This window comes from Zoogloea sp. LCSB751 (assembly GCF_002028455.1).
Taxonomy (GTDB): Bacteria; Pseudomonadota; Gammaproteobacteria; order Burkholderiales; family Rhodocyclaceae; genus Zoogloea.
On record NZ_MWUM01000033.1, the window covers coordinates 1 to 49,021 of the forward strand.

The 49,021-nt window shown below is 66.0% G+C and carries 41 protein-coding genes; 25 read left to right on the forward strand and 16 right to left on the reverse strand.

Features of this window, described 5'->3' with window-relative positions:
- On the forward strand, window positions 1-422 hold a 422-nt coding region (locus B4920_RS23345; protein ID WP_305847118.1), incomplete at its 5' end, for an IS4 family transposase.
- Between the two features lie 271 nt (window positions 423-693).
- Here B4920_RS23345 and B4920_RS29010 read toward each other — a convergent pair.
- From B4920_RS29010 to B4920_RS23360, 3 genes are all read right to left on the reverse strand, one after another.
- Complete coding sequence (locus B4920_RS29010) at window positions 694-1,977, reverse strand: T6SS immunity protein Tli4 family protein (protein ID WP_139379607.1); 1,284 nt, start codon at window positions 1,975-1,977, stop codon at window positions 694-696.
- On the reverse strand, window positions 1,932-3,710 hold the full coding sequence (locus B4920_RS23355) for an alpha/beta hydrolase (RefSeq protein WP_216819996.1): 1,779 nt from the start codon (window positions 3,708-3,710) through the stop codon (window positions 1,932-1,934). Before B4920_RS23355 ends, B4920_RS29010 begins: the two co-directional genes overlap by 46 nt.
- 62 nt (window positions 3,711-3,772) lie before the next feature.
- Complete coding sequence (locus tag B4920_RS23360) at window positions 3,773-6,388, reverse strand: type VI secretion system Vgr family protein (RefSeq protein WP_079437093.1); 2,616 nt, start codon at window positions 6,386-6,388, stop codon at window positions 3,773-3,775.
- Window positions 6,389-6,695: 307 nt separating this feature from the next.
- Between B4920_RS23360 and B4920_RS23365 the strand changes: the two genes are divergently transcribed.
- Complete coding sequence (locus B4920_RS23365; protein WP_079437094.1) at window positions 6,696-7,694, forward strand: LysR substrate-binding domain-containing protein; 999 nt, start codon at window positions 6,696-6,698, stop codon at window positions 7,692-7,694.
- 85 nt (window positions 7,695-7,779) lie between these two features.
- Here B4920_RS23365 and B4920_RS29015 read toward each other — a convergent pair whose 3' ends face one another.
- Together B4920_RS29015 and B4920_RS23370 are read right to left on the reverse strand one after the other, a co-directional pair.
- The gene (locus B4920_RS29015) at window positions 7,780-8,064 is read right to left on the reverse strand and encodes a hypothetical protein (RefSeq protein WP_139379608.1); all 285 of its coding nucleotides are present in this window, start codon (window positions 8,062-8,064) and stop codon (window positions 7,780-7,782) included.
- Between the two features lie 75 nt (window positions 8,065-8,139).
- On the reverse strand, window positions 8,140-10,098 hold the full coding sequence (locus B4920_RS23370) for a sigma-54-dependent Fis family transcriptional regulator (protein WP_088179536.1): 1,959 nt from the start codon (window positions 10,096-10,098) through the stop codon (window positions 8,140-8,142).
- 429 nt (window positions 10,099-10,527) lie between these two features.
- On the opposite strand from B4920_RS23370, the gene B4920_RS23375 reads away from it, so the two are divergent.
- The 5 genes from B4920_RS23375 (at window position 10,528) to aldA (ending at window position 15,892) form a co-directional block, all read left to right on the forward strand.
- Complete coding sequence (locus B4920_RS23375; RefSeq protein WP_088179537.1) at window positions 10,528-11,145, forward strand: ubiquinol-cytochrome c reductase iron-sulfur subunit; 618 nt, start codon at window positions 10,528-10,530, stop codon at window positions 11,143-11,145.
- Between the two features lie 56 nt (window positions 11,146-11,201).
- Window positions 11,202-12,920: a methanol/ethanol family PQQ-dependent dehydrogenase gene (locus tag B4920_RS23380; protein WP_079437096.1), complete on the forward strand. Its 1,719-nt coding sequence runs from the start codon at window positions 11,202-11,204 to the stop codon at window positions 12,918-12,920.
- Between the two features lie 111 nt (window positions 12,921-13,031).
- The gene (locus B4920_RS23385) at window positions 13,032-13,898 is read left to right on the forward strand and encodes a transporter (protein ID WP_079437097.1); all 867 of its coding nucleotides are present in this window, start codon (window positions 13,032-13,034) and stop codon (window positions 13,896-13,898) included.
- 31 nt (window positions 13,899-13,929) lie between these two features.
- The gene (locus B4920_RS23390; RefSeq protein ID WP_079437098.1) at window positions 13,930-14,400 is read left to right on the forward strand and encodes a DUF1097 domain-containing protein; all 471 of its coding nucleotides are present in this window, start codon (window positions 13,930-13,932) and stop codon (window positions 14,398-14,400) included.
- 55 nt (window positions 14,401-14,455) lie between these two features.
- Window positions 14,456-15,892 carry an aldehyde dehydrogenase gene (gene aldA / locus B4920_RS23395; RefSeq protein ID WP_079437099.1) on the forward strand — a complete coding sequence of 479 codons (1,437 nt, stop codon included), beginning with the start codon at window positions 14,456-14,458 and terminating at the stop codon, window positions 15,890-15,892.
- Between the two features lie 126 nt (window positions 15,893-16,018).
- Here the strand turns inward: aldA and B4920_RS23400 are convergent, their stop codons facing one another.
- The 3 genes from B4920_RS23400 to B4920_RS23410 all read right to left on the reverse strand — a co-directional run bounded on the left by B4920_RS23400 (window position 16,019) and on the right by B4920_RS23410 (window position 18,703).
- Window positions 16,019-16,276 (reverse strand): MoaD/ThiS family protein, encoded by a 258-nt coding sequence (locus tag B4920_RS23400; RefSeq protein WP_079437100.1) that lies wholly within the window; start codon window positions 16,274-16,276, stop codon window positions 16,019-16,021.
- Window positions 16,273-17,451 (reverse strand): glycosyl hydrolase, encoded by a 1,179-nt coding sequence (locus B4920_RS23405; protein ID WP_079437101.1) that lies wholly within the window; start codon window positions 17,449-17,451, stop codon window positions 16,273-16,275. The genes B4920_RS23400 and B4920_RS23405 overlap by 4 nt, the downstream gene beginning before the upstream one ends.
- 229 nt (window positions 17,452-17,680) lie before the next feature.
- Window positions 17,681-18,703 (reverse strand): adenosine deaminase, encoded by a 1,023-nt coding sequence (locus tag B4920_RS23410; RefSeq protein WP_079437127.1) that lies wholly within the window; start codon window positions 18,701-18,703, stop codon window positions 17,681-17,683.
- A gap of 168 nt (window positions 18,704-18,871) precedes the next feature.
- Between B4920_RS23410 and B4920_RS23415 the strand changes: the two genes are divergently transcribed.
- Window positions 18,872-19,486: a PEP-CTERM sorting domain-containing protein gene (locus B4920_RS23415; RefSeq protein WP_079437102.1), complete on the forward strand. Its 615-nt coding sequence runs from the start codon at window positions 18,872-18,874 to the stop codon at window positions 19,484-19,486.
- 78 nt (window positions 19,487-19,564) lie between these two features.
- On the opposite strand, the gene B4920_RS23420 is transcribed toward B4920_RS23415, so the two are convergent.
- On the reverse strand, window positions 19,565-20,644 hold the full coding sequence (locus B4920_RS23420; protein ID WP_079437103.1) for a BMP family ABC transporter substrate-binding protein: 1,080 nt from the start codon (window positions 20,642-20,644) through the stop codon (window positions 19,565-19,567).
- Window positions 20,645-20,806: 162 nt separating this feature from the next.
- Here B4920_RS23420 and B4920_RS23425 point away from each other — a divergent pair, with 162 nt between their 5' ends.
- Complete coding sequence (locus B4920_RS23425; protein ID WP_079437104.1) at window positions 20,807-21,295, forward strand: nucleoside deaminase; 489 nt, start codon at window positions 20,807-20,809, stop codon at window positions 21,293-21,295.
- 68 nt (window positions 21,296-21,363) lie between these two features.
- Here the strand turns inward: B4920_RS23425 and ccoG are convergent, their stop codons facing one another.
- Entirely contained in the window at window positions 21,364-22,776 is a 1,413-nt protein-coding gene (gene ccoG, locus B4920_RS23430; protein WP_079437105.1) for a cytochrome c oxidase accessory protein CcoG, read from the reverse strand.
- A gap of 116 nt (window positions 22,777-22,892) precedes the next feature.
- Between ccoG and B4920_RS23435 the strand changes: the two genes are divergently transcribed.
- Both B4920_RS23435 and B4920_RS23440 read left to right on the forward strand, forming a co-directional pair.
- The gene (locus B4920_RS23435; protein ID WP_079437106.1) at window positions 22,893-23,357 is read left to right on the forward strand and encodes an Rrf2 family transcriptional regulator; all 465 of its coding nucleotides are present in this window, start codon (window positions 22,893-22,895) and stop codon (window positions 23,355-23,357) included.
- Window positions 23,358-23,464: 107 nt separating this feature from the next.
- Window positions 23,465-24,559 (forward strand): methyl-accepting chemotaxis protein, encoded by a 1,095-nt coding sequence (locus B4920_RS23440; RefSeq protein ID WP_079437107.1) that lies wholly within the window; start codon window positions 23,465-23,467, stop codon window positions 24,557-24,559.
- Window positions 24,560-24,587: 28 nt separating this feature from the next.
- Here the strand turns inward: B4920_RS23440 and B4920_RS23445 are convergent, their stop codons facing one another.
- Entirely contained in the window at window positions 24,588-25,550 is a 963-nt protein-coding gene (locus B4920_RS23445) for a hypothetical protein (RefSeq protein ID WP_079437108.1), read from the reverse strand.
- Window positions 25,551-25,767: 217 nt separating this feature from the next.
- Here B4920_RS23445 and xdhA point away from each other — a divergent pair, with 217 nt between their 5' ends.
- From xdhA to B4920_RS23505, 12 genes are all read left to right on the forward strand, one after another.
- Window positions 25,768-27,240 carry a xanthine dehydrogenase small subunit gene (gene xdhA / locus B4920_RS23450; protein WP_079437109.1) on the forward strand — a complete coding sequence of 491 codons (1,473 nt, stop codon included), beginning with the start codon at window positions 25,768-25,770 and terminating at the stop codon, window positions 27,238-27,240.
- Complete coding sequence (gene xdhB, locus B4920_RS23455; protein WP_079437110.1) at window positions 27,237-29,564, forward strand: xanthine dehydrogenase molybdopterin binding subunit; 2,328 nt, start codon at window positions 27,237-27,239, stop codon at window positions 29,562-29,564. The genes xdhA and xdhB overlap by 4 nt, the downstream gene beginning before the upstream one ends.
- 37 nt (window positions 29,565-29,601) lie before the next feature.
- Window positions 29,602-30,618, forward strand: coding sequence for a xanthine dehydrogenase accessory protein XdhC (xdhC, locus tag B4920_RS23460; protein WP_079437111.1), 1,017 nt, complete (start codon window positions 29,602-29,604; stop codon window positions 30,616-30,618).
- Window positions 30,619-30,656: 38 nt separating this feature from the next.
- Window positions 30,657-32,183 (forward strand): ABC transporter ATP-binding protein, encoded by a 1,527-nt coding sequence (locus B4920_RS23465; protein WP_079437128.1) that lies wholly within the window; start codon window positions 30,657-30,659, stop codon window positions 32,181-32,183.
- On the forward strand, window positions 32,170-33,240 hold the full coding sequence (locus B4920_RS23470) for an ABC transporter permease (RefSeq protein WP_079437112.1): 1,071 nt from the start codon (window positions 32,170-32,172) through the stop codon (window positions 33,238-33,240). Before B4920_RS23465 ends, B4920_RS23470 begins: the two co-directional genes overlap by 14 nt.
- Window positions 33,241-33,250: 10 nt before the next feature.
- The gene (locus B4920_RS23475; protein ID WP_079437113.1) at window positions 33,251-34,171 is read left to right on the forward strand and encodes an ABC transporter permease; all 921 of its coding nucleotides are present in this window, start codon (window positions 33,251-33,253) and stop codon (window positions 34,169-34,171) included.
- Between the two features lie 688 nt (window positions 34,172-34,859).
- Entirely contained in the window at window positions 34,860-36,221 is a 1,362-nt protein-coding gene (locus B4920_RS23480) for an 8-oxoguanine deaminase (RefSeq protein ID WP_079437114.1), read from the forward strand.
- Complete coding sequence (gene guaD / locus B4920_RS23485) at window positions 36,218-37,561, forward strand: guanine deaminase (RefSeq protein WP_079437115.1); 1,344 nt, start codon at window positions 36,218-36,220, stop codon at window positions 37,559-37,561. Before B4920_RS23480 ends, guaD begins: the two co-directional genes overlap by 4 nt.
- Before the next feature lie 271 nt (window positions 37,562-37,832).
- A complete protein-coding gene (locus B4920_RS23490) occupies window positions 37,833-38,297 on the forward strand; it encodes a cytochrome c (RefSeq protein WP_161493379.1) in 465 nt (154 codons plus the stop codon).
- 67 nt (window positions 38,298-38,364) lie between these two features.
- Complete coding sequence (locus tag B4920_RS23495) at window positions 38,365-39,558, forward strand: MFS transporter (RefSeq protein WP_079437117.1); 1,194 nt, start codon at window positions 38,365-38,367, stop codon at window positions 39,556-39,558.
- 107 nt (window positions 39,559-39,665) lie between these two features.
- Window positions 39,666-41,042 carry a GGDEF domain-containing protein gene (locus B4920_RS23500; RefSeq protein ID WP_079437118.1) on the forward strand — a complete coding sequence of 459 codons (1,377 nt, stop codon included), beginning with the start codon at window positions 39,666-39,668 and terminating at the stop codon, window positions 41,040-41,042.
- Between the two features lie 55 nt (window positions 41,043-41,097).
- Window positions 41,098-43,002 carry a radical SAM protein gene (locus B4920_RS23505; RefSeq protein WP_079437119.1) on the forward strand — a complete coding sequence of 635 codons (1,905 nt, stop codon included), beginning with the start codon at window positions 41,098-41,100 and terminating at the stop codon, window positions 43,000-43,002.
- Window positions 43,003-43,011: 9 nt separating this feature from the next.
- On the opposite strand, the gene B4920_RS23510 is transcribed toward B4920_RS23505, so the two are convergent.
- On the reverse strand, window positions 43,012-43,680 hold the full coding sequence (locus B4920_RS23510; RefSeq protein ID WP_139379609.1) for a PEP-CTERM sorting domain-containing protein: 669 nt from the start codon (window positions 43,678-43,680) through the stop codon (window positions 43,012-43,014).
- A 187-nt stretch (window positions 43,681-43,867) separates the two neighbouring features.
- Here B4920_RS23510 and B4920_RS29595 point away from each other — a divergent pair, with 187 nt between their 5' ends.
- On the forward strand, window positions 43,868-44,176 hold the full coding sequence (locus B4920_RS29595; RefSeq protein ID WP_079437121.1) for a hypothetical protein: 309 nt from the start codon (window positions 43,868-43,870) through the stop codon (window positions 44,174-44,176).
- A gap of 189 nt (window positions 44,177-44,365) precedes the next feature.
- Here the strand turns inward: B4920_RS29595 and B4920_RS23520 are convergent, their stop codons facing one another.
- The 3 genes from B4920_RS23520 to B4920_RS23530 form a co-directional block, all read right to left on the reverse strand.
- Window positions 44,366-44,926, reverse strand: a complete 561-nt coding sequence (locus B4920_RS23520; RefSeq protein ID WP_079437122.1) for a recombinase family protein — start codon at window positions 44,924-44,926, stop codon at window positions 44,366-44,368.
- A gap of 206 nt (window positions 44,927-45,132) precedes the next feature.
- Window positions 45,133-46,239, reverse strand: coding sequence for an ImmA/IrrE family metallo-endopeptidase (locus B4920_RS23525; RefSeq protein WP_079437123.1), 1,107 nt, complete (start codon window positions 46,237-46,239; stop codon window positions 45,133-45,135).
- Window positions 46,236-46,898, reverse strand: a complete 663-nt coding sequence (locus tag B4920_RS23530; protein WP_079437124.1) for a hypothetical protein — start codon at window positions 46,896-46,898, stop codon at window positions 46,236-46,238. The genes B4920_RS23525 and B4920_RS23530 overlap by 4 nt, the downstream gene beginning before the upstream one ends.
- A gap of 622 nt (window positions 46,899-47,520) precedes the next feature.
- Between B4920_RS23530 and B4920_RS23535 the strand changes: the two genes are divergently transcribed.
- Window positions 47,521-48,144, forward strand: a complete 624-nt coding sequence (locus B4920_RS23535) for a hypothetical protein (protein ID WP_139379611.1) — start codon at window positions 47,521-47,523, stop codon at window positions 48,142-48,144.
- 187 nt (window positions 48,145-48,331) lie between these two features.
- Here B4920_RS23535 and B4920_RS23540 read toward each other — a convergent pair.
- A partial coding sequence (locus B4920_RS23540; RefSeq protein WP_139379612.1) for a DUF3987 domain-containing protein occupies window positions 48,332-49,021 on the reverse strand: 690 nt, incomplete at its 5' end.

The following is a 49,021-nucleotide window of genomic DNA, read 5'->3' on the forward strand; positions in this document are numbered from 1 at the left end:
TCGACTGGTATCGCGCCCGCTGGGAGATCGAACTGTTCTTCCTGGTGCTCAAGGAAGGCTGCCGGGTCGAGCGCCTGCAACTGGCCGACACGCGTCGCCTGCAAAGTGCGCTGGCGCTTTACATGGTGATCGCCTGGCGGATCAACCGCCTGATGCGCCTGGGTCGGAGCCTGCCCGATTTACCCGCCGACATGGCGTTCGAAGCCGATGAGTGGCGGGCCGCCTTTATCCTGAACAAGAAGCCCATCCCGACAGCCGTGCCCGCGCTGAACACCGTCTTGCGCCTGATCGCCCAGCGTGGAGGCTTCCTGGCCCGCCGACATGATGGTGAGCCCGGCGCCAAGACAATCTGGCTCGGTCTCCAGCAGCTGGCCGTCTTTGTCGAAGGCATGCGCCAGGCAAGGAAAATGGATCAGGGGTGAATTGTGTGTAAGGGGATGCGGTAAGCCCCCTCTCGCTCTGCCACCATTTTTTCGAAACCTGCCGTATCCATAGCGACTCGCCCAGACTCAAGCTCACCAAACATTTACTCGGATGTAATTCCCAACATCTTTGCCCCTTCCGGCAAGTTGACAAGGAAACGTCCAAAACACGCCGGCGAACCCGAGCGCTCTGGCGCAGCAATACACAGCGAACTGACGAGCACAATCGCCACGGCTCCGCACCTACGCATCCAGGAACTTCCGCTTATCGTCACCCCGCGTGCCCCTGACCATCCAGCGGTGTCTCATCCGCTGGCATCTCATAGGCCACCAGCTTCCACACCGTCGCGGATCGGTAGGTTGGAGCGGCTTCACCGCGCAGTTTCTGCCACAGGCTCGCTGTACCGCTCACGGGCGTATGCGGCATGACCTCGCCTTCCCGGATCAGGCGTTCTTCTCCTTCTTCAGCCCGCCAGCGGCCTGTTTGCGGACACTGACGTCCCGTCGTGGCCATTTCTCCGAGGGGGGCTTTCGGGGCCGGGGCTGCCTCGCTCCGTTTGGCCGGGCCGGTGGGGCGCAAACGGATGGAGTTCACCACGGCATCGAACAATTCGACGGCCTCCTTTTCGGAGATCATCGGGCGTTTGCCTTGATAGCCGCTATTTCGGCCCGTCGTCAGTTCTACTACGAGATTTGGTTTGAAGGGATCATCCGGCACACCCTGGGCCTCCCAGCGGAATATGTGCACCTTGTAACCACCGCCTGTGGGGACCATGTCCAGGCTCTCCTCCCCTTCGAACGGCCCCACGTCATGCTTACCGCGCCTCAACGTCTTCATCTGCCCCATCAAAGACAGAAAGACCTCCGGAACTGCAACGTTATTCAATCGTGTCAGAAGCGAGGGCTCTGGTTTAGTTACCGTCCAGGACTCCACCGTCAAACTGAGCTCTGGCCATTTTTTAAAATCAAGAAACAGCTTTGCGCGTTCTAGAGCATTCTCCGAGCCATTGCTGGCGACAAATCCGTCCTCGATACACATACCGGGTTCGACGGGAATCTCGTCAGACTGGCGTACACGGAGATTAGAAATCATCACTTCGAGTTCAGGCAGAACCTCTCTTCCAAAAATATCAGCTTCATACCCCTTCTTTTTAATTGAAAAAAGACTCCCTCCTCTTAAAGCGTAAGCTTCGAAGCCATAGCTATCTCGACCAAAAACTTCCTCGACGGTAGTGATAATTTTTGTATTTGGGTGAGGCGTATAGCTTCGCAGCAGGATGCGATCTTTCTTCTTGTCGCTTCCCTTATAAATATCCTCTCTCTTGACAAGAAACTGCTCAAACCCATTCTTATCAAGTGCAACACTATCCTTATCTAAGAATCCAAACAAATAGTGTGAAGACACACCAAGAACCCTTGCCCCATCCGGTACGTTGATAAGGAAACGACCGAAACATGCGAGCGCACTCCGAGCACTCGTCTCTCCAGCAAAGACGTCACTATCCACCGTCATTGCGAAAAGCCCAACGAACAGGAAGGCGATGATTCTAAACATGAGTTTCCCTTCATTTGTGGTAATTCCCTGACAGGCTTCGCACTGATAACAATACGACCGATGCAGTAGCTCGCTGCATGCTGGACTTCGGCATTTGAGTAACTATGTTGATGATCAAAGCCTTTCATTTTGAATACACATTTAACAAAATCCTTGTCGCCCTTCACGAGTTCACCAGATGCCCGCGGCACAGTAACATCACCTGCATTTTCCCCATCAGAATCTCTGGGAGCCTCAGCCCTAATAAGACACATACGAATCCCATTCGCCCCCTCCCCAAGAACGGCACTCCCCGAGTCCTCCCACGATTTGGCTTTCTGATCAATTAATTTATCCCTAATGTCAGGCAATAGACGATCCTGCGTCACCCATAGGACTGCGCCATATGAGACCTGATCTTTATCAGAACCGAAATACGCATATGTTCTTGGATGAAAATAAAGGCCAAGATTTTTTTCATGAAACCTCTGAACTTCTTTGAGAGCATTGGCATAACTTGAAAAGGCAGTTATTTTTGTCTTTTCTATCAAGCCCGCCGGATCAATCAACTTCTCATCCACCATTCCCCACCATTTATCCTGTACACGAACAGAATAAATTTGCTCATAGGGGTCGCCACCAGGCGTAGGCAATGGCGGCATCAACGTCTCCCGCAGCTCCCCGCTATGTCGTTCGAAACGCAACCATCCGGCCGGATAGTGTTTGTTCGGCAGCAACTCCAACGGCCCCGGTGAATTGGCCATCACGCAGGTAATATCGGCAGCACTCCACCCGAGAACCTCGGCCGCAAATGCCCCCAGCACGTCGGAAGGCCCCTTGGTCTCCGTCCCGGCCCGGAATCGCCGATAGACGACCGGGGCGCCCCCAACCGGTTGGACGCCATGGACGACGCCGAGGATGTCCTTTTCGGCCAATTGAGCCGCGCGCCGGGCAACCAAGCCCCCCATCGAGTGAGTCACCAGGATCACCCGGCCCTCCGGAATGAATTGGCAATCGGGATGGTTGTAGTGCTTGAGAACATCCTGGATGCGCTGGACCAGGCGCTTGGCGGAGTCGGCATTACTTTCCAGCCAGTTGTAGCCGCAGGCCCATACCGGATAGTAGTAATCATCCAGGCGCGCGATTTCGTCGTCTGTCAGGGGCGGACAATCGCCGCCAGCAACCTTGTTCCAGCGCTTGAGCGCATCCGTCGGCAGCGGATTGCCATCCTTGTCCTTCTGCCCCGCCGGATACCGCAGGGTCTTGGCCAGTTCCCAGACCGGCATCAACCGGGACGGTTGTCCGTCCGGGCTGCTCTCGTACTGATCGTTCAGAACCTTCTCGAGAGTCAGCAGGATTTCCCCGTAGCTCTCCCAATGTAGTTCTCCCCAGCCACGGCGGCGCGCCTCGGACTCGTCGAGGGTATAGGTGGAGTCCGACAACTCGATGGGCCCTGTCGGATCGACCTCACAATGCTCGGGCGTCAGCTGCCTCTGACGCGCTGCCGCATCCTGCCTGCATCGGTAGAACCACTCCCCTATACCTTCGGCCGTTCCATTTGGGGGTCGCCAGGCCGGGGGCTGTTTAGCGTCATATTTCGCAGTCGCCCTCAAATTGCTCCCCATGATCCCCGGCACGAAGATCACTGGGATCGCATGCCGTTTGGGCAGGATGCATAGCGCGCGCGGGGCGAAGCTTTCGGGGCTGAGGACGGAGTCGAAGACGGGGTTGCCGTTCTTGTCGAAGCGCATCACGAGGCGGCGTGTCGCCTGGGGGTGGACCGGGACGTCGGGAAGATCAGCCATAGTGGATGAGGTCAGGGTTTGGGGGTGATCGACAGGGGTTTCATGTCGGTATCGCTGACGATGCTGCGGGACGCTCCATCGGCGGCGCTGTTGCCGTCGTCGCGCAGCGCGCCGTCCGCATCGTGGACGGTGTACGCGATGCCTTCGCGGGCCTGGCCGGCGCGGCCGGCGAAGGCGACGCGCTCGTTGGTGCGCATGCTCGACGTGGGCATGCCGGGCAGGTCGATGCCACCGCCCCCGCCGCCGCCGAAGTTGAAGCCGGCGGCCTTGCCCTGCACCTGGCCGGTGGCCGACAGGGTGATGCCGCTCTCGTCCAATGCGATCTGCGCACCGGCCGTCTTCAGCAGGATGCGCGGCGCCTCGATGAGGATGGAGTCGAGCGAGTACTGGTGCAGGCGTTTGGCAGCGCCGATGTCGATGCCGTCCCGGTGGGCCATCAGCTGCAGCTGCCCCGCCGCCGCGACGAGCTTCATGCCGGCCTGGTGGGCGAAGGCGGCGATGCCCTGGGCGGCGCGCATGACGATCTTGCGGCCGGTGCTCAGGTTGGCGTCCTGCATCGCGGTGAAATCCAGGTTGGTCCCCGATGAGGCCTGCACGCTGCACGGGCTGGACAGCCCGATGCCGGCCGGCGCCGACACGGCAATGGCCGCCTCCGCCGGCTGCTTGTGGTCGCCCCAGCCGCCCACTGCATCGCGCAGCGCGGCCTGGCCGCTGGTGTCGGTGCCGCCGGCCTGGTGGGCCGTCGCCATCTCGCCGAGTTGGCGGCTCATGGCCAGCGTCACGTCGAGCTGGCCGAGGAGTTCCTGACGGTCCAGCGTGCCGCCCTTGCCTTCCGGGCGCGGGTCGGCGCTGATCAGCAGGCCTTTGGCGGCCCGCAGCGCACCGAACAGGTCGGAGCGCAGTTCGAAGCCGGCCCCCCGGTAGACCGACGCCCCGTCGTGGCGCGGACCGCCGATCCAGCCCAGATTGAGCTGGGTCTTGCCGCATTCCGACGACAGCTTGGTCTTGATCTGCCCAGTGGAGTCGTCGAAGAGCAGCTCGCCGTAGCCGTTGCCGCGCAGTTCCCGGCTCTGAAAACCGGACAGCGCGCGGTTGGCGGGATAATGCCCGGCCCCGGAGAAGCGCGGCGGCGGATGGGTGCCGTTGCTGAGGCAGCCCAGCACCACTGGCCGGTCGATGTCGTTGCCGATGTAGCCGACCAGCACCTCCTGGCCGACCCGCGGCAGGTGCAGTTGCCCCCAGCCCTCGCCGGCCACCGGCGTCAGCACCCGCAGCCAGCAGGTGTCGCGGCCTTCCGGATCCCACGGGAAGCGGACCTGGATGCGCCCCAGCGCATCGGTATTGACCTCCTCCCCCGGCGGGCCGACAACCACCGCCGGTTGTACGCCCGGCGCGGTGGGCTTGGCATGGCGGCTCTGCTCATAGGCAGGGCGCCAGGGCACGCCGGCGCGCACCGCGGTGAAACGGTTGCGATAGCCCGCCTCGCCCGTCGTCCCCTCGGCGCCGCCGTCCGCCAGGCCGGAGATGCGATGGAGCAGATCCGGCGCCAGGTTGTTGCGCGCGTCGTGCTCGACGGCCACGTAGAGGAAGCCCTTGTCGTCGGCCGCGGCATAGTGGCCGTCCAGATGGAAGCTGCTGCCGGCCACCGCGCTGCGGATGCTCCCGCTGCCCTCCCAGCACAGCGCGCGGGATTCGAAGGCTTCCATGCGCAGGCGCGCATAGCGGTACAGGTCGTCGCTGCCCGACCCGTAGTACTGGGACTGGGGCCCGTAGTCCGGCAGGCCGCGGGCCAGGTCGGCACCCGGGCCATCGTCGAGGAGGGTCGGCAGATCCGCGGTCAGGCTCGTCACCCCCTTGTATTCCCAGCTCTGCAGCGCCACGCCGCCCGGCACCAGGCGGCGCGTCGGCTCCCAGCGGTCGATGGTGTCGAAGGCCTCGGTGGCGAGGGCCTGGCGATAGGGCTGCACGGCCTGGGCGTTGCCGGGCAGCGCCCCCACGTCGTCGAAGAACACCAGGCTCTGCAGGCCGACCTCGTCGCCGTCCGCCGGCAGGTGTTCGAAGTAGTAGCCGATGCCTTCCTCCGCGGCCAGGCGCTCGATGGCGGCCAGTGCGCTCTCCTGGTGGAAGACCGTGTAGCTGCGCACCGGGTAGCGGCCAATCAGGTCGAAACGCCACTGCAGATCGGGCACCGAACGCTGCCAGCGGCACAGCTCGGCGTCGAGGATGTCCGGTACCGACAGCTCCTGATAGGTACGGGCCACCCGCCCGATGCCCAACAGCGCGAAATGCGGCGCTAACATCAGGTCGAAGCGTGCAAAGCCCCCATCCGCCCCGCGCGGCGTGGCGCGGGTGACGACGCCGTTGAACCAGCGCACATTGCCGGTCACCCCTTTCAGCTCGACCCCGATGCGCCGTCCGAGAAAACGCTCCGGCCCTATCCCCGCCCTGGCGCTGTAGCACTCCAGCTCATAGGCATAGCACTCGGACAGCGCCTCCCGCCCGTGCAGGCGGCCGGCCAGCAGCAGGCTGCCATCCGGCTCGCCGGCGTCGATATGCAGGGCAAGCAGGCGCGACGCGTCGGTGAAGCTGCGCAGCAGGGCCGCAAGGGATGCGGGCGAGAAGTCCATGGAAACGCACTCGGAAGTGGCAGATGGAGGCGCATTTTAATTCCATATGTATTTTGTATGCCAAACAAATTAACTTCTCTACGGATGCAGGGATGCCTCTGCGCGAGCGGAAGCTCCCCACATGTCCCTCACAGTCTTGCCTCCGACAGCACCAGCGCACCACGGCAGTGCTCCTGCCCCAACCCCGCACCACATCGGCCCCCATTCCGGGCAACTGCCCCCGCTATCCGCCCCGAATACGTGCCTTTCCCCCATGGAACGTTTTTTGCACCGCAACACGCAATCAATCATTCATCGGAGAGCCGACATGGCCGCGAACTGCACCTGGGATTCCATGGATGTCCATTTGCTGCGCGTACTGCACGCCCTGCTCACCGAGTGCAGCGTGAGCAAGGCGGCGCGGCGTCTCAACCAGTCCCAGCCGGCGGTCAGCACTGCGCTGCGGCGGCTGCGCGACATCACCGGCGACCAGTTGCTGGTGCGCTGTCGCAACGGGATGACGCCCACCGAGCGCGGCGCCGGGCTGCTCGAGCCGGTCAAGATCGCGTTGCAGCAGATCGAGGCCATCGCGGTGCGGCAGGTCAAGTTCGACGCGGCCAGCTCGCGGCGCATCTTCAACATCGCCACGCCGGACTACCTCAACGCGGTGCTGCTCGGCGAGATCGTCGCCCGCCTACGCAAGCTGGCGCCGCACAGCCAGGTGGCCTTCCATTCCCTGGGGCCGGATTACGACTACGCCCGCGCGATGGAGAACGGCGAGCTCGACGTGGTGATCGGCAACTGGCCGCAGCCGCCGGAAAACCTGCGCATCGCGCCGCTGTTCGAAGACGAGGTGGTGTGCCTGATGCGCAAGGGCCATCCGCTGGCCGGCAAGCCGCTGGGCACCGCCGAATACCTGGCCGCCGAGCACCTGGTACCGACGCCCTATGCCGTGGGCCAGCGCGGCGTCATCGACCTGCACCTGGCCCGCGAGCGTATGAAGCGCAACGTGGTGGCCTACGTGCCCTACTTCGGGCTGGTGCCCTACCTGCTGCTGGAAACCGACATGCTGTTCTCCAGCCCGCGGATTTTCGCCGAGCACTGCGCCAAGATGATGCCGCTGGCCGTCGCCGAGCCGCCGATCGAGTTCCCGAAGATGAGCTTTTACCTGCTGTGGCACGACCGCAGCCATTACGAGGAGGAATGCCGCTGGTTCCGCGAGCAGATCATCTCGGTGGTGCGCAACTCGCCGGCCCTGCAGAAAGCCGCCCCCGCCACCCCACCCAAGGGCCGCGCCGCCGACAGCACCGCCTACGCCACGGTGTGAGCCTGAACGGGGGGCCTTCCCCCCGTCGGGACGGCGCGCCGGACGATTCCGTCATATGAAAAATTGATTTTTTCTGCCGAAAAAATCATCCGATGGCGTGAAAAATCCGTTTTTCCGTATGACGAAAATCTTTTGTCATATGGAAGATTTTCCGAGACGCGTGACGGAACGGTTCTGTCACACGACAAAATCGTTTTGCCAGACCGCCGGACGATTTCGTCACCAGACGGAAAACTTGCGCCGCATGACAAAACGCTCGGGTGGCATGACGCAGCATTTTTTTCATCCGAAAAAACGGTTTTTTCGGATGAAAAAATCTTCCATCGGACTGACAGAACCCTCCAGCCACGGGACGCAATGATTCGTCCACGCCAACGGCGCATCGCGTGAGCTGAGCTGGTCTCGCCGCGCCGCCCCGCCAGCCCCCGCAGCGGCGCGCGAAAGCTCAGTGCGTCAGCCGGCCGTGGGCCTCCAGCGCGTCGGCGGCGTTGGGGGCGACGATGCCCTGGCGCTGCATGCGCCGGTACAGCGTCGAGCGCGACACGCCGATGGCGGCGGCAGCGGCCGAGATGTTCCAGTGGCAGCGGCGCAGTTCGTCGAGCAGGGTGTCCCGCTCGTTGCCGGCCGGGCGTCCCGCCTCCGGCGCGGCCGCAAATACAACCGCCGGCGCTGCGGCAACCGTCAGCACCGGCGCCTGCAGCCCATCCGGAAAATGCGCCGCCGCCAGCACGCCGTCGTCGCACACCGCCACCGCAAAACGCAGCGCGTTGCGCAGTTCGCGGATGTTGCCGGGCCACGGGTAGGCGGCCAGTTGTTCGAGCACCGCGTCGGGCAGGCTCAACTGCCGCCCGGCGGTGACCAGCTCCTGGGCCAGCACCTGGCGGATCACCACCCGCCGGTCGGAGCGCTCGCGCAGCGCCGGCAGGCGGAACACCGCCGCATTCAGGCGGTAATACAGGTCTTCACGGAACTGGCCGGCGCGCACCATCGCGGCCAGGTCCCGGTGGGTCGCGCAGACCACGTTGAGGTCCACCGCTTCCGGCTCCGACGCGCCCAGCGCCACCACCTCGCCCTCGGCCAGCACGCGCAGCAGGCGCGTCTGCAGCGCCAGCGGCATGTCGCCGATCTCGTCGAGGAACAGCGTACCGCCGCTGGACTGCTGGACCTTGCCCTTCGAGCCCTTGGCCTTGGCACCGGTGAAGGCCCCTTCCTTGTAACCGAACAGCTCGCTCTCAATCAGGCTCTCCGGGATCGCCGCGCAGTTGAGCGCCACGAAGGGCTTGTCGCGGCGCAGGCTGTGGCCGTGAATGGCGCGGGCGAAGGCTTCCTTGCCGGAGCCGGTCTCGCCGAGCAGCAGGATGGTCAGCTTGCGGTCCACCACCCGCTTGACCCGCTCGATGCTCTCCAGCACCCGCGGATCTTCGGCGGCCAGCGCATCGAAGCCGCGCTTCACCGACAACGTCGCCGGCACCGCCGCCTCGCGCACCGGCGCGCGCAACTGGGCCTCGAAGCGCACCCCATTGGCCAGGCAGCGCAGCGGAATCGGCGCGCCGGGGCGCTCGTGGGCGCGCTTCACCAGTTCGTCGGCGGACAGGTCGAAGACGTCCTCGACGCGCCGCGACGGCAGCTCCGCGCCCGGAAACAGCCCGGCCCGCAGGCGCCGGCTGGCGGCCAGGATGCGCCCGCCGTCGTCGAAGGCCAGGCAGTGGGCCTCGCCAAGGCTCCAGCAATCCCCCGGCCCGCTGATCGACAGGATCCACGCCGTCTTGTAGCTCTCCACGAACAGCGCATTCTCGATGGCCAGCGCGTTCTGCTGGACCAGCCGGAACACCACCGACTGGCTGCTGCGGTTCTCCGGCGCCGCAAAGGCCGACGCATTCAGCACGCCCACCAGCTCGTCACGAGGGCCGAACACCGGCGCGGCGCTGCAGGTGATGCCGTGGTTGTGATTGCGGAAATGCTCCTCCCGATGCACCAGGATCGGCGCCCGGTCCACGATGGCAGTGCCGACGCCGCAGGTGCCTTCGTCGGACTCCGACCAGCAGGCCCCGGCAATGAAGCCGCGGCGCCGGAACTCCGCATCCAGGCTCGGCGTGCCACGGAAATCCACGCTGGCCCCGTCGCCGGTGGTGAGCAGCACGCAATAGCCGGAATCGCGCACCTGCTCGTGCAGGCGCGCCACGCCCAGTTGGGCGATACGTAAAAAGACGGCGGCGCGGTCGCGCAGGTCGCGGAACTCGGCGGCCGACAGCACCCGCGGGCTGGAGCGGGTGGAGGGATCGATGCGGTAGGTTTCCTCCGAGCGCCGCCACGATTCGCGCAAGCGCGCCTCGGTGGCCGCCAAGCTCAGCATTCCGCCGGGCAAGAGCCCCCCGGCCAAGGCATCGGTGTGCCTGCCCTGCATATCCATCTCCTCGTCTCCACCGCTTATAAGGGTGCGCGCCGCGCTGGCGGAATCCGCCGCTGCGGCTGCTATTTGTGGCTGGATGATAGCGCATGGAAATTGCCATTGCGAATAGAAGCGACAAATAAGGAAATACCCGGACGAATACCGCAGCGCAGCAGAAAAATGCGCTGTAGCGAATTACGACTTTGCGACACGACACCTGATTCATTGCCCGCTACACCTGTAGTGCACGGGCGGACCGCGCGCGACCTTCAATTCAACCCAATTTGGATCCAAAAATAATCACAGCGCACCCACAAAAACAGAAAGCACCTGATTTAAAAAGATAAAAAACAAAAGCCAAACCCTCGATGAGCTCCATTTCAATTCCATGGCACAGGCTTTGCCTAATAGAGCCGGCCACAAACCAGAATGCAGGACAGGAAAATGAAAAGGACGCCTTCCACACCATTTGTCGAGACCACGCCGGATAACGTGGCCAATCCCAATAGACGGGAAACGCTGAAAGCCACCTCGGCACTGCTCCTTTGCGCCGGGCTGGGAATTGGCCGCAATGCCCTTGCCGATGACGACGCCAATTCGAAACCGAAAGTCGGCGACCAATTGGCGCGCACCGACGCCGAGGGCAAGGCCCAGCCCCTGCGCTGCAACGAGATCCAGGCGGACGCCAAGCCGGTAGCCGCCTTCCCCTTCGAGCCGGCCAGCGGCGAAGTGCGCGACGGCTCCCGCCTCAACAAGGTGATCCTGGTCCGCGTCGATCCGCAGGAGCTCACCGACGAGACCCGCGCCTACGCCGCCGGCGGCGTGCTGGCCTATTCGGCGGTATGCACGCACCAGGGCTGCGAGGTTTCCGAATGGGTCGCCAAGGACAAGACCCTGATGTGCTACTGCCACTTCTCGAAGTTCTCCCCCAGCCAGGGTGGCCAGGTTGTCGCCGGCCCGGCCCCGCGCACGCTGCCGCTGCTGCCGCTGAAGGAGGAGAACGGCGTGCTGGTGGTGGCCGGCCCCTTCACGTCCCACCCCGGCGTCGCCAAGTCCGCCTGATTTTTCCCCGCCTCACCCGCTCGCCCACACCAAAGCAATAAAGGAGACATCTGCAAATGAAAACCCGACTCAAGGCCCTGTGTGCCAGCCTGACCCTCGTCCCCATGCTGGCCGGCGCCAGCCTGGCCCCCTACAGCCCCGTCACCGACGCCCGCCTGACCAAGCCCGAGGCCGGCAACTGGCTGATGTACCGCGGCAACTACGAAGGCTGGGGCTACAGCCCGCTCAAGCAGATCACCAACCAGAACGTCGGCAAGCTGGTGCCGGCCTGGTCCTACACCACCGGCATGACCGAGGGCCACCAGGCGCCGCCCATCGTCAATAACGGCTACATGTACGTGTCCACCCCCAACAACCAGGTGATCGCGCTGGAAGCCGCCACCGGCAAGGAGCTGTGGCGCTACAAGAAGACCATCCCCGACGAGCTGATGCAGCTCCACCCCACCAACCGCGGCGTGGCGCTGTACGGCGACAAGCTCTACCTGGCCACCACCGACGCCTTCCTGGTGGCCCTCGACGCGGCCACCGGCAAGGAGCTGTGGAAGGTGCCCGTGGCCGACTGGAAGAAGGGCTATTACATGACCCTCGCCCCGCTGGCCGCCAAGGGCAAGATCATGGTCGGCTCGTCCGGCGGCGAGCTGGGCATCCGCGGTTTCATCGCCGCCTTCGACGCCGACAGCGGCAAGGAAGCCTGGCGCACCTACACCATCGCCGGCCCCGGCGAAGCGGGCAGCGAAACCTGGCCCGGCGAGACCTACAAGACCGGCGGCGGCTCGGTGTGGATCACCGGCACCTACGACTCCCAGACCAACATCGCCTACTGGGGCGTCGGCAACGCCGGCCCGTGGATGCCCGACACCCGCCCCGGCGATAACCTCTACGCCAACTCCACCATCGCCCTCGACGTGGATACCGGCAAGATCAAGGGCCACCACCAGTACCACTGGAACGACGCCTGGGACTGGGACGAAGTCTCCGCGCCGCTGCTGATCGACCTTGAGCACAAGGGCAAGAAGTTCAAGTCCCTGGTGCACGCCGGCCGCAACGGCTACCTGTGGCTGCTGGAGCGCACCCAGGACAAGGTCAATTACGTGGATGCCTGGCCCTATGTAACGCAGAACGTGTTCACCAGCCTCGACCCCAAGACTGGCCGGCCGACCTATGACCCGAAGCGCATTCCCGGCACCGGCAAGAAGACCGACTTCTGTCCGTCCCTGTGGGGCGGCAAGGACTGGCCGCCGGAGGCCTACAACCCGCAGACCGGCCTGCTCTACATTCCGGCCAACAACAACCTGTGCTCCGAACTGACCGGCGAACCAGTCAAGTACAAGGCCGGCAGCCTGTACATCGGCGTGTCCCTCGACAACATCCTGACCAACGTGCGGATGACCGAGAAATCCCGCCAGCACATCGGTGAAGTGCAGGCCTGGGACCTGAAGACCGGCAAGAAGGTGTGGACCCACACCTACCCCGAGATGAACTGGGGCCCGCTGATGACCACCGCCGGCAACCTGGTGTTCGGCGGCGGCACCAACGACCGCATGTTCCGCGCCCTCGACGCCAAGAGCGGCAAGGTGCTGTGGGAGACCCCGACCCCGTCCGGCGTCACCGGCGTGCCCTCGTCCTTCGAGGTGGACGGCGAGCAGTATGTGGCCGTGCAGTCCGGCTGGGGCGTCGATGCCCAGCGCATGCAGGGTGCCTTCGACGCGGTGCTCGACCACAAGACCGTCGTACCCCAGGGCGGCACGATCCTGGTCTACAAGCTGCAGAAGTAAGCCCGCCCCCCAGCTCCACCCCGGTTCAGCCCACCCGCGCGATCCGCCCCGCGCCGCCCTCCGGCGGCGCGGCGGGGGGACTCACGCCCAAAAACGACAAAGGAGACATTCATGCAGACCCTTCACACCCCCTTCCGCCGCCTGTTGTCGGCCGCCGCGCTGGCCGGCCTGGGCGCCGCCTGCGCCCCCGCCGCCTTCGCCCAGACCACCTTCGACGTCATCGGCCCCCACGAATACGAGCTGCCGGTGGACTTCAAGCCCTTCAACGTCTTCGTGCAGTACGGCTACGTGCAGAACAACAAGGACACCTTCAACGCCAACGGCGACAAGGTGAAGGGCGACGGCAGCCAGACCATCGTCGGCATGTCCAAGTACGTGCGCTTCTGGACGCCGGAAGGCAACCCGAAGATCGGCCTCGCCTACGAGGTGATCGTGCCGGAGATCGGCGTGCGCAACCAGCACGCCGCCAATGCCGCCGACCGCCACATCAGCGGCATCGGCGACCCGCTCACGGGCTTCGCGGTATGGATGAAGCCGAGCCCCGAGTCCACCTTCGGCTTCCAGTCCTTCCTGCAGGTTCCGGTCGGCGACGACCGGGTCAGCGACACCAACTGGAAGAACCTGTCGAGCTTCCTGTGGGACGTGCGCCTCACCGACAAGCTCGGATGGACCGCCGACGCCGGCATGGTCTTCCAGAGCGAGAAGAAGGACGGCAGCCGCCCCGGCAACACTTTCCACACCAACCACCGCCTCGGCTACCGGGTCACCGGCCTGCTCGAGCCCTTCATCGCCCTCGACTACGAGAGCACCAGCAGCCGCAACAACCAGCCCAGCGCCCGCGTGCTGGACGGCGGCGTCGGGGTGATGTTCCACACCTTCGACAACCAGTCCATCAGCCTGCGCTACTCGTCCAGCATCGACGGCAAGAACCACGCCGCCAACAACAGCGTGAACATCAAGTACGCCTACGTGTGGTGATTCCCCAAAACCAGCGCCAAGGAGTGTTCCCATGAAGATCCTGCATGCCCTCGCCTTCAGCATCGCGCTGCTCGTCGCCGCCTGGGTTTATCTCAGCGTCGGCAACCCGAACCTGGGCTTCAATCCGTGGATCGGCTTCGTCGCCTGGGCCGCCTTCTTCGCCGCCGGCGGCGGCAGCGGCGGGCTCAGCAAGGCCCTCGGCGCCGGCCTGGCCGGCATCCTGCTCACCGCCGTGACCCTCGCCGGGGTGCAGGCGCTGGGCGGCGGCCTCGGCCCGCTGATCGGGCTGGTCGCCGTGCTGGCCTTCGTGCTGGTGGCGATGGCCGACATCGGCGCCCTGTCCTACACGCCGGCGGCCTTCCTCGGCGCGGCGTCCTTCTTCGGCTCCGGCGGAAAGATCGACCTCAGCATCGCCCTCGTCGCCCTGACCTGGATCGCCGGCCTCGCCTTCGGCTACGTGTCGGAGAGCGTCGGCAAGAAGCTCGCCCGCCCCGCCGCCTGACCTTTCCCCCTCCAGCCCCCACACCTCAACCCCGATACACCTCAGGAGACCCAACGTGACGACCCTCTACGAGAACTACATCGACGGCCGCTTCGTGCCCGCCGACGCCACCACCGCCATCGACGTGCATAACCCGGCCAACCACGCGCTGCTGGCGCGCATCCCCACCGCCAGCAGCGACGAGGTGAATGCCGCGGTGGACGCCGCCCGCCGCGCCCAGCCGGGCTGGGAGCGCCTGCCGGCGATCCAGCGCGCCGCCCATCTGAAGGCCATCGCCGCCAAAGTTCGGCAGAACAAGGAGCGCCTCGCCGAGATCATCACCCGCGAGCAGGGCAAGGTCCTCGGCCTGGCCCGCGTCGAGGTGGATTTCACCGCCGACTACATGGACTACATGGCCGAGTGGGCACGCCGCATCGAGGGCGAGATCCTGCAGAGCGACAGGCCGGGCGAGACGATCTTCGTGCATCGCAAGCCGATCGGCGTGACTGTCGGCATCCTGCCGTGGAACTTCCCGTTCTTCCTGATCGCCCGCAAGATGGCGCCGGCCCTGATCACCGGCAACACCATCGTCGTCAAGCCGAGCGAGGAGACGCCGATCAACGCCTTCGAGTTCGCCCGCCTGGTGGCCGAGGCCGGCCTGCCGGCGGGGGTCTTCAACCTGGTCGGTGGGCGCGGCGCCGACGTGGGGGCCAGCCTGTGCACCCACCCGGACGTGGGCCTGATCAGCTTCACCGGCAGCGTCGCCACCGGCTCGACGATCATGCAGGCCGCCGGCCGCAACCTGACCCGCGTGAACCTGGAGCTGGGCGGCAAGGCGCCGGCCATCGTGCTGGCCAGCGCCGACCTGGACCTGGCCGCCAAGGCGGTGGTGGATTCCCGCGTGATCAACACCGGGCAGGTGTGCAACTGCGCCGAACGGGTCTACGTGGAAAAGTCGGTGGCCGATGCATTCACCTCCAAGGTGCGCACGCTGATGGCCGCCACCCGCTACGGCGACCCGCTGGCCGAGCCGGATGTGCACATGGGCCCGCTGGTGAACCAGATCGGCCTCGACAAGGTGGCGGCGATGGTGAACCGGGCCCGCGAGCAGGGCGCCGAGGTGATCCTCGGCGGCCGCGTGGCCGACCGCCCGACGGGCTTCCACTACGAGCCGACGGTGATCACCGGTTGCAGCGCCGACATGGAGATCATGCGCAAGGAGATCTTCGGGCCGGTGCTGCCGATCCAGACGGTGGACAGCCTCGATGAGGCCATCGCGCTGGCCAACGATTCGGAGTACGGCCTCACCTCGTCGATCTTCACCAGGGATCTCAACGCGGCGATGCAGGCCTGCCGCGAGCTGCGCTTCGGCGAGACCTATGTGAACCGGGAACACTTCGAAGCCATGCAGGGCTTCCACGCCGGCCGCCGCAAGTCCGGCATCGGCGGTGCCGACGGCAAGCACGGCCTCTACGAGTACACCGAGACCCACGTGGTGTACATGCAGAACTGAGCCCTCCGTTTTCTCCTCGTTGTTCTCCGCGTTGTTGTTACGGCGGCCGCCGACCTCCCGGCCGTGCCGCCGGGACGGCGGGCGAATCCTCCCTCTCGCCCGTCGTCCCTCCTTTTTTGCTCCGCCTCAGCCGCCGCTGAGGGCCTGCACGATGACCAGCTCCTGCACACCGTCGAGCCGCCGGGCCAGGTCGAAGACCTGCTCCCCATCGACGAAGAAGCGGATGTGCGGACGGATGCGGTTCTGCTCGTCGATCATGCGGAAGCGGATGCCCGGATAGCTGCGGTCCAGCGCGGCCAGCACCGCCGCCAGCGTATCCCCACCCGCCTCGGCGTAAGCCTGCTCGGTGTAGGAGCGCAGCGCGCTGGGGATCAGCACCTTCACGACGCGCCCTCCACCCCCATGGCCGCCTCCACCGCGTAGATCTCCGGCAGGTGCGCGGCGATGCACGTCCATTGGCGGCCCTCGTCGCCGCTCATCCACAGCTCGCCGCTGGTGGTGCCGAAGTACAGCCCGACCGGATCGGCACTGTCGGCCGTCATGGCCTGGCGCTTGACGGTCCACCACGCCTGCTCGGCGGGCAGGCCGGCGTCGAGGCGCTGCCAGCTTTCGCCGCCGTCGCGGGTGCCATACACCGCCGGCTTGCCACCGGGGCTGGTACGCGGCCACACGCTGGTGCCGTCCATCGGAAAGACCCACACCGCATTCGCGTCGCGGGGATGGACGACCATCGGGAAGCCGATGTCGCCGACCTCCGCCGGCATCGCGCGGCCGATGCGCTGCCAGGTGTCGGACGGGCGGTCGAGGCGATAGATGCCGCAGTGGTTCTGCTGGTACAGCCGGTCCGGATTGGTCGGGCACAGGCGCACACAGTGGGGGTCGTGGAAGGTCGGGTCGCTGCCGTCGAAGCCTTCGACGACCTCGATGCCGCTGAGCAAGGGCGCGAAGCTGCGTCCGCCGTCCCCCGATTCATGCACGCCACCGCCGGACATCGCGAAGTACAGGTGCTCGGCGTCGCGCGGGTCGACGATGATTGAGTGCAGCTTGGGCCCGTCCGGCGTGCCGTCCTGCACGGTGCCCATCCACTTGCGGTACTGCGGGTCGTCGTTGATCGGCGAGAACGGCGCCCAGCTGACACCGCCGTCCTCCGAACGGAACAGGCCCTGCGGCGAGGTGCCGGCGTACCACACGCCGGGCTGGTCGGCGTGGCCGGGGGTCAGCCAGAAGGTGTGATCCACCGAACGCCCGCCCTGGCCTTCGGGGGCCGGCGCGAAAGCCGGCGGCCGGGCGGCTTCCTGCCAGCTGCGCCCGAGGTCGGTGGAACGGAACACCGTCGGCCCGAGGTGGCCGGTCTTGGCGGCTGCCAGCAGCGTGCGCCCGTCGCGCGGGTCGAGCACCAAATGGTTGATGATGTGGCCCAGGAAGTGGGGGCCCTCCACCCACCAATGCTGGCGGGTCGCGTCGCCGTGGTACAGCCAGGCGCCCTTGCGCGTGGCCACCAGCAGCAGGACGGAAGTCGGACCGCGCTGCGCGGCCCCCTGGTCGATCTCGCTTGCCATCGCTCGCTCCTCCAAAAGACCGCCGCTGTGGCGGGAGAGCGGCTGCGGCACGCGTCTGCCACGCGTGTCAGGGCCGCCGACAGACCCGTGGGGACGGGAATGTCCGCGTTCGATCACGCGGACTCCGCCAAGTTCGCAGGCCGGGGGCGCGCTGTAATGGAAACTGGACCGTTGGGGGTGGCCTGTAAGGGAGAATGAATTCGCCCCTACAAGGAAAGCTCCGACGTGTTCAGCGGGCGGCGGCGAAATAGGTGTCGAGGCGGGCGATCCAGGCGGTTTTTTCGGCGTCGCTGGCGAAGCTGGCTTCGAAGCTGTTGCGCGCCAGCCGGTACCAGGTGGCAGCGTCGAAGTGGAAGGCTTCATGCACCGCGCGGATGTTGGCGTTGAGGTAGCCGCCGAAATAGGCCGGATCGTCGCTGTTCAACGTCACCTTGGCGCCGGCGGCGAGCAGGCGCGGCAGGCTGTGCTCGCGCATCTCCTTGAACACGCACAGGCGGGTGTTGGACAGCGGGCAGACGGTCAGCGGGATGCCTTCCTCGGCCAGGCGGGTCAGTACCGCAGGGTCGTCCACCGCCCGCACGCCGTGGTCGATGCGGCGGGCGCCGAGCAGGTCGAGGGCTTCGGTGATGTATTCCGGCGGGCCTTCCTCGCCGGCGTGGGCGACCACCGGCTTGCCGAGTTCACGGCAGCGGGCGAACAGGCGCACGAACTGGGACGGCGGGTGGCCACGCTCGGACGAATCCAGCCCGAAGCCGTGGATGCGCGCCAAGTAGGGTTCGGCCTCGGCCAGCGTGGCCAGGCATTCGTCCTCGCTGAGGTGGCGCAGGAAGCACAGGATCAAGCGCCCCGAGATGCCCCAGCGCCGCGCCCCCTCAGCCAGCCCGTCGTCGAGGCCGTCGAGCACGGTGGCAAAGGGGATGCCACGGGCGGTGTGGGTCTGCGGGTCGAAGAAGATCTCGGCGTGGATCACGCCATCCGCCGCGGCGCGCTCCAGGTAGGCCAGCATCAGGTCGCGGAAATCGTCGCGGGTGCGCAGCACGTCGGCGCAGGCGTAGTACAGGTCGAGAAAGCTCTGCAGGCTGTCGAAGGCGTAGGCCGCCTTCAGCGCCGCCTCATCGGCGTAGGGCAGCGCCACGCCGTTGCGGCGGGCCAGCGCGAAGGCCAGCTCGGGTTCGAGGGTGCCCTCGATGTGGACGTGCAGCTCGGCCTTGGGCATGCCGAGGGCCAGGGAGAGGACATCGCTGGCAGTCATGATCATTTCTCCGCAACAGGAAGGGTTCAATTGTAGATCCGGCGAGTGACCGGGACGGGTAATCGGAGACGCCCACTTCAATTTACAAGGCATACACTCCAAAACCCCAAATGCATAGACAGATCGTGCACACGGGACTGCAATCACCTAATCAACCGGGGACTCACCATGCATAAATTCACGCTCCGCCGTGCCGTCGCAGGCCTTGGCCTGCTGGTTCTCGCCACCTTCAGCCATGCCGCCACCTACAATTTTTACCAGGCAGGTTACTCCGGCGGAGGCGGAGTGAGCGGCTACTTCAGCGGAACGGACCTGAACGGCGATGGCTACCTCGTCGGCACCCATGGGGAAATCGACGGCTTCCAGCTGTCCTTCGCCGGCAATGCAGCGGTCGACGCCTTCAGCATCGACTATGCGGATTTCCTGCAAACGGTGTCGATCGGCTGGGGGCTGATCTACCGGCTCGGCTCGACGACACTCGGCACCGAGCTGAACGGCCTCTCCGACGGCATGCTGATGGTGTTCAATTTCGACGCTTACGGCAATCCGCTCGACTCGGTGTCGGCCGTCCCCATCGCAAACAATTTCTCCGCCGCAGCGGCCGGGCCGGGCACGCTGGGCATCGCCTCGACCAGCATTTTCGGCACGGCCTCCGATGCAAACGGCAACATCGACATGGCGTTCGCGCCGATGACCCTGTCGCTGCAGAGCGTCCCCGAACCCGGCAGCCTGGCCCTGACGGCCCTGGCCGGCGCCGCTCTACTGGCGCGGCGGCGGCGCTGACGTGGTGGGGCAATGCCGCGTGCGGCAGGACACAAACCCGAGGGACTGGCCTTGCCGCACGTGGCGATGCACGGTCGTTTACTTCGGGATCGAGCCTTCCACGCCTTCCACGTAGAAGTTCATCTTGCGCAGGTCGGGGTCGCCCATGGTCTTGGCGGCGGCCAGCACTTCCTTGCCGTCCTGGCCCTTCAGCGGGCCGGTAAAGGGATGCAGCTTGCCGGCCTTGATGGCATCGCGGCGCTCCTCGGCCAGCTTCTTCACGTCGGCCGGCACCGCCGGGCCGAAGGACTCGATGTTCACCGCGCCCTCCTTCACGCCCCACCAGATGTCGCCGGTCTTCCAGGTGCCGTCGAGCACTTCGCCGACGGCCTTGGTGTAGATCACGTCCCAGTGCAGCACCGAGGCCGCCAGGTGGGCCTTGCCGCCGAACTTGGTCATGTCGGAATCCCAGCCGAAGGCCAGCACGCCCTTCTCCTGGGCGGCCTGCACGACGGCCGGCGAGTCGGTGTTCTGCATCAGCACGTCGGAGCCCTGGGCGATCAGGGTCAGCGCGGCCTCGCGTTCCTTGCCCGGGTCGAACCAGCTGTTCACCCAGATGGCGCGTGTGGTGGCCTTCGGATTGACGCTGCGGGCGCCGAGGGTGAAGGCGTTGATGTTGCGGATCACCTCGGGGATGGGGATCGACGCCACCACGCCGAGCTTGCCGGTCTTGCTCATCTTGCCGGCCACCACGCCGAGCATGTAGGCGCCTTCATAGGTACGCACGTCGTAGACGCCCAGGTTGGGGGCCGTCTTGTAGCCGGTGGCGTGCATGAACTTGGTGTTCGGGAAGGCCTTGGCGACCTTCACCTCCTGGTTCATGTAGCCGAAGGAGGTGCCGAAGACGATCTTGTAGCCCTGCTGGGCCAGGTCGCGGAAGACCCGCTCGGCGTCGGCGGTTTCCGGCACGTTCTCGACGAAGGTGGTCTTCACCTTGTCGCCGAACTTGGCGTCCACGGCCTTGCGGCCCTGGTCGTGGGAAAAGGTCCAGCCGTGGTCGCCGGTCGGGCCGATGTACACAAAGCCGATCTTGGCGGGGTCGGCGGCGAAGGCCTGGCTGGCCAGCCCCAGTGTCACGAAGACACAGGTGGCGGCGGTCTTGAAGCGGGACAGGGACATGGGGGCAATCTCCGTGGGCAGGGTTGTGCGTCGTGGGAGCCACTGTAACAACCGGACCTCCTCCAACCCATCCCGGTTCCGTTATGACCGGTATATGGTTCGGCGCAGAAAGCGGCCCGCGGCGGCAGCCATAATCCGCCCACCTTCAAGCGGAGCACGAGCATGTCCTTTCCCACGTCCCAGGACGAACATTTCCTGCGTTACGCCATCGCGCTGTCGCGCCGCGTGCGCGACAGCGGCAAGCACCCCTTCGCCGCATTGGTCGTCGATGCGGCCGGGACTATCGTCGCCGAGGCCGGCAACGATTCGCTGCCCCCCGACGGCGATCCGACCCGCCACGCCGAGCTGGTCGCCGCGGCGCAGGCGGCACGCCGCCTGTCAACGGAAGAGCTGGCCAAGGCCACGCTGTATTCCAGCGCCGAGCCCTGTGCGATGTGCGCCGGGGCGATCTACTGGTGCGGCATCGGCCGCGTGGTGTATGCGCTGTCGGAGCACGCGCTGCTCGGCCTCACCGGCGACCACCCGGAGAACCCGACCTTCTCGCTGCCGTGCCGCGAGGTGTTCGCCCGCGGCCAGCGCCGCATCGAGGTGCATGGGCCGTGGCTGGAGGCCGAAGCGGCCGCCCCCCACGCCGGCTTCTGGAAACGCTGAAGCCGGCCGCGAGGAGTTTCAAGGAAACGTCGGGCGGCCCCACATTTCCTCGCTCCCCCGCGGGGCGCTCAGGGCAGCCAGAACTTGGCCGGTTCGTCGATGCGCACGTCGGGCGCCGCGGTATCGGTGAGGATGAAGTGCATCGGCTTCGAGCCGTGCTGGTTCTCCACCGCCTCCGGCGCGACCCGCACGGTGACCGTCACCGCCGTGCTGGCGGCACCGGGCACCGTCACCTGCACCGGCGCCGCCAGGCGGATGCCGTCGATGCCGGCGACGCCAACGGTGTAGCGGCTCTCGGTCTCGCTGGTGCTGATCAGCTGCAGCTGGAAGACGTTCTCGATGCTGCCATCGTCGGCTTCGCGGGCCATCACGCCGCGGTCGCGCACCACGTCCACCTTCAGCGGCGGGCGGGTCAGCAGCGACCAGCCGGTGGCCACGGTGAGGATGAGGAACACCGCCGAGTAGATCAGCGTGCGCGGGCGGAAGGCCCGCCTGACAATTTCGCTGCGGCCGAGTCCACCCTTCAGCGCGTTCTCCGTCGAATAGCGGATCAAGCCGCGCGGGTAGCTCATCTTGTCCATCACCTGGTCGCAGGCATCGATGCACGCCGCGCAACCGATGCACTCCACCTGCAGGCCATTGCGGATGTCGATGCCGGTCGGGCAGACCTGCACGCAGATGCCGCAGTCCACGCAGTCGCCAAGACCCTGCTGGCGCGGATCGGCCTTCTTCGAGCGGCTGCCGCGCGGGTCGCCGCGCTGCTCGTCGTAGGTGATGATCAGCGTGTCGGAGTCGAACATCACGAACTGGAAGCGGGCGTAGGGGCAGATGTACTTGCACATCTGCTCGCGCAGGAAGCCGGCGTTGCCGTAGGTGGCGGCGCCGTAGAACAGCACCCAGAAGATCTCGGCGCCGGTCATCGATACGGTCAGCGCCTCACGGGCCAGATCATGGATCGGCGTGAAGTAGCCGACGAAAGTGAAGCCGGTCCATAGGGACAGCAGCAGCCAGATCCCCTGCTTGAGGCTCTTGCGGCCGAACTTGGCGGCGCTCATCGGTGCCGCGTCGAGCTTCATGCGCTGCTGGCGGTCACCCTCGATCTGCTTCTCGATCCACAGGAAAATCTCCGTATAGACCGTCTGCGGACAGGTGTAGCCGCACCACAAGCGCCCGGCCACCGCGGTGAACAGGAACAGCGCCAGCGCCGACAGCACCAGCAGCAGCGCCAGGTAGATGGTGTCCTGCGGCCACAGCACCAGGTCGAACAGGTAGAAACGGCGCGCCTCCAGGTCGAACAGCACGGCCTGCCGGCCGTGCCACGGCAGCCAGCACAGACCGTAGAAGATCAGCTGGGTGAGGGCCACGAAGCCCCAGCGCCAGCGCTGGAAGAAGCCCTGGATGGAACGGGGATAGACCTTCGGTTCCGCCTTGAACAGCGGCTGGATCGGGATGACGCGTTGTGGTTGGGGCTGATCGGACATGAATATAACCGCTGCCTTATAAAGATGTATGCTCTGTACAGCTTTATGCTAACAACCGGCTGAGGGATAATCAACATCCTGCGTACATCTTTTAAACCGCCCGACGGACAACGCCGATGCGATTGAGCACCTTCACCGACTACTGCCTGCGTACGCTGATGTACGTGGGCGCGGAACGCGAACGCCTGGTGACCATCGGGGAGATCGCCCAGGCCCACGGCATCTCCGAGAACCACCTGATGAAGGTGGCCCACCACCTGTCACGCAGCGGCTTCATCGACACCCAGCGCGGCAAGGGTGGCGGCATGCGGCTGGCCCGCGATCCGGGCAAGATCGTCCTCGGCGACGTGATCCGCCAGACCGAGACCGACTTCGCGCTGGTCGAATGCATGGGCGACGCATCCACCTGCCGCCTCGGCGGCGACTGCGAGCTGGAGGGCATCCTGCAGGAGGCCCTCGCCGCGCTGCTCAAGGTGATGGACGGCTACACCCTGGCTGACCTCATCCGGCGTGGGCCGCGCGGCGAATGGCAGGCGATCCGCCTGTTTCCGCCCGCCACTCCAGCCACCGGCGACGCCTGAGACCGCGCGCGGCCCTCCGCGATCTCCGCGCTGCCTTGACGCGGATCAAGGCTTGCGACGCAATACCCGATCAAATTACTCAACATTATCCATCAGAAAGATCCCCCATGCTCGGCTCGAAAACCCGGCGGGAACTGGCCACTGCCCTCGCCGACAACGCCGCCCTCAAGGCCCAGAATCAAGCCCTGCGCGACGAGCTGGCCGATTTGCAGCGGCGCCGGGGCGACGCCGAGGATGGCCGGCAGCGGCTCCAGGCCCGGTACAGTCTGCTCGACGGCGTGGCGGGCAACATCCCGCGCTTCGGCGAATCCCTGAGCGGCATCCGCCAGTCTTTTGCCGGCCTGTCGGAACGGCTCGGCGAAGACAAGGCCTCAGCGCTGAGTGCCGCCAGCGAAGCCGAGGCCAACCGGGCCGCCTTCGGGAAGATCGCCGATAACCTGCGCACGATGTTCGCGCGCATCCAGGCCGCCGGCCAAAGCGTTGCCGGTCTGTCCCAGCGCGCCACTGAGATCGGCGGCATCGTCCAGCTGATCCGCGAGATCGCCGAGCAGACCAACCTGCTGGCGCTCAACGCGGCCATCGAAGCGGCCCGCGCCGGCGAAGCCGGGCGTGGCTTCGCGGTAGTGGCCGACGAAGTGCGCAAACTCGCCGAACGCACCGCCAAGGCCACCACGGAGATCGGTGGCCTGGTCACCGGCATCCAGGCCGAAACCGCTGAAGCCCGCAAGATCATGGAGATCGGTGCCGGCGACGCCGCCAGCCACGGCGCCGACAGCGAAACCGCGATGCACAGCATGCAGCGCCTGTTCGAGCTGTCCCGCCACATGCAGGACAGCATCGCCGCATCCTCTCAACTGGCCAATGCCGAACTGGCCAACATCGAGGAGCTGACCCTCAAGCTGGAGGTGTACAAGGTGCTGCTGGGCCTCTCCGACCTGCAGCCACGCGACCTGCCCGACGAGACCCAGTGCCGTCTCGGCCGCTGGTACTACGAAGGCGAGGGGCGCACGGAATTCTCGCGCCTGCCCGGCTACCGGGACATGGAAGCCCCCCACAAGGCGGTGCACGACCACGCCCGCCGCGCCGTCGAACGCTACCGCAGCGGCGATCTCAGCGGCGCCCTCGACGCCCTCGCCCGCATGGAGGAAGCCAACCTGACGGTGATGGCCGGCATGGAGCGCATCCTGCGCGGGCGGGGCTGAAGCACACCCGCCCAGGTAGGCCGGTGGATCAGAGATTTTCCTTCATCTTGTCGAGGAAGGCCTTGAGGGTGGCATCGGTCGCCGCCGGGACGACCCTCTGATATCCATCGACATTCAACGTGTAATCCACGTCGCGGGAAACCTTGCCGAGGAAGTTGGTGGACTCCTTGATCAGCCTGGCGTCGGTCACCCCGCGGGTCATCACCGGCTCGGTCAGGTAGATCTTCACCACATCCCCGTCCTTGCCCACCGCCAGGCGGGTGAAGCGCTCGCCCAGGCGGACGGCAGCCATCGCCCCGGCACTGTAATGGGTCCACCCACCCGCCTTGCTCTGGCTGGACCACAGGTAGGCGATCGGCACGAAGACCCGGACGTGCAGCGTGGACGCACCGACGGCCTTCTGCAGGTCCTTGTCATAGAACTTCCAGTTGGTGGCGTACTGGCCGATGCGGCCCGTGAAGGTCAGGGTTTCATCCACGACATAACTGCTGAACCCACCATAACTCTTGCGCAGCTCCTCGTAGTCGTCCTTCAGATTGATGACCAGATCCTTCGGCGCATAGAACAGGCTCTTGTAGGCACCGGTCTTCGAGCCCAGCTTCCAGCCGTCCATCAGCAGCGGCGACGGCGAGGACACGCCCTGCATGGCCTTGTATTCCGGCGTCGCGACCACCGTGGCATGGGGCACCAGTTCGAGGCCGGCCGCCTTCACGCTGGCCTGGAAGTCTCCGTACATCTTCTCGGTAAGGCGCTGCAGAAAGGCCGGATCGGCAGTCAGCGGAGGTTCGAAATCGACGACCAGATCCTCGGTCTGCTTCACCACGTACTGGACGACGAAGGACGCCACCGCCACCTTCCTGACGCCCTTCAGGTCGCCCGCATTCGAAATACCGACCACCGCCGGCGAATAGGCCAGCCCGTCAGCACCGGGATCGGCAGCACAGGACAGTCCGGACACGAAACACAAGGGCAGCAGCAGACGTTTCAACATGGGAACCCCATCTCAAGAAGGTGAAAGAACTGACGGATAGCGAATGAGCATCTGAATACTACGCACCCGCCATGGCTTTCCGGGGAGAAATAGTTCCTGCTGCGTGCACTCATTCAGCTTTCCCCATATCCCGTATACGCCGCCACCGGCAGCAGGGCGGCGCCCCATGTGTTAACTTGAAATCATCCCGGCACGCCGGCATGCACGAGTCACGACCATGAGCGAACGTCCCATCCACTTCTACTTCCGCGGCGAGGTCCGGCAGGTCGCCGATGCGCCGCCGACGCGGACGGTGCTGCAATATCTGCGCGAGGACGCCCACGCGACCGGTACCAAGGAAGGATGCGCGGAAGGCGACTGCGGCGCCTGTACGGTGGTGCTCGGCGAGAACGTCGGCGGCGAGCTGCAGCTGCGCGCGGTGAATGCCTGCATCCAGTTCCTGCCGACTCTCGACGGCAAGGCCTTGTTCACCGTAGAGGACCTGGCCGGCATCAACGGACTCGGCATCACCGGCCTGCTCCACCCGGTCCAGCAGGCGCTGGTGGATACCCACGCATCCCAGTGCGGCTTCTGCACGCCGGGCTTCGCGATGTCCCTGTTCGCCCTCTACGAAAACAACCCGCAATGTCCGGACAAGGCCGCCGTCTGTGATGCACTGTCCGGCAACCTGTGCCGCTGCACCGGCTACCGGCCGATCGTCGACGCCGTACCGGCCGCCTACGAACAGGACCGCGTGGGTGTCGACCGGCCGGCGATCCTCGCCGCGCTGGCGCCACTGGCCGCGCTGCCGCCCCTCGACTACCGGGCTACCGGCCAACGCTTCCTGGCCCCACGCAACCTCGCCGAACTGGCCGACGCGCGCCTCTCCGCCCCCGACGCCCGCCTGCTGGCCGGCGGCACCGACGTCGGCCTGTGGGTCACCAAGCAGCTGCGCGAGCTGGGCGACTTGATCTACGTGGGCGCGGTGGCCGAGCTGAAGGTAATCCGCGTCGACGCCAACGGCCTGTTCATCGGCGCCGGCGCCAGCCTCACCGACGCTTTCGACGCCCTCGTCGCCTTCGAACCGGCATGGACCGAGCTGGCCCGCCGCTTCGCCTCCACCCCGGTACGCAACGCCGGCACCCTCGGCGGCAACGTGGCCAACGGCTCGCCGATCGGCGACTCGATGCCCGGCCTCATCGCGATGGGCGCACAGATCGTGCTGCGCAAGGGCGGGCAGGTACGCCAGCTGCCCCTTGAGGACTTCTACCTGGCCTACCAGAAGACCGCGCTGGAACCGGGCGAATTCGTGCAGGCGCTGCGGATCCCGCCGCAGCCGGCTGAGCGTCGCTTCCGCACCTGGAAGATCTCCAAGCGCATCGACCAGGACATCTCGGCGGTGTGTGGCGCCTTTGCGCTGAGCGTCGTAGACGGCGTCGTCAGCGAAGCGCGCATCGCCTTCGGCGGCATGGCCGCCACGCCGCAGCGCGCACGTCAGACGGAGAGATTCCTGGTCGGCAAGCTGTGGGGCCAGACCACGGTGGACGCCGCCGCCGACGTGCTCGCCCACGAGTACGCGCCCCTCGACGACATGCGCGCGTCGGCGGCCTATCGCCGCCAGGTGGCAGCCGGCCTGCTGCAGCGCGTCTGGCTGGAAGATGGCGCAGGCGGCGCACCGACGCGCCTCGCCGAACTGGAGGTGCAGCCATGAACGCCCCCAACCGCAACCCGCCCCCCGCGGTCGGCGCCGGCCTGCCCCATGAGAGCGCCCATCTGCACGTCAGCGGCCGCGCCACCTACGTGGACGACATCCCGGTGCCGGCCGGCACGCTGCATGCCGCACTGGGCCTGTCGAACATCGCCCACGGGCGCATCAAGGTCCTCGACCTGTCCGCCGTGCGCGCCGCCCCCGGCGTGCGGGCGGTGATCACCGCCGACGACATCCCCGGCATCAACGACTGCGGCCCGGTCAAGCACGACGACCCTATCCTGTGCGACGGCGAGATCCTGTTCCACGGCCAGCCGCTGTTCGCCGTCGCCGCCGACAGCCACGAGCTGGCCCGCAAGGCGGCCCGCCTGGCGCGCGTCGAGGTGACGGCGCTACCGGCCCTGCTGAGCGCCGAAGCCGCCGCCGAAGCCGAATCCTGGGTGCTGCCGCCGGTCGAGGTGAGCCGTGGCGACGCCGTCGCCGCCCTTGAAAGCGCACCCCATCGCCTGCGCGGCGAAGTGCAGCTCGGCGGCCAGGAACACTTTTACCTGGAAGGCCAGATCGCCTGCGCGATCCCGCTGGAGGACGACACGATGCGCGTCCTCACCTCCACCCAGCACCCCACCGAGATGCAGCACATGGTCGCCCACGCGCTGGGCTGGCGGGTGCACCAGGTGACCGCCGAGTGCCGGCGCATGGGCGGCGGCTTCGGCGGCAAGGAAAGCCAGTCGGCCCAGATCGCCTGCATCGCCGCGGTGCTGGCCCGCCTCAGCGGACGGCCGGTCAAGCTGCGCCTCGACCGAGACGACGACATGCGCATCACCGGCAAGCGCCACGACTTCCACATCGAGTACGACGTGGGCTTCGACGACGCCGGCCGCATCGCCGGGCTCAAGCTGCTGCTGGCCTCCCGCTGCGGCTTCTCGGCCGACCTGTCGGGGCCGGTGAACGACCGCGCGATCTTCCACGCCGACAACACCTATTACCTGGACGCGGTGTCCATCCTGAGCCTGCGCGGGCGCACCCACACGGTATCCAACACCGCCTTCCGCGGCTTCGGTGGGCCGCAGGGCATGTTCGCCATCGAATCGGTGATCGACGACATCGCCCGCCACCTCGGCCGCGACCCGCTGACCGTGCGCCAGGCCAACTTCTACGGCGACAGCACCGGCAGCGAGCGCAACGTCACCCACTACGGCATGAAGGTGGAAGACAACGTGATCCACCCGCTGGTCGCCCAGCTGGCCGCCGATGCCCATTACACCGAGCGCCGCGCCGCCATCGACGCCTTCAACGCCGGCAGCCCGCTGCTCAAGAAAGGCCTGGCGCTGACGCCGGTGAAGTTCGGCATCTCCTTCACCGCCACCTTCTACAACCAGGCCGGCGCGCTGGTCCATGTGTACAACGACGGCACCGTGCTGGTCAGCCACGGCGGCACCGAGATGGGCCAGGGCCTGTATACCAAGATCCGCCAGATCGTCGCCCAGGAGTTCGGTCTGCCCATCGACGACGTGCGTCTGTCCTCCACCGACACCAGCCGGGTGCCCAACACCTCGGCCACCGCCGCCTCCTCCGGCACCGACCTTAACGGCAAAGCCGCCCAGGCCGCCTGCCAGGCGATCCGCCGGCGCATCGCCGGTTTTGTCGCCGAACGGCTGGGAGTCAGCGACGAGGCGGTGATCTTCGCCGCCGGCATGGTCAGCGCGCCCGGCTTCGACGCCACTTTCGCCGACGTCGTCGCCGACGCCTACCGGGCCCGCGTGCAGCTGTGGGACGCCGGCTTCTACAAGACCCCTAAGATCCACTACGACCCGGTCACCATGCAGGGCCGGCCGTTCTACTACTTCTCCTACGGCGCCGCGCTGGCCGAAGTGGCCATCGACACCCTCACCGGCGAGAACCGCGTGCTGCGCGTGGACATCCTTCACGACGTGGGGCGCTCCATCAATCCGGCCCTCGACATCGGCCAGATCGAAGGCGGCTTCATCCAGGGCATGGGCTGGCTGACCACCGAGGAACTGGTGTACCAGCCCGACGGCCCTCAAGCCGGCCGCCTCGCCACCCACGCCCCATCCACCTACAAGATCCCGGCGGTGTCCGACCTGCCGCCGGTCTTCAACGTGCGCCTGTTCGACAACGCCAACGTGGAGGACAGCATCCACCGCTCCAAGGCGGTCGGCGAGCCGCCGCTGATGCTGGCCTTCTCGGTCTTCTTCGCGCTGCGCGACGCGGTGGCGGCGGCCCTTGGCCCCGGTGCCCGCCCACAACTGGACGCCCCCGCCACGCCGGAGGCGATCCTGCGCGCGCTGCACGGAGGGCGCCTGTGATGCCTCCCTTCCCCACCACGCAACCGGAGACGCTCCCATGAACGACTGGCTCCCCACCCTTGCCGACTGGCTGGCGGCCGGCCAGCCGGCGGTCCTCGTCACCGTGGTGCGGGCCGACGGCTCGACGCCGCGGGAAGCCGGCGCCACCATGCTGGTCGGACGCAACGCCACCGCCGACACCATCGGCGGCGGCCACCTGGAATGGCTGGCCACCGCCGCCGCCCGCGACCTGCTGGCCAAGAGCGGCCAGCCTCACGTGATGCGCTGCGCCCTCGGTGCGTCCCTCGGCCAGTGCTGCGGCGGTGTGGTGTGGCTGGCGCTGGAGCGCATCGAGGCCCGCGAAGCCGCCAGCTGGCAGACCCGCGCCGCCGCCGTCACTGCCGGCCAGACCCTGCAGCGCCGCCTGCTGTCCGGCGACGAGGGCTCCCTGTGGTCCATGAGCACGGATCAACACGGCAAGCGCGACCCGGCTCAGTTCTGGTCCGACGGCGGCCACTGGCAGTTCGAGCAGCAGATCCGCAAGACCCAGTTTCCGGTGGTGCTGTTCGGCGCCGGCCACGTCGGCGAGGCCATCGCCCGCGCGCTGGCACCGCTGGGTGCGCACATCAGCTGGGTGGACAACCGGGACTCCATCTTCCCCGCCGAGCTGCCGGCCGGTACCGACGCCATCGGCACCGACATGCCGACCGCCGAAGTCCGCGCCGCACCGCCCGGCGCCTATTTCCTGGTGCTGACCCACGACCACGGCCTCGACTTCGAGCTGTGCGAGGCGATCCTGGCACGCCACGACTTCGCCTTCTTCGGCCTGATCGGCTCGGCCTCCAAGCGCGCCCGCTTCGAGCACCGCCTGATCGCCCGCGGCATCGACCCGGCCCGGCTGGTGGACATGAGCTGCCCGATCGGCGTGCCCGGCATCCGCGGCAAGGAGCCCGCTGTCATCGCCGCCTCGGTGGCGGCCCAGCTACTGCAGGTGCGCGAAGCCCGCCAGGCCGTCGCGGAAGCCTCCCGCCCGCTGCGCATCACCCCCTTCCTGTTGTCAGGAGTCCGCCCGTGAGCATCCCCCCACCCCCCTTCAGCGGCCCACCGACGGGCATGCCACGCCTGGAACTCAGTGGCATCACCAAGCGCTACCCGAGCGTGGTCGCCAACGACGGCATCAATCTCAAGGTCGGCCCCGGCGAGATCCACGCGGTGCTCGGCGAGAACGGCGCCGGCAAGAGCACGCTGATGAAGATCATCTACGGTGCGGTGCAGGCCGACGCCGGCCAGATCCAGTGGAACGGCCGCGAGGTGGTCGTCGCCAACCCCGCCGAGGCGCGCCGGCTGGGCATCGGCATGGTGTTCCAGCACTTCTCGCTGTTCGAGACGCTGAGCGTCGTCGAGAACATCGCGCTGGCCCTCGACGAGCCCTTCGACCTCAAGGCGCTGGCCATCCGCGTGAAGGAGGTCTCGACCCGCTACGGCCTGCCATTGGATCCGGACCGCCTGGTGCACAGCCTGTCGGTGGGCGAGCGCCAACGCGTCGAGATCGTGCGCTGCCTGCTGCAGCAGCCCCAGCTGCTGATCCTCGACGAGCCCACCTCGGTGCTCACCCCGCAGGCCGTGCAGAAGCTCTTCGAGACCCTGCGCCGGCTGGCCGCCGAGGGCGTCAGCATCCTTTACATCAGCCACAAGCTGCACGAGATCCAGAGCCTGTGCCACAGCGCCACGGTGATGCGCGGCGGCAAGGTCACCGGCACTGCCACCCCATCGCGGGAAACCCCGGCCAGCCTGGCGCGCATGATGATCGGCCGCGAGCTGCCGGTGTGCGAGGTGCCCGCCTACACCGGCATCGCCACCCCGGCGCTGACGGTGAACAGGCTGTCCCTGGTGCCCGACGACCCCTTCGGCACCCGCCTGCAGGACATCGAGCTGGAGGTGCACCGCGGCGAGATCCTCGGCATCGCCGGCATTTCCGGCAACGGTCAGGCCGAGCTGCTGGCCGCCCTGTCAGGCGAGACCACCGGCGCGGCGGAGGCCGTCAAGCTGGTCGGCCTGCCGGTCGGCCATCTGGACGCCGGCCGCCGCCGCAAGCACGGGCTGGCCTTCGTGCCGGAAGAGCGCCTCGGCCGCGGCGCGGTGCCGTCCATGTCGCTGGCCGACAACGCAACCCTCACCGCCCAGCGCCAGGGCCTGGTCAAGAAGGGCTTCCTGCGCCCGAAGGCCGCCTGGGACTTCGCCAAGCGCTGCATCGAACGCTTCGACGTGCGCTGCGGCGGCCCCGGTGCGGCGGCGCGCAGCCTGTCCGGCGGCAACCTGCAGAAGTTCATCGTCGGCCGCGAGATCATGCAGCAGCCCATCGCGATGGTCGTCGCCCAGCCCACCTGGGGCGTGGACGTCGGCGCCGCCGCCTTCCTGCGCCAAACCCTGATCGACCTGTCCCGCCAGGGCGTGGCGATCCTGGTGATCTCCGAAGAGCTGGAAGAGCTGTTCGAGATCTGCGACCGCATCGCCGTGCTGGCCGAGGGCCGCCTCGGCCCCGCCGTGCCGAAAGCCGAGACCAACGCCGAGAAGATCGGCATGCAGATGTCCGGCCTGTTCGCCCCCGCCGACAAGGAACCCGCTCATGCCGCTGCTTGAACCCCGCTCCACGCCATCGGCGCAGATGCGCCTGCTGTCGCCGCTGATCGCCATCGGCCTGACCCTGGCCGTCGGCTCCGTGCTGTTCCTGGCCCTCGGCAAGAATCCCGTCGAAGCCTTCACGGTGTTCTTCGTCCAGCCCCTGTCGTCGGGCAACGGCTGGAGCGAACTGATGGTCAAGGCCGGTCCGCTGATCCTCATCGCCCAGGGCCTGGCGATCGGCTTCCGGGCGCGCATCTACAACATCGGCGCGGAAGGCCAGCTGATCGTCGGCGCGCTGGCCGGCGGCGGCGTGGCGATCGCCCTCGACGGCGTGGATGCCTGGTGGGTGCTGCCGCTGATGGTGGTGGCCGGCGCCATCGGCGGCGCGCTGTGGGGCGCCGTCCCGGCCCTGCTGAAGACCCGCTTCAACGCCGAGGAAACCCTCACCACGCTGATGCTCACCTACATCGCCAGCTTCACGCTGTCCTACATGGTGAACGGCCCCTGGCGCGACCCGGAGGGGATGAACTTCCCGCAGTCCATCATGTTCGGCGACCCGGCCCTGTTCAGCCCGTGGTTCGAGGGCATGCGCGTCAATGCATCTATCCTGATCGCCGCCGTCGCCTCCATCGCCTTCTGGATCTTCACATCGCGCAGCTTCCTGGCCTACCAGCTCACCGTCGGCGGCCTGGCCCCGGCGGCGGCCCGCTACGCCGGCTTCTCGGCCCAGCGCACGGTGTGGGTCAGCCTGGTGCTGTCAGGCCTCACCGCCGGCATCGCCGGGGTCGGCGAAGTGGCCGGGCCGGTCGGCCAGCTCAACCTCAACATCTCGCCGGGCTACGGCTTCGCCGCCATCATCGTGGCCTACCTGGGGCGCCTCAACGCGGTGGGCATCGTGCTGGCCGGCCTGCTGATGGCCCTGCTCTACCTCGGCGGCGAGGCGGCCCAGGTGGCCTTGCAGTTGCCAGCGGCGATCACCGGCCTGTTCCAGGGCATGTTGCTGTTCTTCCTGCTCGGCACCGACGTGTTCGTCGATTACCGCCTCAAGCCCCGCCCCAAACCCGCCTACGCCTAAGGACCCCGCGATGCTCGAACACCTGATCCCCGTCCTCGCCGGCACCCTCGGCGCGGCCACGCCGCTGATCTTCGCCGGTCTCGGCGAGCTGGTGGCGGAGCGCACCGGCGTCATCAACCTGGGCGTCGAAGGCATGATGCTGATCGGCGCCATCGCCGGCTTCGCTGCGGCGGCGGATTCCGGCGGCGGCGCGCTGGCCGGGCTGCCCGCCGGGGCCGTCGCCGGCATGCTGGCGGCGCTGGTGTTCGCCGTGCTGTCCCTGTCGATGGCCGCCAACCAGGCCGCCTGCGGCCTCGCGCTGACCATCTTCGGCGTCGGCCTGTCGGCCTTCATCGGCCAGCACTACGTCAGCTTCAGCCTGCCCGGCCTGCAGCCGCTGGACATCCCCGGCCTGGTGGACATCCCGGTGATCGGCCGCATCCTGTTCCACCAGGACCCGGTCACCTACCTGGGCCTCATCACCTTCGTCATCGTCTGGTGGGTGCTCCGGAAAACCCGCCTCGGCCTCCTGCTGAAAGCCGTCGGCGAAGCCCCCGACGCCGCCCACGCCATCGGCTACCCGGTCATCGCCATCCGCTACGGCGCCACGCTGTTCGGCGGCGCGATGGCCGGCATCGCCGGCGCTTATCTGTCCACGGTCTACACGCCGCTGTGGGTGCAGAACATGGTCGCCGGCCGCGGCTGGATCGCCATCGCGCTGGTGGTCTTCGCCACCTGGAACCCGACCCGCCTGCTCCTCGGCGCCTGGCTGTTCGGCGGCGTGACGATCCTCCAGTTCCACGCCCAGGGCCTCGGCATCGCGCTGCCCGTGCAGTTCCTGGCTGCGCTGCCTTACCTGGCGACGGTGGTGGTGCTGGTGCTGATCTCGCGGGACAAGCGGCTGTTGCAGCTGAATTTGCCGGCTTCGTTGGGGAAGCCGTGGATGCCGTAAAGTCTGTGGCTGTTGGGGCTGTGGGGGCGAATTCATTCGCCCTGCGCGGGTTGAGCTTTTGCCCTTTACCGGACGGCTTCCCGTTCTATTGGCTTGCGTTGGCCGGGTCTCGCCCCGGCGGGCGACATCCTTTCTTGTCACACGACAAGAAAGGACGCAAAGAAACGTGCCCCGCTGCCACGCCCCCTGCGGGGGTGCCCTCGCTCCGGGTGCGCCGGGCGGGGTCTGCGCAAACTCGCCCTGCGGGCTCAAACATGCGCAGCCCTGATCCGCCCGCCCCACCCTCCACTCGGCGCGTCAGAGGGGGAAAGGAAAAGCGGCCGCTCGACGGCAGATGCCGCACAAGGCGGCTATACCAACTACACCTCAGCTTCAGGGAAGGCTCGGTGCCTCCCCAAAGCCCGTCCTGAACCGCCGAGCAGCGCAGCGGCAGGCGGGGAAGTCCGGCGCGGCTGTCTGAGCCGGCGCAGCCGGCGAGTTCCGCGCCGGCCGCCTGCTGCGAGCAGCACAGGGAAGTCGTCCGCGACGCGGACGACCGGTGAGGCACGGGTCGCCTTCTTTGCCTTCTTTCTTGGCGACGCAAGAAAGAAGGTCGCCCGCCGGGGCGAGTCCCGGCCAATGTGAAGCAAAAAAATGGAAAGCCGTTGATCAGCCCCCCGGACAAGCCCCGACAGGGCAACACAAAACAATGAGCAAAACCCTCCTCCTCCACCACGCCGACACCCTCATCACGATGGACGCCACCCGCCGCGAGATCCACGACGGCGCGGTGTTCATCCGCGACGGCGTCATCGAAGCCGTCGGCCCGAGCGCCGAACTGCCCACCCACGCCGACGAAGTGCGCAACCTCTCCGGCCGCATCGTGCTGCCCGGCCTGGTAAACACCCACCACCACATGTACCAGAGCCTCACCCGCGCGGTGCCCGGCGCGCAGGATGCGGAGCTGTTCGGCTGGCTGCAGACGCTCTACCCGATGTGGGCGGGGCTGACGCCGGAGATGATCCGGGTGTCGACGCTGACGGCGATGGCCGAGCTGATCCTGTCCGGCTGCACCACCTCGTCGGATCACCTCTACCTCTACCCCAACGGCAGCCGGCTGGATGACAGCATCGAGGCGGCGACGCTGATCGGCATGCGCTTCCATGCCTGCCGCGGCAGCATGAGCGTCGGCCGTTCCAAGGGCGGGTTGCCGCCGGACGCGCTGGTGGAGGACGAGGCGGCGATCCTCGCCGACAGCCGCCGCCTGATCGAGACCTGGCACGACCCGGCCCGCCACGCGATGCTGCGGATCGCCGTGGCGCCATGCTCGCCGTTCTCGGTGAGCACCGACCTGATGCGCGAATCCGCCGCGCTGGCGCGCAGCTACGGGGTGTCGATGCACACCCACCTGGCCGAGAACGACAACGACGTAGCCTACAGCCGCGAGCGCTTCGGCATGACGCCGGCCGAGTACGCCGAGAGCCTGGGCTGGGTCGGCCACGACGTGTGGCACGCCCACTGCGTGAAGCTCGACACGGCCGGCATCGCGCTGTTCGCCCGTACGGGCACCGGCGTGACCCACTGCCCGTGCTCCAACATGCGCCTGGCCTCGGGGATCGCGCCGATCCCGGCAATGCGCGCGGCCGGCGTGGCGGTCGGGCTGGGGGTGGACGGCTCGGCCTCCAACGACGGCGCCGACCTGCTCGGCGAGGCCCGCCAGGCCATGCTGCTGGCGCGGGTCGGCCACGGCCCGGCAGCCATGAACGCCCGCCAGGCGCTGGAGCTGGCCACGCTCGGCGGTGCCAAGGTGCTCGGCCGCGACGACATCGGCGCGCTGGCACCGGGCATGAGCGCCGACCTGATCGCCTTCCGCAGCGACACCCTGCGCCTGGCCGGCGGCGCCGTGCACGACCCGGTGGCGGCGCTGGTGTTCTGCGCGCCAGATGCAGTGGACCTGAGCCTCATCAACGGGAAATGGGTCGTCGAGGACGGCAAGCTGCAGACGGTAGACCTGCCCGGCATACTCGCCCACCATAACCGCCTTGCCCGACAACTCGCGGAGGCCTCGTGACCCAGCACCAGCCCACCCCCGCTCAGGCGCACGTGCTCGTGCGCGGCCAGATCCTGCACTACCTGGCCGACCCCGGCCCCGGCGACGACCCGAGCGCCTGGGAGTTCTTCGACGACGGCGCCCTGTGGATCGTGGACGGCCGCATCCATGCCGCCGGGCCATGGTCGGCAATCAACGCCAACATGCCGCCCGACGTGCGCCGCGCCGCCGTCTTCCACGACCACCGGGACCGCCTGGTGCTGCCGGGCCTGGTGGACACCCACATCCACTACCCGCAGGCGGGGGTGATCGGCTCCTTCGGCCGCCAGCTGCTGGACTGGCTCAACGACTACACCTTCCCCGCCGAAGCCCGCTTCGCGACCTACAGCGTGGCAGAACGCACGGCCGAGTTCGTCGTGGAGCGCCTGCTCGCCCACGGCACCACCACCGCGTCGGTGTTCGCCACGGTGCATGCCCATTCGGTGGACGCCTTCTTCGAAGCCGCCGCGGCGCGCAAGCTACGCATGCTGTGCGGCAAGGTGCTGATGGACCGCAACTGCCCGGACAACCTGCGCGACGACGCGGTCTCCGGCCGCGCCGACAGCCAGGCCCTGATAGAACGCTGGCACGGCCGCGAGCGCCTGCGCTACACCCTCACGCCGCGCTTCGCGCCAACCTCCACACCGGAACAACTGCAAGCCGTCGGCGAACTCTTCGCGGCCCGCCCGGACCTGCACCTGCAGACCCACCTGGCCGAGAACCCGGCCGAGATCGCCTGGGTGCGCGAACTCTTCCCCGAGCGCAGCAGCTACCTGGACGTCTACGCCCATTACGGCCTGCTCGGCCCGCGCAGCATCTACGGCCACTGCATCCACCTGTCGCCGGCCGAGCGCCGCGAGATGGCCGCCGCCGGCGCCGCCGCGGCCTTCTGCCCGACATCCAACTTCTTCCTCGGCAGCGGTGCCTTCGACTACGCCGCCAGCACCGCGGCGGGCCTGCGCGTCGGCCTTGCCACCGACGTTGGCGGCGGCACCGGCTTCAGCCTGATCCGCACCCTGGGCCAGGCTTACGAGGCCAGCCAAATCCACGCCGCGCCGCTGTCCGGCATGCGCGGCTGGTACCTCGCCACCCTCGGCGGCGCCCGTGCCCTCTACCTGGACGAACACATCGGCAGCTTCCAGCCCGGCCGCGAGGCGGACTTCGTCGTCCTCGACTGGGCTGCCACGCCCGAACTCGCCTGGCGCATGGACAACACCCGCACGCTGGCCGAGCGCCTGTTCGCGCTGATGATCCTCGGTGACGAACGCTGCGTACGGGCCACCCACGTGCTGGGTGAGAAGGTCGCTGGCACATCCGCCTGAAGACCGGGGGACAAGCCCATGCTGGACAATTGCTGGGGATCCTGTGGGGGCGAATTCATTCGCCCTCACGGAATAAGGCTCAGCCTACAGAATAAGACCCCCTCGAAAGAAACATGGGCGCCCCCCAGCCTGCCGCGACGACATCCCCCTGCAATCACCGTAATTGCCGTCCATCCCCGACAGCGTTTCCGGAGCCCCCTTGATATTGTCCCTACCGTGGACATGGGCATTCCGCCCGGTCCCGTAGACTCTTACAAAGGGGATCGTTGTCGTGAAATTCCGCTCTCTCGTGTGCGCCGTCCTTGGTCTTACCGTCGCCGGCAGCGTGCTGGCCCAGGTCCAGACGCCGGAAGAACTGATCAAGCTCCGCCAGGGCTCCTTCCGGGTCATCGGCTGGCATTGCGCCAAGGTCAAGGCCAACCTCGATGGCCAGTACAACAAGGACGAGGTGCTCGCCGCTTCGACGGTGATCCAGTCGGTGGTCAATGCCGGCCTCAGCCCGCTGTTCGCGCCGGGCACCGACAAGGGCGTCGGTTTCCACGAGAGCAAGGCCAAGGCCGACGCCGTCGATCCGGCCCGCAACGCCAAGCTGGGCGAGATCGCCAGCCAGTTCCGCAAGGACGCCAACGAACTGGTGAAGGTCGCCTCCACCGGCAACAAGGACGCCATCCGCGCCCAGTTCGGCAACCTCACCAAGAACTGCAAAGCCTGCCACGACGAGTACCGCATCCAGTAAGTCGCCGGGGATGGCGGACCGCTAGAATGGAGGGCCGTCCGCGGTCCTGCCGCATGTCCGTCATCCCATGCCCGCCTTCCTCCGCGCCCTCGATTCCCGCAACTACCGTATCTACTTCGCCGGCCAGCTGATCTCACTGGCAGGCACCTGGATGCAGCAGATCGCCATGGTGTGGCTGGCCTACCGCCTGTCCGGCTCGGCCTTCGTGCTGGGGATGGTCGGCTTCGCGAGCCAGATCCCGATCCTCGTCTTCGGTGCCATCGGCGGGGTGATCACCGACCGTTTCGACAAACGCCGCCTGCTCCTCGCCACCCAGGCCCTGTCGATGGTGCAGGCCGTGCTGCTGGCCGCGCTGGCCTGGCTCGGCGAGGCGACCACCGGCCACCTGATCGCGCTGGCCTTCGGCCTGGGCTGCATCAACGCGCTGGACGTGCCGACCCGCCAGGCCATCGCGGTGCATCTGGTGGACGACAGGGACGACCTGCCCAACGCCATCGCGCTGAACTCCTTCCTGATGAACATCGCCCGTTTCGTCGGCCCGACGCTGGCTGGCTTCGTCGTCGCACTGGTCGGCGAGGCGGTGTGCTTCCTGCTCAACGCCGCCTCCTACCTGGCGGTGTTGCTGGCCCTGCTGGCGATCCGCCTGCCCGCCGACAGCGCGCGCCGGCCGTCGGCGCCGCCGCTACAGGCCCTGCGCGAGGGCCTGGCCTATGCGGCCAGTCATCCCGGCATCCGCTCGTCCCTGTTGATCGTCGCCACCACCAGCTTCCTGGCCGCCCCCTACGTGGTGCTGATGCCGCTGTTCGCGAAGGAGATCTTCGGCGGCGACGCACGCCTGTTCGGCCTGCTGGTGGGCTGCGCCGGCGGCGGTTCGCTGCTCGGCAGCCTGTATCTGGCCGGTCGCCAGGGCACCGACGGGCTGGCCCGCCTGGTCGGCGTCGCCGCCCCCGCGACCGGCGCGGCGGTAGCCCTGTTCGCACTGTCGCCCGGTATCTGGATGGCGATGCCGGTGCTGGTCGGCCTCGGCCTGGTGCTCATCGTCACCGTGGCCGGCAGCAACACGCTGATCCAGACCCAGGTCAGCAACGACTTCCGTGGCCGCGTGATGGCCTTGTTCACGATGGCTTTCCTGGGCATTGCGCCACTCGGCAGCTTCAGCGTCGGCAGCCTGGCCCACGCCTTCGGCGTGCGCCCGACGCTGGTTGCCTGCGGTCTGCTGACGATCGCCGCCGGCCTCGCCTACCGGCGCCGCGTCACCTGAACCGCGGCAACGGCCGCATTCATCCCCAATGGGTAAAACTTCCTTGCGTCATCGAACGCCGCCGCTTATCGTCAAGTCCCAATAACAATAAAGGACAGGGAGCGCCCATGCCTCATACCCCGCGTCTGGCTGCCGAAACCTGGCAGCGCCTGGCCGAAACCTCGTCGGACGCGATCCGCGCAGCGGTCACCGGCATCATCGAGCGGGACAGGGCCGAACTGGCCGACCGCTTCTACGAACAGATGCTCGCCGATCCGGGCGCCGTCCAGTTCCTGTCGGCACAGGCCGTCGAGGCCCACCTCAAGCCGGGCCTGCAACGCTGGATGGAAATGCTGTTCTGCCACCGCAGCGTGGAGGAGCTGGTTTCCGCCCTCGCCCTGCAGCGCCACGTGGGCGAGGTGCACGCCCGGGCGCAGATCCCGGTGCAACTGGTGGCGCGGGGCTTCCGCTTTCTGAAGCAGGCCATCAACGCGCGCCTGATCGCCACCGAGCTGGGCCGGGAAGCCCTGGTCCATGCGGTACTGTACGTGGACCACCTGACCGACATCGCTTTCGAGGAGATGAGTTCGGCCTTCATCCTGTCCGCCGAGCGCAGTGCCCGCACCGACGAGGCCTACAAGATGCACGAGGCCGGCCGCAACCTGGCGCTGGAACGGGAGAAGCAGTCCGTCGCAATCCTCGAGTGGGAAGCCCGCGTCTATCGCCTGCTGGCTTCCGGTGCCCCCTTCGACGACATGCCGACGCTGCTGGACTCCGAGTTCGGCCTGTGGCTGCACCACAAGGCGCCGCTGCTGTTCGAAGACACCCGGGAACTGCCGCTGATCGAGGCCTGCGTCGAACACATCGACCAGTCGCTGTTCCCCCGCCTGAGCGGCGAGCGGGACTCGCCCGCGGACGGCGACGGCAACCGTACGCTGACCCGCGCCGTGCTGGTGGAGATCGAGGAGCTGAAGTACCTGCTGCGCAACATGTTCGACCACATCATGGAACTGGAGGTCGGCCGCGACGTGCTGACCCACCTGTTCAACCGGCGCTTCCTGCCATCGATCATGCGCCGGGAGATCAGCCTGGCCCGCAAGCACGACTGCAGCTTCTGCGTGCTGATGATGGACATCGACCACTTCAAGCGGATCAACGACGAACACGGCCACGATGCCGGCGACCGGGTGCTGCAGCAGGTGGCGGCGCTGATCGTCGGCCAGCTGCGCGCCGGTGACTTCGTGTTCCGCTACGGTGGCGAGGAATTCCTCGCCGTGCTGGCCGAGATCGATCTTCCCAAGGCCGTCGTGGTCGCCGAGAAAATCCGCCAGCGGATCGCCGACAGCGATGTCTTCCTGGCCGGCGGTGAAACCCTCCGCGTCACGATGAGCATCGGCCTGGCCGGCAGCGACGGCCATCCGGATTACCAGCGCCTCATCGACCGGGCCGACAAGGCACTCTACGCCGCCAAGGAAGCGGGGCGGAACCGGGTGGCGACGGACTGATATCATTCCGGGCCTCGATCGCACCACCCTCCGGGCCCCCGGCCCGGCCGCCGCCATGACCGCAAGCCCCGGCCTCCGCGTGCTGTCGCTCATCCCGCCGATGACGCAGCTCAACACGCCCTACCCGTCCACCGCCTACCTGACCGGCTTCCTGCGCAGCCGCGGCGTGGATGCCGTACAGGACGACCTGGCCCTGAAGCTGGTGCTGGAACTGTTCTCCGCCGCCGGCCTCGATGCGCTACGCGACAAGGTCCACGCCCTGTCGGACAAGAAGCGCTCGGCGACGCTGCACACCTTCGACGGCGCCTTCGAACGCTACCGCGCCACCGTCGGCCCAGCGCTCGGCTTCCTGCAGGGCCGCGACCCGACCCTTGCCCACCGCATCGCCAGCCGCGCCTTCCTGCCCGAAGGGCCGCGCTTTACGTCCCTCGACGTGTATTACGACCCGGACGGCGGCGATCCGCTGGCCTGGGCTTTCGGTGCTCTGGGCGTGCAGGACAAGGCCCGCCACCTGGCGACGCTGTACCTCAACGACCTGGCCGACGTACTGCGCGAGGCCGCCGATCCGCGCTTCGAATTCGTGCGCTACGCCGAATCCCTGGCCATGGCCCAGCCGAGCTTCGAACCGCTGGCCAAGGCCCTCGCCGCGCCGCCGACACTGGTGGACGAGACCCTCAAGCGCCTCACGCTGGAAACCGTGGCCCGCCATCAGCCGCGCGTCGTGCTGCTGTCGGTGCCCTTTCCAGGCTCGGTCTATGCGGCCTTCCGCATCGCCCAGACCATCAAGGCCGCCCACCCGCAGATCGTCACCGTGCTCGGCGGCGGCTTCGTGAACACCGAGCTGCGCGAGCTGACCGAGCCGCGCGTCTTCGACTACTTCGACTACCTCACGCTGGACGACGGCGAGCGCCCGCTGCTGGCCCTGCTCGAACACCTGGACGGCAAGCGCGGCGCATCGCGCCTGGTGCGCACCTACCTGCGCGAGGACGGCCAGGTGCGCTACATCAACCTGGCCGAAGCGGACATCCCCTTCGCCGAAGTCGGCACGCCGACCTGGGACGGCCTGCCGCTGGACGGCTACCTGTCCATCCTCGACATGCTCAACCCGATGCACCGCCTGTGGTCGGACGGACGCTGGAACAAGCTCACCGTGGCCCACGGCTGCTACTGGAAGAAGTGCAGCTTCTGCGACGTCAGCCTCGACTACATTGGCCGCTACGACGCCGCCAGCGCCGAAATTCTGGTGGACCGCATCGAGGCGGTGGTCACCGAGACCGGCCAGACCGGCTTCCACTTCGTGGACGAAGCTGCCCCGCCGAAGATGCTGAAAGCCCTCGCCGACGAACTGGCGCGCCGCCAGCGCTCGATCTCCTGGTGGGGCAACATCCGCTTCGAGAAGTCCTTCACCCCGGAGCTATGCCAGCAGCTCGCCGACAGCGGCTGCATCGCCATCTCCGGCGGCCTGGAGGTGGCCTCCGACCGCCTCCTCAAGCTGATGAAGAAGGGGGTCTCGGTGGATCAGGTGGCCCGCGTCACCAAGGGTTTCTCCGACGCCGGCATTCTCGTGCACGCCTACCTGATGTACGGTTTCCCGACCCAGACCGTGCAGGACACCGTGGACGCGCTGGAATACGTACGCCAGCTGTTCGACGCCGGCTGCATCCAGTCCGGCTTCTTCCACCGCTTCGTGTGCACCGTGCACTCGCCGGTCGGCCAGAACCCCGCCGAATACGGCATCAAGCTCAAGCCCCTGCCGCCGATCAGCTTCGCCAAGAACGACGTCGGCTTCATCGACCCCACCGGCGTGGACCACGACGCCCTCGGCGTCGCGCTGAACAAGGCCCTCTACAACTACATGCACGGCATCGGGCTGGACCAGGACGTGCGCAGCTGGTTCGACAGCAAGGTACCCCGGCCGCGGGTGCCCAAGCACTTCATCGACCGGGCGCTGGGCTACTGAGCAGCGGGACTACTGAATGTCGCGACGGCCCCGACGCCGCCGGGATGCCACCCAGCCGGCGCCGGCAACAGCGACGCACGCCAGCGTGCCGGGCTCGGGAACCGTGGTAGCGGCCGGAACCACCGCCGTGGCGACGATCTGATAGGTGAAGGAATCGAAGAAACCCTGCGGCGACACACCACTCAGGAAGAAGGTGTGACCGTCGAAATCACCGGTGTAAGTATTGTTGAACAATCCGCCGCCCGAGCAACCGCCGAAACTGAAGAAGCACGGATCGTCACTGCCGGTGAAACCGGTACCATTCACCAGCCCGGCAAAGGACGGGAAGGAAAAGCCCAGGGCACCGGCACCACCAAGATCAACGGAAACCGAATCGAAGCTGATCCGGGTGAAGTAGATGGAGGTGGTGGGGTCGTAGGGTGACGGTGTGGAAGCCACCTCGCGCACCACATCGAAGCTGCCCGACAACGCAAAGGTCTGCGGCGCCGGTGGCGTTGAGCAGTTGCCGAACGGATCGCAGATGGGCGGCGGGTTGGATGTGAAGGTCACCGAACTCTGACTGGCATCGATCTTGACCAGTGCCGCCTGTGACGACGCACTCGCCGCACCGAGCGCGAGGGCAACGGCGGCAAACCGGGCCGCGCGACGGCGGCGCGGAGACATTCTGGATATGTTCAAGGGCTTTTCCTTTTCGAAGGGTTGCGGGGAACGTCGGGCGACAACGGAAGCAGCCCGGATTATTCCATTCGAATTTCCAGGAAGGAGTGGAAAATCCCCGTCAAAGCAGAGAAGTCCTCCACTCGCCCGACACCGCCGATAGCACCTGGCAAAGGTCTACAATCGCCGCTTTTGCCGCCCCCCAGCCATGAAACTGTCACAGCTTGCCCTTGGCACCCGCTTCGCATTCGAAGGGAAGATCTACACCAAGACCGGCCCGATGACCGCCAGCGCCGAAAGCGGCGGCCAGCGCATGATCCCGCGCTACGCGGTGCTGCAGCCCCTGGACGGCGTCCCGCCGCCAGTCGCCCCCGCAGCCAGCCGCACCGTGGACGCCGACACCGTGCGCAGCGCCTTCGACGCCTTCTACGGCACCTGCCTGCGCCTGACCGACGACTTCGGCCGCGCCGAACTGGAAACGGCGCGGCAGCGCTTTCTTGAGAGTCTGGAGAAATAACTGGAGAAGCGCGCCAGAATGCTGGCGCTTACGGACGCAAAAAAGGCCGGAACCCTTGATTTCTCTGGGCTTGCCGGCCTGATTCGGAACACTGCGGAACAGCTATTGGTGCTTGGGCGAGACTCGAACATCCAGTAATTTAGCTGCATCCAAGGCATAGCACAAAATCAATACCCCCAGCATTCCGCACTACCTTTTGGCACATGCTCGTTTGACGCTGGCCACCGAAATATCGAAGTGCTCCGCGGTTGTCTTGATACTGGCCGAGTTCTCGGCACGCCACGCGACCACCTCGGCATCATTCACCGTTTTCTTGCGCCCCAGGTGCTTGCCTTCCGCCCTCGCCCGCTCCAACCCAGCGAGTTGGCGAGCCTTCAGGTTCTCGCGTTCCAGTTCCGCCACGGCAGCCAGCATGGTCAACATGAGCTTCCCGGTAGGCGTGGCCAGTTCAAAACCCTCACGCATCGAAATGACGGCCGCGCCCGTCTCCTTCAACGCCTCGACGGTATTCAGCACATCCAAGGTGTTACGGCCGAGGCGATCGATTGCCGCGACCACGACTACATCACCTTCCCGCACGTACGTGAGGAGCGCCGACAAACCTGCCCGCTGAGTCGCTGCCACCGTACCCGACACGCCATCATCGGTGAACCACTTATCCACCTTGTAGCGTTCAGCGATGGTGCGCCGCTGGTTCTCGCAGGTCTGGTCGTCTGTGGAGACGCGGGTATAGGCAACGATGGCGGACATGGCAGGCCTCTGTGTAGCTCAAAATCTATAGCTCACATAATAGGCTGGCTCAAAATAGAAAACAACGTATTTGAGCTATCTGTCTCGGGGCTGTTTCGGGGTAGCTCAAAAGGTAAGCCTTTTGAGCCTCAAACAACAGTTCACACCGGCCCCAGAAAGCACAACGCCGGGACATACCCGGCGTTGCTGAACGAACAGATTGCTGCCTATCCCTTTACAAGATGTAGCGAAGGGCTTCGTGCGCGCTCCGGGGAGGTACCTCCACCTCCAGAGACAGCTACCGGTACAAGGCCAAATAGCAGCGGGGTCAGATCATCGACTGAAACCTGGAGGGCGTCCCCGATTCTGCGTAACGTTGTTCCTTGATCGCGTGACATCCCCAGGACCTTGGCCAGAATCTGCGAAGTTTCACGGGGTGCTGAATCGATCTCAGTCGTACGGGCCCCCTTTGAGGACAACTCAATACAGGCACTCTTGTATAACCACTCAGTCAGAATTCCAACCTTGTGCAACCGGTAAGTAAAAGCCATCGCAGAGACGTTCCAGAGTTTCTTGCCGCTCAATATCTCGGGCACACTCCGGCACTGCCAACTGTGAGCTAGAACACTATCCTTCGGCATCAGGAAGGCAGACGCAAAAGCATTCGCCTCATTCTCGACCTCCTTGCCCTTGTTGGAGCCATGCTGATGCAGCACCAAGTGGCCGAGTTCGTGGGCCGCGTCAAAGCGGCTGGCTTCAGCGGACTTCTGGGTGTTTAGAAATACGAATGGTGTCGTACCTTCTCTCCAGCAAGAGAATGCATTGACCTGTTTGGTCTCTTCAGCCAGTGAAAAAACGCGCACCCCGTGATATTCCATCACGTGGACCATGTTCTTGATCGGCCCTGAGCCCAGCCCCCATTCCGAACGCAATAGCGCAGCCGCCACTTCAGGCTCCACTGCAGATAGATCAGGAACACTCACTGCAGGTAGCTGAAAGTGCTGATCAATCCAATCACTCAGCAGAAAAGCAAGACCGCCTGCAGCCAACGATGCATCGCGTTGTGCAGCGGTCATACGAGAGAACGAACGAAAGCTCGCGTTCTCGTCCCTAGGGGCGTTGATGTCGGGCCCCGCAAAAAAAGCCACGGGAAACCCCACTCCTTTGGCAATCGCCTCTAGGCTTTCCGGCGTTGGGATTGACGCACCGCTCTCGTAGAGCGAAATGATCTTACTGCTCAAACCCGCAATGTCGGCCAACGACTTCTTTGTTAGCCCCCTCCGCTGTCGCGCGAGTACAAGTCTGATCGGGTTAAAAGCACTTCTATCATTCATGACCTTGGTGTGACTGGGATATCGAAATCGACGCCATCATCTGGAGTTCCTCTCGAACCGCGCGCCTGGAAACTAAGGGCGGGCATGATAAACCTCGGCTCCCAGCCGTCAACCTTGTCGTTGTCCCCGAAGTTCACCGGCCTCGAAAGCTCATATCGGACCTCTTGAGCACCGGTATCTACGTGAAATAGCAGTATCCACAACGACTGCCCTTCAGCACTATCCAGATCAAAGTCTCTCCTCACAGCACTCGACACTGGGAAGAGCTGCCCCTGGATGCTGTTGTAGGAAACGCTACGCAAAGTCTGCGAACCACGTTTGTTCCTGGTCTGAGGCTCTCGGTATGGATTTCCCGTATCTGAATCGCCACTGATCACAGTAATTGCATGCTTTCCGTCGGGCGAGACAACGCGCGGCTGATTGTTCGGGTTCACCGGAAGCCACCCTTTCGGGACAAACAGCTCTCGCAAAGCCTCGGTACCGAATGCCCATGCGTTAGTTCCACCAAACCCCTTCGGTTTCAAGGGCCCCACAGACATAAACGCACTCCAACACTGGAGTACTACCCTATCAAGTTCATCTCTTGTCACTCCGAACAGCAATGTGACTGCCTGCTCGGCAGGAAGGTCTTGATACTTGATACGACGTTCAGCGGACATGAATTACCCCAGACAATGTACTTCCGCTTTTTATACATCCTTGGATGTTGAAAAACAAGAACCAAGTCAGAGCTTCTAAGTAGAGGAAGCCACGCTACGAAATCTGCGGACTGGCTTGACGATCAACTGCACACTAGTACAGAGCACTGGATTGTGATTCCAGGTGTCTCGGGTGCCCGGAACGGGAATCGATCCCCGAGCCTTCCCTCGGCCGGGAGAGTCCTCACAGGACCGTGAGGCAAGCGGGCATGGCTGAGAACAACTCAGCAGCAAGCGCCCAGCGAGCCCGTTGATGCGCCGAACCATTCTCTGGCGAAACAGATATACAAGTCACTGCAATAGCCGGACATTGACTGCAGCTTGCTGGGGTCGTTTCCTTCAAAGGGGCTCACTGGTTCGATCCCAGTACCGCCCATCTCCAAGATGCGGGACATGGGCCTACATGACCTTGCACCCCATGCAAGTGCGCGACCTACCGTTCTATCCATTGAACTACTGAGCCACCACGATCAGCCCGGCAGTGCCCCGTGCATGGTGTGCACACATCACTTGAAGGCGTTTGTTGACCGCACAGTCGTTTCGTATGATTCACCATAGCCACAACACTCTTCGAGCGGCCATCATGGAAACCACACCACCGCGACTAGTTATATCGAGCGGCAGTCACACCAGCTTTGCCCATCGAATCTTATGGGAGAGCTCGCAGCGCCACCTCGCATTGGCGCAGGCACACCCTGATGATGGCTGGATGCTGCACCTGTCTGCTGGACTGCTCGCAGCTGCTGCCTTTGAGGCTTACCTGAACTACGTCGGTGAAGAAGCTCTGCCGCATGTCTGGGAGGAAGAGCGCAAGTACTTCAACACGCCCCCATATCGAGGAACCGATGGAAAGCTCCTGCGGATCGCGGAGGAGATCGATTGGGAGCTTCCGCCGAAAGGCAAAAAGCCCTACTCAGGGGTACGCTCTTTGCAGGCCATTCGAGACAAGATGGTTCATGGACGTACACAACGAACCAATTTCCGCAGCAAACATAAGGCGGGGACGCTCCCTGACTTTCCCACGACCTGGCTGCAGGATGAAACACCGCCGAAGCGGATCCGCGGTTACATCAACGATGTTGAGCTACTTTCAGTTCAACTCCACGAAGCACTCAAACAATCTGAATTCATGTTCGTGATCTTCGGAAGTCACCCCTACGCAGGCATGCTTGGCGGTGGCACCTTCTCCGTCGCAGAGAGTTCATAGGGGCCACTCTCGACAACCCGATGTTCCCCTGGCTGGGCATCGCCATCTGAGGACAAGGCGATGCTCAGCTCCTGCGCCATGCATCTTTAGACGCACATGCCCTAGCTTACTCACTGTCAAAACTGCCAAATTGAGAAAAGACAGTTTTGGCAGTTCGGTTTCTAGCGCACATGGGCAAAATTCAGCCTCAGTGCCGTGCAGGCACGAGCGGCACCGACTTGGGATTGACCACGTACAGTTGCCGCGGCTTGGTACGTGAAGGCTCCTGCCACTCCTCCAGGTGCCCCAGCTCCACCAGCAGCCCAAGGCCCTCGGCCACGCGCTTCTGATCGGCCAGCCCCGACCAGCCCGGACGCCACACGTCGCGGCTGCCGAACCCCTCCCGCGCCAGATCCCCCTTCCTGATCCGCTCCAGAATCCGCCGTGCCGTGTCGGCCTCGCTGCCCTGGGCCACCCCGTAGCAGCGCCGGGCGTGCGTCTCCAGATACACCGCCCAATGCAGTGCTCGCAGCGTCGAGGCGAGGCCGACCGGGCCGCTGTATCCGTCCCCCAGGTGGAAAGTCAGGGCCAGGGCCGGGACCAGCTTGCGATACTTGGCGAGGTGGGATTCGAGGGCCGGGTACAGATCCCCCGAGCGCAGGCCGGCTTCAAAGCCCGTGCGCCAATCGGTGAAGGCCTCCAGGGCTTCCGGATCGAAGCGCAGGAAGGGTGGGCCGTCCTCGCCTTCCTGCTCGGCGCCACGGGCCAGGGCATTGAGGGCGTCCAGCTCGTCGAATACGGCGAAGGCCATATCCTTGGCGGGGCCGTCCGGGTAGCGGTCCACGTTCTTCCAGGTGCCGCCGGTCTCCGGCCACACCAGCAGGCCGAAGCGGGCCAG

Coding starts and splice junctions, on each gene's coding strand:
- B4920_RS23385 (WP_079437097.1), top strand. CDS start 13,032: ATGCAGACCCTTCACACCCCCTTCCGCCGCCTGTTGTCGGCCGCCGCG.
- B4920_RS23525 (WP_079437123.1), bottom strand. CDS start 46,239: ATGAATGATAGAAGTGCTTTTAACCCGATCAGACTTGTACTCGCGCGA.
- B4920_RS23480 (WP_079437114.1), top strand. CDS start 34,860: ATGAGCAAAACCCTCCTCCTCCACCACGCCGACACCCTCATCACGATG.
- B4920_RS23465 (WP_079437128.1), top strand. CDS start 30,657: ATGCCACGCCTGGAACTCAGTGGCATCACCAAGCGCTACCCGAGCGTG.
- B4920_RS23495 (WP_079437117.1), top strand. CDS start 38,365: ATGCCCGCCTTCCTCCGCGCCCTCGATTCCCGCAACTACCGTATCTAC.
- B4920_RS23520 (WP_079437122.1), bottom strand. CDS start 44,926: ATGTCCGCCATCGTTGCCTATACCCGCGTCTCCACAGACGACCAGACC.
- B4920_RS23415 (WP_079437102.1), top strand. CDS start 18,872: ATGCATAAATTCACGCTCCGCCGTGCCGTCGCAGGCCTTGGCCTGCTG.
- B4920_RS23505 (WP_079437119.1), top strand. CDS start 41,098: ATGACCGCAAGCCCCGGCCTCCGCGTGCTGTCGCTCATCCCGCCGATG.
- ccoG (WP_079437105.1), bottom strand. CDS start 22,776: ATGTCCGATCAGCCCCAACCACAACGCGTCATCCCGATCCAGCCGCTG.
- B4920_RS23370 (WP_088179536.1), bottom strand. CDS start 10,098: ATGCAGGGCAGGCACACCGATGCCTTGGCCGGGGGGCTCTTGCCCGGC.
- B4920_RS23360 (WP_079437093.1), bottom strand. CDS start 6,388: ATGGACTTCTCGCCCGCATCCCTTGCGGCCCTGCTGCGCAGCTTCACC.
- xdhA (WP_079437109.1), top strand. CDS start 25,768: ATGAGCGAACGTCCCATCCACTTCTACTTCCGCGGCGAGGTCCGGCAG.
- B4920_RS23375 (WP_088179537.1), top strand. CDS start 10,528: ATGAAAAGGACGCCTTCCACACCATTTGTCGAGACCACGCCGGATAAC.
- B4920_RS23365 (WP_079437094.1), top strand. CDS start 6,696: ATGGCCGCGAACTGCACCTGGGATTCCATGGATGTCCATTTGCTGCGC.
- B4920_RS23470 (WP_079437112.1), top strand. CDS start 32,170: ATGCCGCTGCTTGAACCCCGCTCCACGCCATCGGCGCAGATGCGCCTG.
- B4920_RS23530 (WP_079437124.1), bottom strand. CDS start 46,898: ATGTCCGCTGAACGTCGTATCAAGTATCAAGACCTTCCTGCCGAGCAG.
- B4920_RS29595 (WP_079437121.1), top strand. CDS start 43,868: ATGAAACTGTCACAGCTTGCCCTTGGCACCCGCTTCGCATTCGAAGGG.
- xdhC (WP_079437111.1), top strand. CDS start 29,602: ATGAACGACTGGCTCCCCACCCTTGCCGACTGGCTGGCGGCCGGCCAG.
- B4920_RS23440 (WP_079437107.1), top strand. CDS start 23,465: ATGCTCGGCTCGAAAACCCGGCGGGAACTGGCCACTGCCCTCGCCGAC.
- B4920_RS23405 (WP_079437101.1), bottom strand. CDS start 17,451: ATGGCAAGCGAGATCGACCAGGGGGCCGCGCAGCGCGGTCCGACTTCC.
- B4920_RS29010 (WP_139379607.1), bottom strand. CDS start 1,977: ATGTTTAGAATCATCGCCTTCCTGTTCGTTGGGCTTTTCGCAATGACG.
- B4920_RS23500 (WP_079437118.1), top strand. CDS start 39,666: ATGCCTCATACCCCGCGTCTGGCTGCCGAAACCTGGCAGCGCCTGGCC.
- B4920_RS23535 (WP_139379611.1), top strand. CDS start 47,521: ATGGAAACCACACCACCGCGACTAGTTATATCGAGCGGCAGTCACACC.
- B4920_RS23435 (WP_079437106.1), top strand. CDS start 22,893: ATGCGATTGAGCACCTTCACCGACTACTGCCTGCGTACGCTGATGTAC.
- xdhB (WP_079437110.1), top strand. CDS start 27,237: ATGAACGCCCCCAACCGCAACCCGCCCCCCGCGGTCGGCGCCGGCCTG.
- B4920_RS23475 (WP_079437113.1), top strand. CDS start 33,251: ATGCTCGAACACCTGATCCCCGTCCTCGCCGGCACCCTCGGCGCGGCC.
- B4920_RS23445 (WP_079437108.1), bottom strand. CDS start 25,550: ATGTTGAAACGTCTGCTGCTGCCCTTGTGTTTCGTGTCCGGACTGTCC.
- B4920_RS23390 (WP_079437098.1), top strand. CDS start 13,930: ATGAAGATCCTGCATGCCCTCGCCTTCAGCATCGCGCTGCTCGTCGCC.
- B4920_RS23380 (WP_079437096.1), top strand. CDS start 11,202: ATGAAAACCCGACTCAAGGCCCTGTGTGCCAGCCTGACCCTCGTCCCC.
- B4920_RS23425 (WP_079437104.1), top strand. CDS start 20,807: ATGTCCTTTCCCACGTCCCAGGACGAACATTTCCTGCGTTACGCCATC.
- B4920_RS23410 (WP_079437127.1), bottom strand. CDS start 18,703: ATGACTGCCAGCGATGTCCTCTCCCTGGCCCTCGGCATGCCCAAGGCC.
- B4920_RS23420 (WP_079437103.1), bottom strand. CDS start 20,644: ATGTCCCTGTCCCGCTTCAAGACCGCCGCCACCTGTGTCTTCGTGACA.